Genomic DNA, 57,671 nt, shown 5'->3' with positions numbered 1-57,671 from the left:
AACCTGTATAATTCTTTTTCTGAAAGTTTAAAAAAAATCACATTATTTGTTTCAAAGATTGATGCAAATAATTTGACGAGAGAGATGTCAAAAAAGTTTTTTAAAAAAAGTAGCTTGGAAACAAACAAAAACTTTATTAAATATGTTTCTAAGATATTATCCATTGATTATGCTGAACCATCAAAAGAGCAAAAAGATAACCGCATAAATGGAGAAAATATCAAGATATCTCATTTCGTCGTTTATAGTTCATTATTGTTAATGCTATTTGTAACTATATATACTTTGATTTTTTTGTTTTTTAAAGTTAAATATATGATCGAAGGGCACTACGGAACAGAAGACATTGTTCATTTTGTAGAATCCTTTTTCTTAGTGGCACTACCAATATTTATGTCTTATGCAATATTTATTTTTTCTAAAAAAATTGTTGGAGCTTTAGCTGACGGAAAAGTACCTGAAAAAGGTACAATTAATGATAGCGTAAAAATAATAGGAATGGTTAAAAACTTATTTATTGGTTCAATAATCTCTTATATAAGTTTATTTCTTATTTCAAATTTATTTGAACCAAATATAGAAATCAATATTTCTCGTTACCTTGTTGGATTAGGTGTAATAATAGTGTTAGTTATTTATTGGAAAATTTTGGCGAAACACTAAATATATTAAGAGAATTTAGCACATACTGGGATATTTTACATAATATTGAATTATAGCTATCCAATGCTATGAAATACATTTGTACTATAATGTTCTGCGTTATGTAACTTTGCTTCGGTAAAAGCGAAGTAATTACTTCAAATTTTCTTTGTTTTTTTCTTCCCAAAATGCTTCTCTACAATGTTAATGGAACACTCTTTTTACGAAACGACGTAGGAGAGAAGTGGAATGTGTGTGAAATGGGTTACATTAAAATATTTTTATTATATTTACGTAATCACTTTATTATAAGTGATTAACTTTCCCTTTTAGCAAAGATAATAGCATATTTTTTTTATTAATTACCCTCTATTGGGTATGTTTTTGTTTTTAATTAAACAATACTATTGCTTAGTGTGTAACTAAGCATAAAAACTTATTGTTAACGCATATTTCAGTTTTTACAATCTCAAAAAGGACTATTGTGCCCTTGTAATCCTGATGCACTATAAGTAAGTAGTTGTGATAAATTAGAATTAAACAGAATTGAAAAAATAACAAATGAAAAATGAGAATATGCATTTCCCAACCAGACAAAACTCGGGGATTCATGACTTAGAACCGAAAAAAGGCACTTTAAAAAGCCAAGAGAAAGAGATGACCAACTTTTCTATGGCTAATGAAAGTACAGTTCAATTGTTATCAGTTCGTGTGGGATTAGATTCCCCTCCTTTTTTAATGGAAATGCACGAGATTGAAAAACTTGGTGACATGTTTACAAAGGAAATTTTATTAAAAGACAAAAAACCTTTAACATTGGAACAACTTGTTGATGAAATTGAGAGATTAGATGGATTTTCAGCTATAAACAGAAAAATGTTTTTAGTAGCTGAAGGTGGGCAGTTCAAAATTGAGCTTCCTAGTTTTTCTTTGAATGCTCGATTGGTTTTTACTTGGCAAAAATCAAATTCTTCTCCTCCTGACTTCCTTCTTAGTACTGTGCCATCTACTAATAAAAAAGATTCATTATTACAATTAATATCATGGAGTGAGTCAGATAATTCGTTTCATTTTTTTGAAAGAAAAGCTAATATCTGGGGTTGGGCAGGTAACTCATTTACCTCGCTAAATCCACCAACAAGAGGAAAAGGACCTTTTGATAGTCATATAAATGGTGGATTAGTGATGAAAGAACTGAAATTTCCATGGGCACATTGGCATAGTCAATCAAACAGTATTCCAAGAGAGGTGTTTGAACATGATTCAGAATTTAATTCTCATGTATTATTTTCAAAAGTTGATGGAGCAGAACATTTAGAAAACATTGTTAAAACAGGGATAAGAAGATGGACAAAAAGTAGGATTAACAATGATATAAAAAACTCAAAAACCGTTAATATATTGAGTTACTTTAGACAAATTTTGACTCCTACCTCTGTAAATTTAGTTAGTACAAGTATAAATTTTGACAATGTAGAAGAAAAAGAAATTGGATTACCAAGTTCTTTCTTTTTTGATATTGATGTAATCGAATTTGCTGCATTTACAATAAATCCAACATTAGATATAGTACCCTCTGATAGAATTACCATAAGTGGTTCTCTTTACAAAAAAGTATGTGATATTTTAAATATGGAAGTGAAAAGTAATGATGGTATAACTTCTTTTGAAGGTGATACGCATTTTTGTTTCCTAGTTCCAGAAAGAGCCTTTGAAGATATTGAAGTCTGTCGACAATTAGTAGAACGAAAATTACTCAGCCCTAAAATGCTTTTAGTACTCATAATGTTGGATTTCACTAATCCAGTAGAATCGCTACATCGCAAAAAGATAATGAAATATTGTCCTGATGAAATTAATACGAATGAAGAATATGCTCTTGATAAAGTCATTATTAAAAAAATAGAATCTTCAGAATCAAATCAAGACTCACCAGAGTCTGAACTGATACGTTATTGGACTTCTCCAGATTTATTAGGTTTGGTAAAATCCGAACTTGACATTTTTATGAGAGGAATTCAAGAAAAAGTAGTTGATAAAAATTATCTTAAAAATTTGGTTATTCTTGCTGAATATAGAAAATCCTTATTCCGAAAAAGAAAACTAAATGAATTTGTTTCTACGATATCTCAGCTTGGAACATCAAATACACCACTTACCTTGACTAAGATAGGAAAAATCGTTAATCTATAAAATATATTAAAAATGAGTAATTACAAAGGACCAGGAAATATTAAAGAATTGAATGATACACTCCAAAAATTATGGCAAAGTGAATTAAGTCGCCTTTTTGAAGAAGGAATTAAAAGAGCTAAAAATGAAGTTAGCCCGCCTTCAAATGATGCTTGGATGTTTAACCCTATACTAGAAGGAGATGCAAATACTGTGAAAAAGAAAATCGATTGGAATGCTTTTCCCAAAAACCTTACTACCATGTATGCAAGTAAAATTAAGGCTTGGAGAGAGGGCGATAAATCAAGAGGAAATCAAGATGAATATTGTGAATGGGAAGTAGTACGTGACCAAGTTGACAATAAGATTATACGGGTTACGTTCACCACTGAAACACCTGATTATTTTGAGTTCTTATTTAATAATGACCCTAAGTTATTATTAGATATATATCACAAACATGTTTCTACAAAAGTTAAAATAGGAGACCTTACAAGCGGTAATGGTAAATACAAAAGGATAAACATTTGGAATACGCCAGAAATCATAAACAAACGTGGCGTCCTTTTGCATATGATTGGACCAAATTCATTTTCTGCAGCAGTTGATTTATCGGCTGAAGCTACTTGGCCAAGTGTAGACTTAAATGGTAATATAATTAGCGATGAACAGCAGCTAATTGATTGTCGGAACTACGGTGACGCAGGAAGACATAGTGATCCTCACATTGGTGCAGAAATTAATGCATTAATAAGACAAGGAAATATTATTTCCTTAGCAGCTCCATCTGGACTATATATTGATAATATTGATTTAACAGGATTTGATGTGCCTGATGGTTTAGAGGCAAGTGATCTTATGACAATTGTAAGAGGTGACCAAAATAACATGTTAAGGGTTGTTTTTCAAGTACCTAAGGATAGTGGTTTCAAATTAGGAGATGTAAAAATAGATGGAACTCATATTCAGTTCGGTGGTCAAATAGCTGAAAAAATCACAATTAGGGTAATGGGGATTGCAAAAAACACCCCAAATATTGCCCCTAGTATTGATTGTTCTGGAACAATTCAAAACCCAATCTCTCCTATTTCTTTCGTTCCTCTTGCTTTAGATAGTACTAGAAGGAAAAATGTTGAGTATCTTCTTAATTCCACAGAGATATGAAAGCAAACAACAAATATGTATAAAGGGCATTAAAGTGCCTTTTATCTCAAAAAAAATATCTGAAAGTAACTTCTACTAAAGTTAATGAGACATTTTTGGTGTTATTAATCTTTTGTTTAATGATCTTAAAAGTGGGAGTGTGTATGGAATGGGGTTATTTACCCGAAAGATTAAATTAGCTGTAAGGTTTGGAATCTTAAGTATGACTCAATAATTCTACAATCCAAATATTTAAAAAAATAAAAGTAAATAATTTTCGTAAATTTTACCACCCGCTTTTCTTTTTTTGTTGTATTAACAGTGTTAATAGAATTATTATATATACAAATATTACACTTGTATTTACTCTACTAAATCTAGTTTAGAATTTCAGTTTTATAGATACTTCCAATTTATATTTATTTCTAATATATAATCGAAACACATAATTATTAATATATAATTAATAGTTGAATTTGTCATTGTTTAATGTAATGTTCTTTTACTGAAAGTAAAAGGATGTAGTCTCATACCCAGTGAAATTCTATTTTTAGAAAAAAAATTATATAGTTACTTGTAAAAAAAATTATTATGGGCTTTTTTGATGATAAAGGAAAACAAATAGAATATCTTGAAGAGGAAAGACAAAAGCTTTGGGATCGCATAGGAGGATTGGAAAAATATACGCAAGAGCTAAAAACCGAAATTGGTAGACGTGCTTCTGACGATGAAAAAGAAGCACGCCAAAGCTCTAAGAAAGCTTCTGAATATAAAAATAAAATAGAAGCTAAACTAGTTGAAGCCAATCAACTTGTTGAACAACTTACAACAGAACTAGATTCAGCAAGAAAAACAAAAAATGAAATAAATGAGTTTAGTATTGAGGCCAGTCAACAAAAATTAGCTATTGATGATTCTAAAAGTAGGCTTGATGTTGCTGAATCTAATTTTGAAAAAAAACTGGAAACAATTACTTCTGGTATAGGTAATATAGATAGTATCCTAGAAAGATATCCAGATTTAGAATCTCAACTTGAAGAGATTGATGATTTTACAATAAAAATTGAAGAAAATTTAACAAAATCAGGTATAAGTCTTTCTGCATTAAATAAAAGTAAAAAAGATATCGACGATTTACACCTAGAGGTTTTTGGTTATACTCAAACTGATGATGAAACAGGAGATGAAACTAAAATAAGAGGATTGAAAGACGAGCTATATTCATCTTATGATGAACTTAAAGAAAAAATAGGCAAGTCATTTGAAAATGTAGATGAGATAAATACTGAATTTGAGAAAAAATATGAATCTTTTGAAGGTCTATATAAAAAGAAATACAAAAAAATCAATGATGACATAGCTAAATTACTACCAGATGCAATGACGGCTGGATTAAGTTCAGCATTTTCTAGTAAAAAAGATAAAGAAGTAGAATCTTCTGGAATTCTCCAACAACGTTTTAATCAAGGTATTAACTTAATGATTGCTGTAAGTTTAATACCAGTAGTCGTAAGTATAGTGTTTTTGATTCAAGGTGTTGATGTTCAAGAGGTTATAATGCGTGTTCCAAGATTGGTTTTGGCAATTATCCCCATGTATATTCCTGTATTATGGTTTACTTATTCTGCTAATAAAAAACTAAACCTTTCAAAAAGACTTATTGAAGAATACTCCCATAAAGAGGTGTTAAGTAAGACTTACGAAGGTCTTTCAACTCAAATTGAAAATCTGGATAATCCAGAGCAATCAGAGGAACTTAAATTTAGGTTACTTGCTAACTTTTTACAAGCTTCTTCAGAAAACCCTGGTAAACTTATTTCAAATTATGAAGCATCTGACCATCCTGTTATGGAGGCTCTCGAGCAAAGTTATAAGTTTCAAATGACAATTGACAAATTAGAAGGTATTCCAGGTATGGGCAAAGTCGCAGCTATATTAGATCGAAAAGCTAAAAAGAAAATATCTGTCAAAGATGAAGTATTAAATAAAGTTCTTTCAGGCATTACTAATAATGGTGAAAATGGTGTTAACGAAGATGAAGTTAATTCCTAGTTTTAAAAGAATAATATATTAATAATTTAAATTATACCCATAAATATGGAAGACTTAATAGAGATTGAAGATAGGTTTCAATCATATTTACAAAAAAATGATTATACATTTATTGGACCAGTAAACACAAATTTATTTCAAGGTTTTGCTAAAAATGTTAATATGCTTGCACCTGTCGTTGCAATAAGCCGTTCTATACATCATGCATTATCTCATACTGCATCAGTACGGAGAGCCTTAAATAGCTTACAGACTGGCACAGAATTAAGAATTTATGTTGTGATAAGAGAGCATGATTCTGCTTTAATTCACGCTACAATTGAAGACTATTGTGAAACATATAAAATTGAGTTTAAGCAATAATTACATTTTTATTTTGCATAATATTGAATTATAGCTATCTAAATCTAATGCTATGAAATACATTTGTACTATAATGTTATGTGTTATGTGTACCTTGCTTTGATAAAAGCGAAGTATTTACTATTACTTTCTTTGATTTTTTCTTTCTAAAACTTTCTCTAAAAATGTAATTTATATTGATTCAAAACAAATAATAATAAAAGTCATTAATATTATCTTTGATATTATATTTTATAAAAAACTTCTTTACAGGACATGACAATTTTTAAAATTTGAATAAACTGAATGAGCAAGAAATTAATTAAAATTACATTTTGTAATTAAGAAAAGGGAAATTATGAGGAAAATTATGCATGAAAAAATTTCAAGAATATTAGAAACTGAAAAAGTAAATAAAACAGGCATATTAGACCTATCTAATTGTGAAATTGTTAGTATAGCCAAAGAAGTTCCCAATTTGTTAGAGTTTAATTGGCTTTATCAACTTAACCTTTCTAATAATAAGATTATTAATATTGAATGCATACCTGAATCAGTAAAATGGTTATACATTCATAAAAATGAAATATCCGAAATAAAGAACATTCCAAATAAGACCCAAACCCTTATTATTTCTCATAATTTTATTTCTAAAATAGAAAACCTTCCAAACAATATTAAAAATCTTAGTCTATTTGATAACAACATTAGAAAAATAGAAAAGATACCTAATGGGGTGGAGCTAATAAATCTTTCAAAGAATAATATAAGAAAGATAAATAAATTACCAATTAATGCTCAATTTATTAATTTATCATATAATAAAATTGTGCAATTGGAGAATATTCCATTGGATACTCAAATAATTGATCTATCTCATAATCAAATATCCGAAATAAAGAACATTCCAAATAATATACAATCTTTTGACTTATCGAATAATCGAATATCCGAAATAAAGAACATCCCAAATAATATACAATCTTTTGATTTGTCGAATAATGAAATAAATGAGATTTATGAACTTATTCCATTTTTGCAAATAGGTTTTGAACTTGTTTATTCATTTGAAAATGTTAATGTTACTGAAAATTGTATTAAAATTAAAAACAATCCAATACATATTCCCCCAAAGGAATACTTGAACCAAGGTACTGAAGCTGTTTTAAATTATTTTTCGCAATTAGAATTACAAGGGGGTGAATACTTATATGAAGCAAAATTATTAATTGTTGGTGATGGGGCGGTTGGAAAAACAAGTCTTGCTTTAAAATTAATGGACAGGAAAAATGAGTTATCAAAAAATGATACAAAAGGTATAGATATATATAATTTAAAGTTTAAAACTATTAATAGTGGTGATTTTATTATAAATATTTGGGATTTTGGGGGGCAAGAAATATATAAGGCTACGCATCAGTTTTTTCTAACGAATAGTTCTTTATATGTTTTAGTAGATGATACAAGAAAGAATGACAAAGCATTTAATGAGATTAGTTTTAGTTATTGGCTTGAAACTGTAAAAATTTTCGGAAATGATAGCCCTTTACTAATAGTTCAAAATGAAAAATTTGACCGAAGTAAAGCTATAGATTTTAAAAGTTTTAAAAATAGATTTAGTTTTATTAAAGGAGAAGTATATAAAGTAAATTTAGAATCAAATAGAGGATTAGATAAGTTAGAATATGATTTATTTCATTATATACAAAAACTACCCCATGTCGGAAAACTTTTCCCGTCAAAATGGTTATCTATTAGAAATGAATTAGTTGAAATTTCAAAAAAGAAACCATATATAACAATAGACGAATATTATATTATATATAATAAATATTTAATTTTAAATAAAAAACTTGCTTTTGAATTAAGTAAATATTTACATGATTTAGGTACTGTATTACATTATCAGAATGATATAATATTACATAAAATTATTATTTTACAAAATGAATGGGCAACTAATGCTGTTTATAAAGTTTTAGACGACGAAAATATTAAAAATAATCATGGTCACTTTACTATCCAAAATTTAAAAAGTATATGGAAAGGTGAAAAATTCCAAGATATGGTTTGTGAACTGTTATCGCTAATGATTAAATTCGAGTTATGCTATGAAATACCAGATAAAAAAGGGAATTATCTTATTCCACAATTGTTGCCTGTAGAAGAACCTGAAAGTATTAATTGGAATAATGAAAACAATATTCAATTAATTTATAAATATGAATTTATGCCTAAAGGTATTATGAATTCGATAATTGTTAGGTTACATACAAACATAGAGAATATTGATTTTGCATGGACTAAAGGAGTCGTTCTAGAAACAAAAAATAGTAAAGCTCTAATTAAACAAATTTCAAACGACGAAATTGTCATTAGGATAAATGGTAATCAAAAAAATGATTTTAGAACTATAATCATTGATACTATAGACAAAATTAACAAAAAATTTAAAAACATTAATGTAATTAAAAAAGTGCCTTGCATATGTAATGTTTGTATTGAATTAGATACACCTCATTTTTATAAATATGAATTATTAAAGGAACTTATGGCATATTCTCAAGAAGAAATTAGATGTGATAATAAACCCTTTTATTCGGTCGATATTAATAATATATTAGAACCTACTAATTTAAACATATTGGCTACTGAGTTTACTGAACGATACAGTATAAATATTGAAACCCAATCAAATATGACAAATATTAAGGGAAAAAATAAGGTAGAAGAAACAACTAATTCAATCCCATATAGTATTTATGATGAGCAAGAAAAAATGGAAGTAGTTAATAAATTAAAGAAAATAGATAAAAGAAATAATGACTTAATTAATAAAATAGTTACATCGAAGATGAAAGTACGAAAGGTTTATGGAGTATTTTTCATTATTTTAGCAATATTATTGATGTCTCCGATTATTTTAATATTTTTTTATAAAGGAAATAATTGGAATTTCATGACAAACTTGGTTAATGAAATTAATCTATTAGACGATTTTAGAAAAAACACTTCTTATATTTTGCTAACAATATTTATCGGATTTATTGAATTTGTAATTGTGAAGAAAATTTTGAAAATTTTCAATAAAGATAATGAAAATGAATATGTCCAAAAATTAAAAAACAATTTGATAACATCTAAAAGCTAGCTTTTTTTTGGCACTGGCAAAGCGGTTGGTAGCAGATATTAAAATTAACTAACCTTTATTCAAATTGATTTTTCATAATGCGTATGACCTCATAAAATTTTGGTAAAACAATAGGTAAGCGGAGCGTAATATTTTAGTTCCGTTTTCTAGTCCCATAATTAACCCGTTTCTTAAAATCAATCACTTCATCCCTTAATTTCTTATTTGCATTATCTATTAGCTCATTTTGAACTTTCATTATCCGTAACAGATCGTGAATAGCGTTTAAATTCTCCAATTGTGCATAAACAATCTGTTCTAGTTGCGCTTTTGTATATCTTGTTCTTGGCATTATTCTTGTTTTAGGATTAAATATTCCGATTATCAGAACAAATATACTTAAATACGGATAAAAAACAAATTGTCAATTCATAAAATCGGAATAAGTTATCTTATTATGTAACTTTATGTTCTTAAAACCAGACAATAATGACCGAATTAGGACTATTCCTATCAAGAAAATCAGTTAATCGTTCCGATGTTTCAAGAAAAACAGGAATTAGTAAAACTAGACTAAGCGAACTAGCAAACAATGAGCGCACAAAGCTTAGAGTAGATGAGTTATATTTAATTGCTTTAGCAATAGATGTTGACCCCTGCGATATATTCAATGAGATTTGTAAAGACCTTAAATTAAAAGAAGAAAAATAATAATGCTTTCTTCTATGCTAGATTTCCTAAAATCGGAACTCAAAAACTTAGGTTTAGAATTTACTACAAAAATCGATGGGAGGGAAGGAGTTGATTTTTTAATTGGAAATAACCAATTATATCTACAATCCATAGATATAGATACAACTCAACGCAGTATTAAAATATCCAAGCAAGAATTAGGAGGATTAAAAGATAACTTATTTATCGTTTTAGTTTCGATAATTGAGAAACAACCAAGGGTTGTTTACTTAATTCCATCAAAACAATTACCACAGCCTGATAGTAATATCTTTATAGAGAATGAAGTAAGTCTAATGCCTAATCTATCCAATTGGGAGATTAAAGTATCTAGTAATACGATCCCAGAATTAGCAGAGTATTCGTTAGAAAATATGATTGATAAACTAAAGGCTTAATAGAAGTTAAAAAAGAAAAAGGGTCAAATAGACCCTTTTTTAAGAATTAGAATTTTGTTCAAGTCAAAACCTTATTTTTTATTTTTATTTTTTTTTGATAATATAGATTTTAACTCATTGTTATTCTTTATTTTTCCCATTAAATACTTTTCGTAAGCATTTACAACTTCAAGCAGAAGAGAATAAAACTCCACACCTATAGCACTTGCATATTCTTCAAGCATTTCTATGTCTGGTTCTGCTTTACCATTTTCTACATTACTTACATGAGATTGTTTATATTTACCAGATTGATATAAGCTCCTCTGAGGAACCGATTTTTTTTCTCTCATTTCTTTTAAAAATTTGCCTAGAGCATAACCCTCTAGAGGTAGATTGTCTAGTGCAAGAGCTTTGTTTCCTGTGGTATCCATAGTTTCCATATTTGATATATTAAAATTTGTACATATTATAATTCTTGAAATATCTCCTTCAAAATCTTTTCAATTTGATCACATATAATTTTAAACCCTACATATTTAATTATTTGAGAAGTTATTGTTTTTCTTTTTGAAAAACTTTGTGGTTTCTCATTTCTATTTTTTGCAATCGATATTTCTGATCTAACTTGGTCAAACCAAGAATGAAGTTCTATTTCTTCTTGGGGGGTAATTGATTCACCATTTTCTATTCTTTGTATTAATTCATTGATGTCCTTTCCTGTTTCTTTTTGGTTGTTACTTATTTTCATAATTATCTTTTATAATTTTTGAATTTTTAAAAAGTACTACAATATACAAAAAATATCATAATATCATAATATTATGATATTATGATATTTCAGTATTATAAAAGTGTTGGTTAAATAATTTAACTTGTGTGCGCAGGATGTTAAAAACGACCTCATACTAATTTTGGCTAAAACAATAGGTGAGTGAAGCGTCCATATTTTAGGGGTCTAGTAATACACAATCTTAGGAGTTCTAATTTTAAATGTTCCTAAAAACAGTCTTAAAAAGTTAGCCCGTTTCCTAAAATATAGCGTAACGAGCCGTAATTGTTTCCAAAATTATATGCAGTCTTGATTTTTTTGTTTCTTTTTTATCAAGAAAAAAAGATATAATGAAACCTTTAATAAACATCTAGTATTCGATGCCAGCGCACCAACTCGCACAAAATTTCAGAGATACTTAATCTCTAAAATTTCTGTCGTATTTGACATAATGTTAGAAGTACCAAACAAAAGAAGCTTAATCGGAGCTATACATAAAACAAGTGTATAGAAATTTTAAAGTATGGATTTTTTGAGCAAGGGAAAATTTTATACTCTTGTGGCAACATAACGAAAAGCTCGTGAAAAAAATATAACGAGAATATTCTCGTTAACGAAAAGTTAAAAACGGATCTAAAAGCTAGCTTTTTTTGGCCCTTCGGCTACGCTCAGGACAAGCTTAGGCAAGCGATGGATAATTGTGTTTAAAAATAAATGCCATAAAGCATTTTAATTTTTAAAAAACAATCGAGCGCTTGGCAGCGGCAATTTTACATAGCGACTAATTATAGTACACTTATTTAGTTTTAATGTTTCTTGAGAATCGCGTATTTAAAAAATGTTGAAGGATTGTACAGAATATTAAAATTATACGAGAAACAAAAACGATGAAGTTTAATGACCCAAGTACTAAATATTATAATGCACAATAAACACTCTGGGATATTTTACATAATATAACATTATAGCTACACATCTAAATTATTATAACGAAGACACAATTAGCTTGACATAATTACTATCGATATAAGTCTAAGACGTTATATCTGCAATTATGTCAAATATCGCCCAAAAGCGCTATTTCGCTAATTGTTATAAAATGTACTATAATTAACATTATGTAAAATAGAATATTTTGACCAGCATCAACCCTACTTAATTACAACTAGTTTCAATATAGAATGGCATTGAGTTAAACTAAATCAAATTTTATAATTAAACCACTGCAGAAAATCTTTTTTTTGGTTTGACTCGTAGATAAACTAAACAATTAATTATTATCTATTTTACCTAATTATTTATCATGAAAAAAATTTATCTAGTATGTTTAAGTGTGTTTGTTTTGGCTTCCTGTGTTTCTAAAAAGAAATATATAGCTTTGGAAACAGAAAACGGTCAGATTAGAAATGAACTATATAAAACCCGAGTTGCCAAGGAAGATCTTGAAACTAAGTTTGATATCATCCAAAAACGTGTTGACTCTTACAATAAAAAAATAACTTCTTTAAGTGATTTGAATACAGAACTTAATAAAGAAAATGATTCTAAGATGGAGACTGTAGCCAATGTAGCTGTGATTTCCAACGATACTAAGAAAAGTATGCGTAATACTCTTGAAAAAGTTGATCCTACTCTGGTAGCAGAAGCAAAAACCTTAAAGGATTCTATGGATCTTGCAGTATCTTATAACCTTACAAAATCTATTGGCACTTCCAGTTTAAATGAAGACGAGGATATCGCTATTAGTATTGATGAAGCCGTTGTAATGATTTCTATTTCTGATAAATTATTATTTAATACAGCAAGTTACCGTGTGAGTAATAAAGCTAATGGTATTTTACAAAAATTAGCAGATGTAATCAACTCTGAACCTAGTATTGATGTGATGGTTGAAGGTCATACCGACTCAAGAAGTATTAACAATGCTATGGTACAAGATAACTGGGACCTTAGTGTATTACGTGCTACTTCAGTAGTTCGTAAACTACAAAGCGAATTTAATGTGTCTCCTGAAAAGCTTATTGCTTCAGGAAGAAGTAGCTATGCTCCTTTGGCTAGTAATGATTCTCGCGATGATAGAGCCAAAAACAGAAGAACACGTATAGTCATCTTACCAAATATTAATAAATTCTTTGCACTGATGGATAGCAACACAGTTGTTGCTAATTAAGAAGATCTTTATATAATAAAAACGTGCAATACTACCTTGTGAAGTATTGCACGTTTTTTATTGTCATCTTTTTCATAAAAAAAATATAAAAGCTATGTGTTTTGGAAGAAAGCTAGTATTTTTGTGTTTCGTTAAAAAAAGTCCCCTTTTAGCATGAAAAGCAAACCAAAATCAAAACCAGATAAATCGCGACTACGTTTACTGCACCAATATTACCAGTTTACAGGCTTTTATAGTTTTGTATGGCGTGCTGTAAAACGCTCATTACCTACTATTATAGTTATTGTAATTGCAATTTATGCCATTAATCATTTTTTTGATATTAATGCTTTTTTGGTTAGACTTACAGAAAGCTTACCTGTATATGGGGTGCTGAGCTTCTTTTTTGCTTCTGAAACGCTACTCGGATTAATACCACCGGAAATGTTTATTGCCTGGGCAGGAAAACTGTCAGACCCGTGGCTTTATCTTGGTATACTTGCTCTTTTATCCTATTTTGGTGGTTTACTATCATACTGGATTGGTTATATTATAACAAAAATTCCATCAGTACATAGTTATTTAGAAACTAAAATGGAAAAGCAATTGAAGAACTCCAAAAAATGGGGCGGTTTCCTAATAATTGTTGGGGCTCTACTTCCACTCCCATTCTCAATATCCTGTATAGCTGCTGGTATTATTGAATTTCCATTTAAGAATGTTGTATTATACGGCTCACTGCGATTAGTACGTTTTGTTATCTATGGACTCATTATTTTTAATGTACTTTAAATAAGCTATATATCTTAAGGTTATTTTCTTATTCTGCCTTATTTTTGTACGAAAATTTTATATATGTTTTCATTTATCAATATATTTCGATTGGTTGCCTTTTTAGAAGGTGTATCTTATATTTTGTTGTTATTTATAGCAACACCTATTAAATACTTTTTGGGTGATCCACAATATGTTAAATTATTGGGAATGCCCCATGGTTTACTATTTGTAGCTTATGTTGCTTTTGCTTTTATGTTGAAAAAGGATTTTAATTGGAATTCCAAACAATTTGCTACAGTTCTTTTAGCATCTATTATTCCATTTGGTACCTTTTATATTGATAGAAAATATTTAAAACTCGTGAAGTGATGCAAGACATAGAAAATACTGAAGTCGTTTCAGAATCTTTCGGTTTTAAACATGTGATATATGACCGTTTAATAGCGTTACATGTATCTGAATCTACTGCCGAATATTTGAATATGCTCGGACTTCTTTTGGTATTATTACTGGTTGTTTTTATTATAGATTTTATTACAAGGAAATTATTAGTAAAAGCCTTTAATAGGTTTGCTTCGGTATCAAAAACTAATTTTGACGATTTACTGGTTGCTAATAAAGTACCTAGGAATATAGCTCATATTGTTCCACTATTGATAGCCATGGAATTTACACCTACTGTTTTTGGGGATTTCCCAAATTTTGATGGTGTTATTGAAAAAGGATTGCAAGTCTTTGCTATCGTTTTAATACTTTGGATTGTACGAAGCGTATTAAATACGCTAAAAGATTATTTAAAAACGCTTCCCCGGTTAAAGGATAAACCCGTTGACAGTTATATTCAAGTATTCATGATTTTTGCCTGGGTTGCCGGTTTTATGTCAGCCATAGCGATTATAACTGGAACTTCCCTCCTGTCGTTTTTAACAGCTTTAGGGGCAGCTTCTGCTATCATTATTCTGGTTTTTAAAGATACCATTCTTGGTTTTGTAGCCAGTATTCAAGTATCAATTAATGATATGGTACGCATTGGCGATTGGATCACGTTTGAAAAATATGGAGCCGATGGTGATGTCATTGAAATTAATCTAGCAACAGTTAAAGTTCAAAATTTCGATAAAACAATTACTACCATACCTACCTATGCTCTTATATCAGATTCTTTTAAGAATTGGAGAGGAATGACTAATTCAGACGGAAGACGCATTAAGAGAGCTTTATTCATTAAACAAGAAAGTATTAAATATTTGAGTGGACATGAAGTAAATAAACTTCAAGGCATTCAACTCATCACATCTTATTTAGAAACTCGAAAAGAAGATATCAATTCATATAATACCTCTAATAATATTGATAAATCCCTTTCAATAAACGGTAGAAACCTTACAAACATTGGTGTCTTTAGAAAATATATTGATGCATACCTAAATCAGCATTCAGGAGTCAATAAAGATATGATGATCATGGCACGTCAATTGGCGCCAACAACGCAAGGTATTCCGATGGAAATTTATGCTTTTAGTAGTGACAAGCGCTGGGAAAATTACGAGTATATTATGTCTGATATATTCGATCATTTAATAGCAGCTCTTCCCTACTTCGATTTGGAAATATTTGAACTGCCAAGTGGTTCCAGCTTTAAAGGAAATATTTGAGTTATTAAACAGATAAAATAAAAACGCGAACTCAATAATAGAGCTCACGTTTAAATATAAATTAGAGTAGTATTTTAAATATTTGCAGCTAACCAGTCCCCTACTTCTTGGGTTCCGTATGCTTTTTCACCATTAGCTAAATCCTCAGTAACAACACCTTCAGATAACGATTTATTTACAACGTCTCTTATAGCAGCACCTTCTTCGGGTAAATTAAATGCTGTTTCAAACATCATAGCGGCAGATAAAACAGTTGCTAAAGGGTTGGCGATGTTTAACCCTGTTGCTTGCGGATACGATCCATGAATGGGCTCGAACAAAGCAATATCGCTTCCCATAGATGCCGATGGCATAAGTCCCATAGAACCAGAAATAACAGATGCTTCGTCTGTTAAGATATCTCCAAATAAGTTTTCAGTAATTAATACGTCGTAGCTATTTGGCCATTGGACTAATCGCATAGCAACAGCATCAACAAACTCATAACTCACTTCTACTTCTGGATAATCTTTTTCCATAGCTTGAACCGTTTCTCTCCATAATCGTGAGGTCTCTAAAACATTCGCTTTATCAACACAACACAGTTTTTTAGAACGAGCCATAGCTAATTCGAAACCTTTTTTAGCCAATCTCTGTACTTCAGCTCTTGTATAAACACAATTATCATAAGCGGTTTCGCCTTCATCCCTTCTACCCTTTTCTCCAAAATAGATACCACCAGTCAATTCACGTAAAAACACCAAATCTGTACCTTCAATACGTTCTCTCTTTAAAGGTGATTTATCTATTAATGACGGAAATGTAAAAGTTGGTCTTACATTGGCAAATAGGCCTAATTTTTTACGCATTTTCAGTAACCCTTGCTCAGGACGAACCTTGGCAGACGGATCATTATCGAAACGCGGGTGGCCAATAGCACCGAATAAAACTGCATCAGAAGCAACACAAACATCATGAGTTTCATCTGGGTAAGGCTCTCCAACAGCATCAATGGCTGCTGCACCAGTTAATGCTGGTTTCCATGTTATTTCATGTCCAAATTTTTTAGCAACAGCATCACTTACCTTTACGGCTTGATCTATTACTTCTGGTCCTATACCGTCTCCGGCTAAAAGCGCAATATTAAATTTCATTTATTTTATTGTAATCTTAGTTAATAATAATGTTTAGCATTTTTTCGGTCGCTTTAATAGCAGACACTGTTTGATCCGAGTTAAGACCACGTGTTTTAAACTCTTTCTCAGGATTCTTCCAAGTAATAATGGTTTCACATAAAGCGTCAGAATGACTCCCTGGAGGGATTCTTACAGCATAATCTATTAAATCAGGCAATACCATTTTTTTCTTTATGAAGATATTTCTAATGGCATTCATAAAAGCATCAAACTGCCCATCACCTTGAGCATTTTCTTCAAAAGTTTCATTATTTATTGTAACAGAAACCGTTGTAGATGGTCTTAAGCCTTTTGAATGTGTTAGTACATAAGAATTAACCTTTACCTTTTCTTCATAAGTATAATCTAAAACATCAGATATGATATATGGCAAGTCTTCTTTAGTAACCACTTGTTTTTTATCACCCAATTTAATGATGCGTTGGGTGACTTTCCTTAAATCATCATCATTAAGCTGAAGCCCTAATTCTTGTAAATTTTTTTGAATATTTGCCTTTCCAGATGATTTTCCTAATGCGTACTTACGGGTTCTTCCAAAGCGCTCTGGTAATAAATCACTGAAATACAAATTCTTTTTATTGTCTCCATCGGCATGTATGCCCGCGGTTTGTGTAAATACATTGGCACCAATCACAGGTTTGTTAGCAGGAATCATAACGCCAGAAAATGTTTCAACCAGTTTACTAACCGTGTATAATACTTTTTCATTGACACCAACTTCTATGTCGGGCATAAAATCATTAATGACGGCAATAGTACTCGCCATAGGTGCATTACCAGCTCGTTCACCCATACCATTAATGGTTAAGTGAAGTCCATCTGCACCAGCTTTGAGTGCCTCCATAACATTGGCGACTCCCAAATCGTAATCATTATGTGCATGAAAATCGAAATGTAAATTCGGATACCTATCCTTGATTTCTTTTACAAAATCATAAGATTCTTTAGGGGTAATAACTCCTAATGTATCAGGAAGCATAATACGCTTCACAGGTTGTGTTGAAAGAAATTCTAAAAACTCAAATACATAGGCTTTAGAATTGCGCATCCCATTGCTCCAATCTTCTAAATAGATATTGGTTTCAATTCCCTTTTCTTTAGCCAGTAAAGTAACTTCTGATATTTCTTTAAAATGCTGATTAGAAGTCTTTTTAAGTTGGTGAGTTAAATGGTTTAATGAACCTTTTGTTAATAAATTTTGAACCTTTGCTCCCGCTTCAATCATCCAATCTATTGAAACTCCTTGATCAACAAAAGTAAGAACTTCAACAGCATCCAAATAATTATTTTCTTTTGCCCAATTAGTGACATCTTTTACCGCTTGAAGTTCGCCTTCAGAGACTCTAGCCGAAGCTATTTCTATACGGTCAACTTTTAACTCTTCTAATAAAAGCTTTGCAATAGTTAGTTTCTCTGAAGCAGAAAACGACACACTCGAGGTTTGTTCACCATCGCGCAATGTCGTGTCCATTATTTCTATCTTCTTCATTGCCATTTATAGCATCAAACCATTAGCAAATGTTTCTATATCACTTTTTATGTTTTGTAAATAATCAATATCATCAAAACCATTAAGCATATTGTCTTTTTTGTAACTATTAATATCGAAAGACTCTTGAGCTCCCGTAGACTTAATAGTAATTGTTTGCTCTGGTAAGTTTACTTCGATTTCTACATTAGCGTCTTCATATATGGCATTGAAGATCTGCTCTGAAAACTCAGGGCTCACCTGTACAGGCAAAACACCAATATTTAAACAGTTGTTTTTAAAGATATCAGCAAAAAAGCTAGATACCACACAACGAAATCCATAATCATAAACAGCCCATGCTGCATGTTCTCTAGAAGAACCAGAACCAAAATTCTTACCTCCTACTAAAATCTTACCACTATAAATAGGATTGTTTAATACAAAGTCCTTTTTTGGTGTGTTATCACCATTATATCTCCAATCTCTAAATAAATTATCTCCAAATCCTTTACGCTCTGTAGCTTTTAAGAATCTTGCAGGTATAATTTGATCGGTATCCACATTTTCTAATGGTAAAGGAACCGCTGTGCTTGTTAGTATATTAAATTTATCGTAAGCCATATTTTTTTGTTGTCAGTTTTTAGTTGACAGTTGTTTGTTATTTGTATTATTTAAAAGTTGATTTTGCCATTGTTAGAAACTAACAACCACAAATCAACTAAATTAATTCTCTTGGATCTGTTACTACACCTTTAATTGCCGCTGCTGCTGCAACTAACGGACTAGCAAGTAAAGTTCTGGAACCTGGACCTTGACGTCCTTCAAAGTTTCTATTAGAGGTGCTTACTGCATATTTTCCAGCAGGCACTTTATCATCATTCATCGCTAAACATGCAGAACAACCAGGTTGTCTTAATACAAATCCAGCTTCAGTAATGATATCTAAAATACCTTCTTCCTTAATTTTATCTTCTACTTCGTGAGAACCAGGAACTAACCAAGCAGTAACATGATCTGCCTTTTGTTTTCCCTTAACTATAGAGGCAAATGCTCTAAAATCTTCAATTCTGCCATTTGTACAGCTTCCTAAGAAAACATAATCAATCTTTTTACCAAGCATAGAATCATTTTCTTCATAGCCCATGTAATCTAAAGACTTTTTGTACGTAGCAACACCACCTTCAACAGCATCTGCATTAGGTATGTTGCTCGAAATACCTATTCCCATACCAGGATTTGTACCATAAGTAATCATGGGTTCTATATCACTAGCTAAGAAAGTTAATTCTTTATCAAAGGTTGCACCGTCTTCTGTTTTTAAGGTTTTCCAATGGACTACAGCTGCATCCCAAGCGTCACCTTTTGGAGATAGCGGCTTGTCTTTTAAATATTCGAAAGTAGTTTCATCTGGAGCAATCATACCACCACGAGCACCCATCTCAATAGATAAGTTACAAACCGTCATACGGCCTTCCATAGTCATATTTTCAAAAACATCACCTGCGTATTCTACAAAATACCCTGTAGCACCAGAAGTTGTTAATTTTGAAATAATATAGAGCGCTACATCTTTAGACGTCACGCCTTTTCCTAATTGCCCATTTACATTAATGCGCATTTTTTTAGGTTTTGGTTGCATGATACATTGTGTAGATAATACCATTTCAACTTCAGAGGTTCCAATACCAAAAGCAATGGCTCCAAATGCGCCGTGAGTAGATGTATGCGAGTCACCACAAACTATAGTGGCTCCAGGAAACGTAATACCGTTTTCGGGACCTACCACGTGTACAATGCCATTCTTTTTATGACCAAGCCCCCAATGGCTAATACCATATTCGTTAGAGTTATCTTCTAAAGCCTTTAATTGATTTGCAGATAACGGATCTTCAACTGGTAAATGTTGATTTATAGTTGGTGTATTATGATCGGCAGTAGCAAATGTACGCTCTGGGTACAATACGCTTAAACCTCTATTCTTTAAGCCTAAAAAAGCCACAGGACTTGTTACTTCGTGTATAAAATGACGATCAATAAAGAATACGTCTGGTCCGCCTTCAATCTTTCTTACAACATGCGAATCCCACACTTTGTCAAATAATGATTTACTCATAAAATATTTTAAATTTAATGTATTGAACTCATCTTGACTTTTACTATTTCCTAAAAAATGGCTAAAATTCGTCCATATTTTGTTACTTTTATTATCCGTAGCGATGCTATGCCTTTCAAAAAGTGCCTTATCTGGACATATTTTATCTCATTTTCGATTAAACACAAAAAGTCAAGATGAGTTCATTGTATATTTAGTAGAGCAAATTTATAAAAAACTGCTTTTTATTGCAGTCTTTTAAGTGTAGAAGATACTTTGCTATTAAATTTTTATAAAATCACTAACAAATAACTCATTCTTTGAATTAAATGCAATAAAATATTAAAATAGCTTAATAATTTTAAAAAGAGATATCAAAGCAAGGTTTGTTGTTTGTTTTCATTAGGAATTTTAAGGGTATATCCTAATTCGCTATTTAGTTTTTTTATAAAATAAGAAGACAGTAAAGGAGACTCTTTTTCTATATTTTGATGAATAAAAAAGTTAATTTCTTTAATTCCGGAATCTTTCCAAAATTTTAATCGTTTCACCCAATCATCTAAGCGAGAATAGTCCGTTTCATGATTGGCGCCTACGTATCTAACAAAAGCAGTAGCATTGGTTAAGCGCATATGCATTAAATCCCGTCTGCCCGCAGTATCTACAATAACATTAGAGATATTATTTTCTTCTAATAGTTGGTATAATTCTTTAGATACGGAAGCATCGTTATACCAGTTGGTATGTCTAAACTCCATAGCCAATGGGATTTCTTTCGGCCAATTTTCCACAAAAGTAATAACTCTATTAAAGTCTTTAGGAGCAAAATTACTATGCATTTGTAAGAAGATGGTTCCTAATTTTTCTTTTAAATTAGAAGCATTGTATAAATAATCCTGAACAATAGCTTGAGTTTCATTTAATCGTTTCCAATGACTTATTTCCTGATTTAGCTTAGGAAAGAATTTAAATCCCGAAGGTGTTTTATCATACCAAGTAGCAAATTGTTCTGCTGGGAAAATTCTATAAAATGTAGCATTTAGTTCGATGGCGTTGAATTGTCTTGAATAATATGCTAACTCATCTTTAGTGCCTCTAGGATAAAACCCTTTAAGGTCTGCCCTATTCCACTTAGCGCAACCCACATAAATTTCAGGAATGTTGTCATCTTTTATTTTACTTAATACGTTATTGGTATCTAAATGATCTTTAGGTAAAGTAAAATCAATTATTTCAGGGTTATCTACACTTCCAAATTTCATATAATTTTGATTCTTTTTATTAGCTAGAGGTCATTCATATAAAATACATTGAAGTTTTAAATTTCAGATATGAACTCATCTTGAGCTTTAATGGTATATTTATTTAATCAAAAGTAAATATTTTGAGAGTATTTTCAGTGTTTTTATCGTAAATACCAATAAACCTCAAAATGACACATGAAATTCACTTCTTTTTCACTTCTATTTCTTCAAAAAAAAGAACCATAACTTTGACTATGCTTAGATTTTTTGACTTATCTAAGCAAAAAATAATTCAAATTATTTATGAGTCATTTTGAAATTTAATTGGTATAATAACAAAAATTTAACAACAGTGTCTAGAATATTTTATATATTTGGAACGTTCATTTCAAATAGATATGCCAAAAGTAGAAACATTCGATAAAGAGTTGGTCTTAAAAAAGGCCACTGATGTCTTTCATGAAAAAGGCTTTAATGCCACATCTATGCAAGACTTAGTAGAGGCTACTGCTCTTAATAGATCGAGTATTTATAACTCTTTTGGAAGTAAACTAGATTTGTTTTTAGAATGCTTAAAATCTTACCAAGATTTTTACACTATAAAAATTTCTGAGACATTACATAAGGGGCAAAACGCTTTACACGCCATAGAACTTCTTTTTGAATTTTATTTAAATGAAATTATTAGTGACAAAGAAGATAAAGGGTGCTTGATTACTAATTGTACTTCCGAAATGGCCAATCAAGAGACATCTATTATTAATTTTTTGAGTTCCAATCAGAGTTCTTTTATAGAATTATTAGAAGCATTAGTGAGTAAAGGCCAGAAGGAATCTACTATTAATCTTAATAGAACCCCTAATGAATATGCTTTGTATTTATTTTCATCCATACAAGGTTTTAGAACGACAGGTATTTTGATATCTAATAAAAAAGACTTACAAACTATTGTAAAGACTATTATACAAACATTAAATTAATTTTTTTTTAATCCTATTTGGAACGATTGTTTCAAATAAAATATGCAAATCATGAGTAAATTGAAAAACAAAGTCGCTATTATAACGGGCGCAAACAGTGGAATTGGCTTAGCTTCAGCCAAATTATTTTTAAAAGAAGGCGCAAAAGTAGTTCTTTCGGGAAGACGACAAGAAGCGTTAGATGAAGTAGCAGAAACTCTAGAGGGTGATTTTATTACTGTTCTGGCCGATGTATCAAAACCAGAAGATAATGTTAGGCTTATAAAAGAAGCAACGAATGCCTATGGAAAGATTGATATATTATTTTTAAATGCAGGAATCGCTCCTATTGCTCCTATCACAGAAGTTGATGAAAATCATTATGATGACATTTTTAATATCAATGTTAAAGGTCCCATTTTGGCTACAAAAGAAGCTTTACCACATTTAAATGATGGAGGGACCATATTGTTTACGGGCTCTATTGTAAATCAAAAAGGGTTTGATGGTTTTGGAGTATACTCTGCTAGTAAAGGCGCATTACGTGCTTTCTCAAAAGTATTGACTTCTGAAGTGAAATCTAGAGGAATACGTGTAAACACACTTGCTCCTGGACCAATAGACACTCCTATTTATGGAAAAATGGGCTTACCAGAGGACGTGTTAGAGGAAACAGGAAAAGGCTTTGCAGCTATGGTGCCTTTAGGCCGTTTTGGTACTTCTGAAGAAATAGCGAAAACAGCTTTGTTCTTGGCTTCTGAAGATGCTTCTTATATAAATGGTGTTGAATTAGAGATTGATGGTGGACTAAGTCAGATTTAATCAAAAAACTCTTCAAGGCTAAACCCTCAAGGAATTATTTTTATTTAAAAGACTGAAAATGAATGTTTTCGGTCTTTTTGTTAATAAACTCGTTAACAATTATGAGGGGTGCTATAATTTTTGAGGTTTAATAATCTATATTTTTATCAAAACCAATATCATGAACACAAGACAATTTAACCTAAAAAGTATTCGTCCAGAAGTTCTTTCTACTACTATTAATGATACTATGAGTAGTGATGAGCGTTTTCAAAATTTAGTTTTAAGACCAGTTGCAAAGTTACAAAGTGATTTGTTAGTTGCTGTTTTTAAAAATTATGTTGTGAAACATAAATCGGTTTTTTTTGATTTATCTATTGAGAAGCGCTTAATCTATATTGAAAATGCCATTCAAAGAGATATGAAATTTAGAAATTCTTTAAAAGGTATGATTATTGGACAATTTACTGTTGAAGAATACCTGTTATACATTAAAAATTCATCTGCTTTAAATAAACGGATGATGCGTATCGTTAAAGAACAATTATTAAATAACATTCAACTTTTAGAAAAACCAGAATTACTTGCGGCTGTTTAGTTGAAAACAATTAAGATAGATCTATCTAAAAAGTTGAAACGACCTGTCATTACGAGGAGAGAAGCGACGTGGTAATCTTTTAAATTAAAACTAAAAATGAACTTCCCCGAAGCTCTGCCTTTAAACCCTTCAAATTAATTTAGGTTATAGTAGCCATATTACTATATTAAAATTCGTGCAAGCGTTTTTATTACATCAAGTGAAATTTGTAGTAATTTTTTTATTGAAGTGATTTAAACTTTTTACACTAAAGTGTTGGTAATCGGTTTATTATCCATATCTATACTGGAGAGGTTCAATCTTGACTTGTACTTATCTAAAACAGGTGAGAAAATACATATCTTACCTATTATTTATATAAAAATGAATGTTTTCTATTAAATTGTTGATTTTATGCAAATTACCTTGAATATTTTTTGACTGATAAACGAATTTTTTGTTGTTAAAACGTAAAATAGATAGTGGTTTATCATACCCTTTTATTTCTCCCAAATCGGAAGGATTAATGCTTGTCATAAGCTTGGTAAGGGTATCTATTTTACTTTCGGAAATGGTTATTTCTTGGATGCCTTTTTTATTAACATTATCAATGCCATTATAGATGACGTTTCCGTTTTTAAAAATCCATAAATCGTAAACAGGGCAATTCCCTAAACAACGCCCTTTAGATAAGCTTATTAAAGAGCTTTCGGTATCTATTATTTGTGTTTTTTTACTTGTTTTACAAGAGGCTATTAAAATCATTGTTATTAATATTATATTAAGTAGGGTGTTTTTCATGTTTAGGGCTTTTAATTATTATTATGAAAATGTAAGAAAGACTTACAGCTTTAAAACCCGCTTTGTTACAACGATCAACCAAACTTATAACTAATTAAATTTTAATGAGAACTAGCACAGTGTAATTTGCCAGGTTTTCCTATAGTATTAGCTTGTTTCCAACTGCCAGCTTCTGGTAAAAAGTTATGACTAGATTTAGCTTTTATACTGTTTTTGGATGTGTTACTAATATTGCCTCTTATATAGTTTCTTAATTCTACAAAATTTGAGTAAGTATACATAAGCTTCAACTTTTGTTCTGCTATAGTATTTCCATTAGCACCTCCATTTCTGGTTACAAAAACGGCAAATACTTCAGCACTATCTTCTCCTGGGTTTGTAGAGGCATATTGGGTTAAAAATCTATTTTTATGTTTTGTATAGAAAGCGTCTCTTTTGGTTTCGTCTTCTCCTGCACTATTAAACTCTCCCCAAATATCTTTCCAAAATTTGTTGTAGGATTGGTTTATAAATGATGCTTCTTTAGCACAACCTTCACCTGTATAAAAGTTAGAACAATCACTTTCATTTATGCTAGAATTTACTTGGTTTTTATCTAAAGTTAAAATATGTCCAAATTCATGTATTATTGTATAAGCTAATTCACCGTTTTTATTAAAGCCTCCATCGTAAGCAAAATCAATAGCTATACCCATTTTCCAAGTCGATAAATCTTTAGAGCTTTCAAAAACAAACCCAGCAGAACCACTAGTTTCGCCACTATAGAGTATAAATTCACTAATTCGATTTCGATGACTTAAAGGGATAATCTTTTTTACTAAAGCCCAAATTTCTTGATGTTTTTTAGTGTCTTTTTGAAGCTCTAAATTTTTGCCAGTAACATTATAAGTTTTTAGTTTCACTAAATCTTCACCATTTATTGTAAATGAAATAATTTCACCGTCTTCTCCATTTTGATTATTATTTTCTTCAGTTTTCTCTTCGGCTTTCTTTTCAACTTTTTCATCAAAAATACTATCGTCTTTATTACAAGAAGTAAAGGCTATTAATAAAGAAAAAAGCAACGCAACTAATTTTATATTTAAATATTTCATAATTTTCTGTTTGTTATAGGTAAACAGCTAAAAAATAAAACACCCTACTTTTTCATTAATTTTTTTTTAGATTTGAGCATAAATGGTAAAACATAATAGTTGTCACAAATGAGCCCCAAAATAAAATCTGTTTGCGAACAAGAAAACTATGAGCTTCTTTTTAATAGTCACTCTGAAGCTCTAAGGAATTTCATTTATTATAAATGCGGTGATTTACAACAAGCTGAAGATTTAGTACAAGATGCTTTTATAAAACTTTGGAATAACTGTGCCAAAGTAATTTTTGAAAAAGCCAAATCGTATTTATATACGATAACAAAAAATGCTTTTTTTAATGAAGTAGCTCATAAAAAAGTGGTCTTAGAGCATCAAGTACATTTAGTGACAGATAGAACAAACGAAACCCCTGAATATATATTAGAAGAACAGGAGTTTATGCTAAAATTAAAAAGGGTAATAGCAGATTTACCTGAAAAACAACGCGAAGTTTTTTTATTAAGTAGAATAGATAAAAAGAAATATTCTGAAATTTCTGAGCTTTTAGGAATTTCTGTTAAAGCTGTAGAAAAGAGGATGAGTCAAGCTTTAGTAATATTGAGAGAAAAAATAGGAGATATTTAAGTTAAAAGTAGGGTAAGAGAAAAGATAGATGTTTTAGTAGTAGAATGAAATTTTAATACAGTGGAAAAACAATACACAGACGATACATTTTTAGCACGATGGATTTCTGGAGATCTTTCAGATAAAGAGCTTGATGCTTTTAAAAAGTCTGAAGACTATAAGAGGTTTGAAAAAATTAATGAAGGCTCTCAAAAGCTTACAGTGCCTGCATATAATAAGGAGGGCGCTTTAAACAAACTGCGAGAACAATTAAACATCCAAAAAGAAGAATCAAAAGTTATAAAACTAATACCAAGTTGGGTATATAGTGCTGCGGCTGTATTGGTGATTGCGTTTGGAATATTCTTTTTTATAAATAATTCGTCATCACACTATCAAACAGGGTTTAGTGAACAATTAGCGGTAACACTTCCTGATAATTCTAAAGTACAGCTTAATGCAAATTCTCAATTAGATTTTAATTCAAAAACTTGGAAAGAGCAAAGAGAAGTAAGATTAGTTGGAGAAGCTTTCTTTGATGTAGAAAAAGGAATGACTTTTAAAGTAATTACTAGTGTTGGAACAATTGAAGTGTTAGGAACCGAGTTTAATGTTATTGCAAGACAAGCTTATTTTGAGGTACAGTGTCATGAAGGCCGTGTACAAGTTAAAAGTAGTAGTAATGAAGTAGTAATCTTAACTCCTGGAAAAGCTTTTAGAATTGCAAATACAGAGAAAGAAGAGTGGACATTTACCGAAACAAATCCAACATGGTTACAAGGTGAAACAACTTTTAAAAATGCACCATTAAAGCAAGTTATTCAAGCATTAGAAAACCAATTTAAAGTATCTTTTGATGTTTCAAAAATTGATACTAAACAAAAATTTACAGGAGGGTTTCCTCATAAAAATTTAAAGGTAGCACTAAAGTCAGTGTTTACTTCTATGAATATTTTATATACGATTAAAGACGAAAACAAGATAATTCTCGTTAATAAAAGCAATAAAAAATAGAGAAGCTGTAAGAATTTAGTAATATTGCTTCTTCATAAATTCTTGCTAGAAGTATATGAAATTCAAATTAACCATTTTAATTTTCCTATTCTCATTAACAATGATGTCTCAAAAAAAGACATCATTGTTGTTTAATAACACACCGTTAAATGAAGTAATTATCGAACTTGAGAAGAAATTTGATATAAAGATCTCTTTCAATTCAGAATTAATCAATAATCAAGTCATTAGTTTTAGAAAAGAAGACACTTTATTAAAAGATGTTATTAATGCTATTGAAGGGCAAATAAATATTGCTTTTGAAAAGGTTACAGAGCGTTATTACATTCTTAAAAGACAAGCCGTAATAGATTTATCTCAAACACAAAATCTTGATGAAGTTGTTATTAGCGAATATCTTACATCTGGAATTAATAAAAAAAAAGATGGCTCAATATTACTATCCCCAAGTAGTTTAGGGATATTACCTGGTTTAACCGAACCTGATGTATTACAAAGTTTGCAATTATTGCCAGGAGTACAAAGTCCCTCTGAAACGGCTTCAGGGTTATATATTAGAGGTGGTACTCCAGACCAAAACTTGATACTTTGGGACGGTATTAAAATGTATCATTCAGGCCATTTTTTTGGAATGATTTCGGCATTTAACCCATACATTACTAAAGATGTAAAACTTTATACTAGTGGCACACGAGCAAAGTATGGTAATAGAATTTCTGGAGTCATAGATATCACCTCATCAAATAAAATACCTAAAAAAACAGAAGGTGGTATGGGTTTTAATATGACTCATGTCGATGCTTATTTAAAAACGCCTATTAGCGAAAAATTTGCCTTAATAGTATCTGCAAGACGTTCGTTTACAGATTTTATAAATACATTTACATTTAATAATTTAACGAAGCGTGTATTTCAAAATACAAGTATTTCAATAGTCAATAATAACATTGAAGAAGGTGTAAAAACGACGAAAAAAGATCTTTTTTATTTCTCAGATGTTACGCTAAAAGCCATTATTCAACCATCGGTTAAAGATAATATTACTTTTAGCACGCTTTTTACTAAAAATAAACTTAATTATGAGTTTCTTCTTGAAGGTTTTGGAGAAACAAATGATAAATTAGATATTGTTAACCAAGGGTTAAGTTCCACATGGAGTCATCAATATAACAGTGTTTTGTCTCATACTTTTCAAACTTATTATTCAAGATTTAATATAGATTATTTAGGAAAAGAAATTTTTTCGGAAGATGAAAGTACAGAAACCATTAAAAAAAATGAGATAAATGATTTTGGAATTTCGCTTCAAACTGATTTGAAATTGAATTCAAAAAGCACAATACTTGGAGGCTATCAATTTTCTTCAAACAAAGTTGGGTATACATTAGGCTATAAAAATAGTTTGTTTGAAGATAATGGTTATGAAGATACCAAATCAGGAAATAACATAACCAGCGCCTTTTATTTAGAATATCAATATAAAAAACAAAAAAAATGGTATTTAAATTTAGGGTTAAGGGCCAATAATATATCCGTATTAAACATGTTTTTATTAGAGCCAAGAGTCTATTTTGAAAAAAAACTGAGCCCTCATTTTAAAGTTAAATTATCTGCAGAACAAATTAATCAGGCCATAAGTCAAATAGTAGAGTTTAATACTAGTAGTTTTGGTTTAGAAAATCAAATCTGGACATTGGTAGATGGTGAATCAATCCCGTTATTAAAAAGTAATCAGGTATCTGTAGGTTTTAATTTTAATAAAAATGGTTGGAATTTAGATCTGGATTTTTACTCAAAAAATATTACTGGACTTACGTCAGATATTAGAGGATTTAACAATATTAATATAAATTTTTCTGAAGGAAAAAGTGATGTTTTAGGGGCTGATTTTTTATTAAAAAAGAAAATTGAAAATTATAGAACATGGTTAAGTTATTCTATAATGAAAAATGATTTTGTTTTTGATGATTTAAATGAAGGTAAAAAGTTCCCTGGAAATTTTCATATAGTTCATCAACTAACATGGTCACATACTTATAAATGGAATGCTTTTGATTTTTCTTTAGGATGGAATTTTAGAACAAATACACCATATACAAAAGGATTAAGTATAGATGACGATGGTTTTACAATTAATTATGGACCTATTAACGGCGTACGATTACCCAATTATCACCGTTTAGATTTTTCATCAACCTATAAGTTCAATTTTTCAGAAAACAAAAAATGGAAAGGAAAATTAGGCTTTTCATTACTCAATTTGTACAATAATAAGAGTCTTTTAAGTAGAACATATAAAATCAGACCTATTTTTACAGAAGCAGATGTTACTTATGCTTTGCAAAAAGTTGATAAGATTTCTTTAGGGATTACTCCAAACCTAGTATTTAGGGTAGAATTTTAATTTGTGTAAAATGTGAATTTCTGTGGATGCACCTTCTAATTTAGTGTCAGTTGATGCTAAATGGACTACTCAACCTATAATTCTTCATTAGGTTATTATCAAGCTGTAATTTATTTTAACGGTCACAATTATTATTTCAGTTACCAGGTAAAAGGTGGCATTATTGATTGGGCTTCTTTTTATAGAATTAAACAATAAAATTATTTTACATTATATTTTTTTAGATAAAGAACTACCCGAGGCAAGACCTCGAGGAATTCTTTGGATTAAACAGATTGCCACAACTTTTGTAAAGTCTCGCAATGACATAGACTATTACTCTCTATCTAGAAAGATCATCCCCCATAAAAATGGAAGCTTAAATTAAAGACACGCCATTTAAATCTGTAGTAAGTACATCACTCATATAATTAAAATAAGGTCTGATAGCCTTAAAAGAATCATTTACATTTTTTATAAAATCAGCGTCCAAGACTTCTTTGTCTGTATACTTTTTAGTAAAAATATATTGCTTCTTCTTTATCAAATCAATAGCTTTATGCTCTTTGCTAAAGCCTTTTGGGGCTGTTTTCACCTCGTCTCCAACAAAACGATCTCCCCAAACGCTGTTAAACTTTTTATTTGCTAAAATGTCACGAATTTCACTGTCATCCATTTCAAATTCTTTCCTAATCCGCAATAAATCTGCAGGTGCTGGTTCCCAGAAACCTGTTGCAATAAAACTTTCGTCATTAGGTTGAATATGAAGATAATACCCACCTCTTAATCTTGGTTTTGTTCTACGAAACGAACCACCAAAATGTGTTTTATAAGGGGCTTTGTTTTTTGAAAACCGAACATCTCTATAGATTCTAAACATTTTTAGCTTGTCTACTTCATCATGAGTATTAAGTGCTTCGAAAACTGTGTTATATACTTGTTTAACTTCAGCCTCCATGGTTTTAAATTCTTTTTTCCGTTCGTTAAACCAATCTCTGTTATTGTTTTTTTCTAATTTTTTAAAAAAGTCTAACGCTTCTTTTGGTACTTGTACCCCCATGTCTATTATATTTTTTGAAATTGATTAGTATTAAATTCTTTTAAATAGATTAGTAATCTAGATAGTGTGAGGTAAATTACAAAAATCACTTTACTATTCAAACTCAATATTGTTAAGAATGAGTCCTGATGCGGGAGCGATGTATTCCATTTTTATGCTGCTATTGGGTAATAAACTAGTTTTTATGTCTTCTAAGGATAGTTTGCCTTTTCCTAAATCAATTAGTGTTCCCATCATCAATCTTATTTGGTTTCGCATAAACCCTTTGCCCTTCACTCTTAATAAATAGGTGTTTTTAGGAAAGTAATTAGCCGAATAGATTGTATTTTCTACTAATTCACATAAGAGTACCTCTCGATGGTAAATGCCATTGTCTGTAGGTTTATAGCAATATGTTTTAAAATAGTGTTGGCCTTCAAAAAGCTTAGCACCTTGTTTCATAATATCAATATCTAAGTCATCAAGGATAGTCGTCATAATTGGCGCGCAAAAGGGATGGCATTTTTCTCCGCAAGTAAATAAATATAAATATTCTTTAATTTTTGAGTGATTTATGATGTTAAAATCAGCGTTGACTTCACGTATACTTGTTGCTCTAATATCTTGTGGAAGGTTATGATTAAATAGCTCTAAAAATGCTTTCTTATCCTCAATTGGTTCGAATAAAAACAATTCAAAAGCAGCATTTTCGGCAGACACCATAGCATCGGTTCTACCAGAACTTAAACTTTTAAATCGTTTGCCTTCAAGAATAAAATTTAAAGTTCTATCTACCATTAAATGAAGTGTTTTTACATTAGGTTGTTTTTGCCAACCATGAAAACGATACCCTAAATATTGAATAGTAAAAACATAAAAATATTTTTTCATTTTTTCATTTAAAAAATTCACCGACCCAAGGATCGAGGTTTCCTATCTACCCACTCCTTTGGAGAGGTCAGAATTGCTTTTTTTTGCAATTCTGGGTGAGGCAAAATACGCTCTTTATTAATTGTGACAAAAAATTTATAACTTGTATATCTAATTAATGTCAATTTGAGTGTAAATTGTTGCATGTCGACTCATTTACTCAATCCCTGTTTTCCTAGAAGTTGAGTGCATTTTAAACCTTTAATACGACATTTTACACTCAAATTGGTATAACTAACTAAATATTAATAATTATGACAGAAACATCAATGAATAAACCACCTGTTTGGTTCTGGATAGTGAGTGGCATAGCTCTTATTTGGAACGGGCTTGGGGTAGACGGTTACTTAGGACAAGCATATAATACGGAAAGATACCGAAGCGCTTTCTCAGCTGAAGAACTCGAAATGGCAGCAAATCTTCCCTCATGGATAACAGCTGCATTTGCCATTGCAGTTTTTGCAGGGGTTATTGGAGCTATTGGACTTTTGTTAAGAAAAAAATGGGCGACTATTTTTTGGATTATTTCGTTAATTGCAGTGATTATCCAAATGGGATATGGTTTTATTAATAAGCAGGTAACTCATTTGTGGATGACTATTATGATACTTGTATTTGCCTTTCTTTTTCTATGGTTTTCAAGAAAATCTCAAGCTAAAGGCTGGCTTTTATAGCATGATTATTAGGAAGTAGTGTAATAATTGAAGAAACTTCTAAAGTTTCTTTTTTGTGCTTGTTATACTCTTGGCAGGTAATAATTATGTTTTCAATAGTTTTTTTGACTCGTATTTAATCAATAATATTTCAATTCATTTGTTTTCTTTTTTTCATTTGCTTAGGTCCGTACCACAGCCAAAATCCTGTAATGGTAAATGTTAATAATGCGAGTCCCATAATACTTGTATAAACTAGTCTTATTTGTTTTCCTGAGGTATTAAAATAACGATCTAAGATTAAACCATCATGTATATTCTCAATGATGTCTGAGTTTCTACGTCTAACACTTAATACATTTCCTGTTGCTCCATCAATTTGAACACCCCAATAATGATCAGAAAAAACAAATTTAACTATACCTTTATCTTTTCGCATGTCTATTCTATCTAGCTCAAGTGATAAATTTGTTGAAATAGAATCTTGTAAAGTTTTACAAGCTATGATATGTAGACTGTCTATAGGTATCCATTCTTTAAGATCTGTTGATGTGCCATAATGCGATTTTGGTAAAATAATACCGTTACTATGCTTTTTCCAACCTAATAGCACACCTGTTATAGAAATAAAAATAAAAAACACAAATAACAAAGCTCCAGTCCATCTATGAACTTTCCTAAATACTCTTAATATTTTTGCCTGCTTTTTCCTTTTGTTATTTTTTTTCATTTAATATTATTTTGGGGCTTATTCATTTTTTAATGAAAGTTCAATATTAAAAATAAATTTTATTAATACAGCTATTATTTTAAAATGCTTGATTAGTTCTATTTATATAAGTTTAATGACACCAAAATTAAAAATAATTTTAGTGAGACAGACTAGACGCGAACTTCACACTATGCTTATATAAAAACAAATACTATACAACAAATAAGTTATATAGTATTTGCAATTTATTGAATATAGTTTGTTTACTTAAAAAGTAAATACAACAAATTCAGATAAGAAAGATAAACTTTGTAATCCTTCTGTCATAACTAACCTAATATGTCTTATTGTCTGTAATTCATCTAAAACATATTCTTGATAAGCTGTATTTCCAGGATCAAAACTTAATTCCTCAGTTATTCGAGTTCAATCATTACCATCTGTCGAGACCTATTGAAGTTTGAATTTGTTTAAGTACCTCTCGTTAAGCTTCACAAGGTCTAAGTCAATAAAAAAAGGTATTAGAAATTTTCTAATACCTTTTTTTAAATTATTGGTAAGCTAGTTACTTTGCATCATAAGCATCATAAGCGGCCAACTGTTTTGGAGTAAACAAATCTTTCTTCTCCTGCATAGTTTCCATCAGTTTAGATGTCAATGCTTTTTTATAGACTCCTTTCTTTTTCTTCGATTTAGATGTTTCATTTTTGAAAACAATAAGTGCTCTGTAAATTTCTTTAATCTTAACTTCTTGCTCTTCTGAAAGTTTTAGAGATTTATCTGTTTCTGTTAACATGATATTATCTTCCTTGATTAAGTCATTTATTTGACTATCAATATCTTTTTGAGCAAATACGGCAGATGACGTGATTATAAAAAATAATAACGACATGATAGTTTTTTGTAGGTTCATGGGGTAATAATTTAAAATTATAGAGTAAATATAATGAAATTTAATTATTTGTGTCTTCCTTTTAATTCTTCCTCAATATCTTTCAACGTGAATCCTTTTGCTTGCAATAGCATTAAATAGTGAAATAATAAGTCTGCCGACTCATATAAAAACAGCTCATCGTTATTATCCATGGCTTCAATAACAGTTTCTACAGCCTCCTCTCCTACTTTTTGAGCAATTTTATTAATGCCTTTTTCAAATAAACTAGCAACGTATGATTTGTTAGTGTCTTTATTAGAAATGCGTTCTGTAATAATAGCCTCTAAAGTTGATAAAAATCCATATGTTGGTTTATTCTCAGTTTGCCAACAGGTATCTGTTCCTCTGTGGCATGTAGGACCAATAGAGTTTACCTGAATTAAAAGTGTATCATTATCACAATCATTTTTTATGTCGACCAAATTTAAAAAGTTCCCACTTTCTTCTCCTTTTGTCCATAAGCGTTGTTTACTCCTACTAAAAAAAGTAACCTGTTTGGTTTCAATCGTTTTTTGGTAAGCGACATCATTCATATACCCCAACATTAATACATTTTTTGTTGTGGCGTCTTGAATGATTGCAGGAACAAGTCCGTTGTTATCGTATTTAATAGTCATAATTTTTTATTATTGAATATTGAAAAGACCCTTCGACTGCGCTCAGGGAGGCATTCTCAATTTAACGACTAAAGTCGTACTTCTATATTATTAGCTTTTAACTCTTTTTTTAAGTCTGGAATTGGAATTTCACCAAAGTGAAAAACACTAGCTGCCAAGGCTGCATCCGATTTCCCTTCTTTAAAGGTGTCTATAAAATGTTGTACATTTCCAGCACCACCAGAGGCAATAATTGGAATGTTCAACGCTTCAGATAATTTAGCTAAAGCTTTATTTGCAAACCCATTTTTGGTACCATCATGATTCATGGATGTAAACAGGATTTCTCCTGCACCACGCACTTCAACTTCTTTAGCCCATTCAAATAAATCAATTTCCGTTGGAATACTACCACCTGCTAAATGCACTTTCCATTGTCCATCAACTTCTTTTGCATCTATGGCCACAACAATACATTGGCTTCCAAATTTATCGGATAATTCATTAATCAGTTCTGGTCTTTTAACTGCTGATGAATTTATAGATACTTTATCAGCTCCACATTTTAACAAAGCATCAACATCTTCAATAGAAGATATCCCACCTCCGACTGTAAATGGAATATTTACTTGCTCTGCGACATGCAATACCATATCTAAAGTGGTTGCCCGTCCTTCCAGTGTTGCCGAAATGTCAAGAAAAACTAATTCGTCTGCCCCAATATCTGCATATTGTTTTGCTAATTCAACAGGATCTCCAGCATCACGTAAATCAATAAAATTAACACCTTTAACAGTTCTCCCATTTTTAATATCTAAACAGGGTATAATTCTTTTTGTTAGCATTTTTTAAAATTAAAAGTTAAATATTGAAAGTTAAAAGTCGGTACAAAAAACACTTCTAACCTCTAATATTGCACATCGTACTTTCAAATGTATTTTTCTAATTCGAACAGGCTTATTCTGTTTTCATATATGGCTTTACCAATAATAACACCTTCACAACCAATTTCTTTTAAAATCGGTAACTCTTCAATGGATGAAATACCGCCAGAAGCTATTAACTTAATTGATTGATCGCTACTACTATTTGAACATTCTGAAATGATTTGCTTATACAATTCTACGGATGGGCCTTCAAGCATACCATCTTTTGAAATATCTGTACAAATAACATACTTAATTCTTTTCTTCTGATAAGCTTTAATAAACGGAATAACATCTTCTTTGCTTTGTTCCATCCAACCACCAATAGCTACTTTTCCATGGTCACTATCTGCTCCTAAAATAATTTTTTCAGAACCATATTTATTGATCCAGCTTTCAAAAGTTTCAGGATCATTAACTGCAATACTTCCTCCTGTAATCTGTTTAGCACCAGAATTAAAAGCAATGTGTAAATCTTCATTTGTTTTTAATCCGCCGCCAAAATCTATTTTAAGGCTTGTTTTAGACGCTATTTGCTCTAGGACTTTATAATTTACAATATGTTTGGCTTTTGCACCATCTAAATCAACTAAATGTAAGTATTCAATGCCAGATCCCTCAAACATCTTAGCAATCTCTAATGGGTTTTCATTATATACTTTTTTAGTGTCATAATCTCCTTTTGTTAATCGGACACATTTTCCGTCTATTATATCTATGGCTGGTATTATTCTCATCTTAAAAGTTAAATATTAAAGGTTAAAAGTTATTTCCTATTGCGCTTTGCTGTATTAATTGACGCAACTGTAATAGCTAACAATTCTTTTCCTTCTTGTTTCAATTTTATTTTTTCTTCTGATTGACCTGAAAGTATTTCTTCAAATATTTCTAACCAATAAACACTTTCATCGGCTTCTTCCTCAACTATTTTTAATTTGTTTATAAAATCTGCTGTAGATTTAGCTCTTTGTGAAGCCCTATAATTAGCTCCAACAGAGCTCGAACTTCGTATTAGTTGATTGACAAATGCATTATATTCCCTAGATTTAGGTATTTTAAAACAAAAATGCCAGCAATCTAGTGCAAATTTTTTTGTTCTATTCAATAATTCATTTTTCATACTACAACTTTTAATATTTAATTTTCCACTTCTAACTTTAAAAAGTTCTGCAAAATTTTAGCTCCTGCTAAGCTACTCTTTTCTGGGTGAAATTGCACACCATAAAAATTATTGTGTTGTAATGCTGAAGCATAATTAATACCATAATCTGTTTTTGCTATGGTTTCATTACAGTGTTCGGCATAGTAACTGTGTACCAAATACATATATTCATTTTCTTTAATCCCAGAAAACAAATCAGACTTTAGATCTTTTATAACATTCCACCCCATTTGTGGGACCTTTACATCGTTTGTGAAACGTTTCACTTTCGTTCTGAATATACCGAGTCCCTTAGTATTTCCTTCTTCGGTTGATTCGCAGAGTAATTGCATACCAAGGCAGATACCTAAAACAGGTTGCTTTAAAGTTGGAATCAGTTTATCTAATCCGCTGTTTCGTAACATAGCCATGGCTGTACTTGCTTCACCAACACCGGGAAAAATAATTTTGTCTGCCGCTAAAATTTCTTCTGGATTATTTGATAAAACAGCATCAATTCCTAAGCGTTTAAAAGCAAATTGAATACTTTTAATGTTCCCAGCACCGTAATTTATAATTACAATAGAAGCCCCATCTAACTTCCCCAAAGGGGAAGAACTATTATTCTGATCTGTTATTTTACTCATTTTATATTTTTATCCGTTTATAACTCCTTCCTTTTGGGAAGGTTGGGATGGGCGTTTACAACATTCCTTTTGTTGATGGTAAAATCATTTTCTCAACATCTCGCTTTACTGCCATCTTTATTGCTTTTGCAAATGCTTTAAAAATAGCTTCAATTTTATGGTGTTCGTTTTGCCCTTCTGCTTTGATGTTTAAATTACATTTGGCTCCGTCTGTAAACGATTTAAAGAAATGATAAAACATTTCTGTTGGCATTTTTCCAATCATTTCCCTTTTAAAGTCAGCTTCCCAAACAAGCCAATTTCTTCCACCAAAATCAATAGCAGCCTGTGCATAACAATCGTCCATAGGTAAGCAAAACCCATAGCGTTCAATACCTAATTTATTTCCTAAAGCCGTATTAAATAATTCACCTAATGCAATAGCTGTATCTTCAATAGTATGGTGTTCATCGACTTCTAAATCACCATCTACTTTTATGTTTAAATCTAATTGTCCGTGACGAGCTATTTGGTCTAACATATGATCAAAAAAAGCAAGTCCCGTATCGATATTACTTTTTCCTGTCCCATCTAAATTCACATCTATAGCAATCTTTGTTTCATTAGTGTTTCTAAAAATTTCTCCTGTACGAGCATTTGTTTTTAAGAAGGTATAGATAGCTTCCCAATCGTTGCTCTCTAATGCGATGTAAGCGTCTAATTGTTCCCTTTTAACAGTGATTTCATCAGTCCCCAAATTGGTTTCATCGTTTATAAAAACACCTTTAGCTCCTAGGTTTTTTGCTAATTCAATATCCGTAAGTCTATCACCTATTACAAAAGAGTTTTCTAAGTCGTAATCATCAGAAAAATATTTTGTTAGTAAGCCCGTATTAGGTTTTCTTGTTGGTGCGTTATCTTTTGCAAAAGTTCTATCAATGAATTGTTCTTTGAAAACAATGCCCTGATCCTCAAAACATTTTATAATAAAATTATGAATAGGCCAAAAATCACTTTCAGGAAATGCTTCTGTTCCTAACCCATCTTGGTTTGTGATCATCACTATTTCATAATCTAATTCTTTAGCTATTTTACCTAAATATTGAAATACTTTAGGATAAAACTCTAGTTTTTCAAGCGAATCGATTTGCTCATCTGAAGGTTCCTTAATAATGGTTCCATCACGGTCTATAAACAATACTTTTTTCATCTTTTTGTCATTCCTGCCTTCACAGGAATCTATTTTTTAATTATTATTCTATATTGGATTCCGCGTCAAGTACGGAATGACAAGGTTTTATAAACCTTTTAATGTTTTTATTAATACTTTATTTTCTTTAGAAGTACCAACGGTCAATCGTAAACAATTTTCACAACCAGGTTGTGTGGTCCTATTTCTTATAACAATACCTTGCTCTATAAGTTGATCGTAACGTTTTGTAGCATTATCTACTTTTACTAAAACAAAGTTGGCATCAGAGGGATAAATTTTTGAAATAAAACTAATAGCATCCAATTCTGAAATTAAAAGAGCACGCTCTTTTAAAATATCATTGATTTGATTTGTTGTTAAATCTTCTATGCTTAATTGTTGAATAGCCTTTTGTTGTGTTAGTTCATTAACGTTATACGGTGGCTTTATTCTATTTAAAACTGAAATAATCTCTGTGGATGCATAGCAAACTCCTAATCGAATTCCTGCCATTCCATATGCTTTAGAAAGCGTTTGAGTAACTATTAAATTAGGAAATTCTTCCAAGCGATAGATCCAACTTTTCTCTCTTGAAAAATCAATATAGGCTTCATCAATAACAACAATGCCTTTAAATCTATTTAGTAATTCTTCAATTGATTGGCTTGAAAAGCTGTTACCTGTAGGGTTGTTTGGCGAACATAAGAAAAGAATTTTACTGCTATCATCTACTGCATTTAGTATAGTTTCAACTTGTGGTTGAAAACTGTTTGATAGTTGCACTTCTTTAATACCAATAGCGTTAATATTAGCCAAAACGCTATACATACCATAGGTTGGAGGTAATATGATGATGTTGTCTTTGTTTGGCTCGCAAAAGACCCTAAAAATAAGATCTAGTACTTCATCGCTTCCATTACCTAAAAGCATGTTTTTTGAACTGACATTTTTTATTTCAGAAAGTATTGCCTTTACACCACTTTGTTGAGGGTCTGGATAACGGTTCACTCCATTTTCGAATGGATTTTCATTGGCATCTAAAAACACCATAGCATCACTAGTACCCTGAAATTCATCTCTTGCCGATGAATAAGGCTTTAATGCTTTAATGGTTGGTCTTATTAAGTTGTCTATATTGAAATATGCTGCTTTCATAGTCATCTTGTGAGCTTAGTTTATGAGATTCCCGTCTTCGCAGGAATTATATCTTTTAATCTAATAGATACGGCATTTTTGTGTGCTTGTAAGCCCTCTGCTTCTGCCATTAACTCTATGGTTTCTCCTATATTTAATAAGCCGTCTTTTGATATTTTTTGAAAAGTCATACTTTTTAAAAAGCTATCTAAGTTTACTCCGGAATAGGCTTTTGAAAACCCATTGGTAGGTAAGGTGTGATTTGTTCCTGAAGCATAATCACCTGCACTTTCAGGTGTATAATCACCTATAAAAACAGAGCCTGCGTTAGCGATACCATTTATATAGAAATCTTCATTTTTAGTACAAATAATAAAATGTTCTGGTCCATATTCATTAATTAAATCGAGAGCAAATTCATTATTTTCAATATAAATTAATTTAGAGTTGGCGATGGCCTTTTTCGCAATAGCTTGTCTTGGCAATTCTTTAATTTGCCTTTCAATTTCTTCAGAAACTGAGTTGATCAAGTTTTTTGATGTAGATACTAAAATAACCTGGCTATCGGCACCGTGTTCTGCTTGACTTAATAAATCTGAGGCAATATAAGATGCGTTGGCATCATCATCAGCAACCACTAATAACTCACTTGGCCCTGCAGGCATATCAATAGCTACTCCAAATTTTGTAGCAAGTTGTTTTGCTACGGTAACAAATTGATTTCCCGGGCCAAAAATTTTATAAACTTGTGGAATGATTTCTGTTCCAAATGTTAATCCAGCTATGGCTTGTATGCCACCAACTTTAATAATCTTTGTAACGCCACAAAGTTGTGCAGCAAAAAGAATTTCTGGAGCTAATTCACCTTTTTTATTAGGTGGTGAGCATAATACGATCTCTTTACAGCCAGCAATTTGCGCTGGAACCGCTAACATTAAAACCGTTGAAAACAAAGGAGCAGTTCCTCCGGGAATATACAATCCTACTTTTTCAATAGGGCGTTTTTCTTGCCAGCAAGAGACACCGTTTATGGTTTCCACTTCTACTCTATTTGTTAGTTGCGCTTTATGAAACTTTTCAATATTTGTTTTTGCTAATTTTATGGCGTTTTGAAGATTAACGGGAATATTTTTAATAGCCGAATTGAGCTCTTCAAGACTCACAACATTATTTTCAAGGATAACCCCATCAAAACGTGTTGTGTATTCAGAAATAGCTCTGTCTCCTTGCCTGCTAACTTCATTGAATATCTCGTTAACGATGCCTTCAATATCATCTACCGTCTGCGTGGGGCGTTTTAAGACCTCAGACCAACTTTCTTTATTTGGATTATATATTTTATTCATTATTTTATAATTGTTTTTGAAAGTGATAGGCTACTAATTCATATCCTTGAGATTCCCAGAATCTTCGCCCTCTCTCATTTTTCACATAACAATTTAATTCTGATGCTTCACAACCTATAGATTTAGCATATTTAAATATCCAATCTACTAGAAGTTTACCTATTCCTTTACCTTGGTATTCTGGAGAAATAAAAACATTATCTGGTTCAATATGTTTACCAACATAGTATTTTGTTAGTACCCATAATCCAGAAATCCCAATGAGTTTTTGATCATCAAATATGCCAACACATTTATAATTATTTAATAGCATGTCTTTTAACCTTTCTTCTAAAGAGGCAACACTAACATCGGGTTTCAACTCTTTCAAAAATGGGATTATTATTCCCATTTGGGCATTATCTATTAATTTAATATCGTACATCAGAGCACCATTTTTTCAATAGGACAAACCAAAATGCCTTGTGCACCGTTAGCTTTTAATTCATCAATAACATCCCAAAATTCATTTTTGCTTATAACAGAATGTACAGAACTCCAACCTTCTTGTGCTAAAGGTAAAACCGTTGGGCTTTTCATACCTGGTAATACGTTAATAATGGCCTGAATTTTCTCGTTAGGAGCATTCAATAAAATATATTTTGATTGACGTCCTTTTAATACAGACTGAATTCTAAACTGAATTTTATCAAGAATAGCTTGTTTATCTGTACTTAGAAGCGGAGAAACGGCTAACACAGCCTCAGATTTTAGAATCATTTCGACCTCCTTTAGGTTGTTTTTAAACAAGGTACTTCCACTAGAAACAATATCGCAAATAGCATCAGCTAATCCTATGTTTGGTGCGATTTCTACAGAACCATTAATAATGTGAAGATTAGCAGAAATATTATTCTTTTCTAAATAACTCTTAACGGTATTTGGGTAGGATGTAGCAATACGTTTTCCTTCCAGGTCTTGGATGCCTTTGTAATCAACCGATTTTGGTACAGCGATACAGACTCTACAGGTAGAAAAGCCTAATTTTTCGGCAACTCTAATATCATTCCCTTTTTCTATTAGAACATTTTCGCCAATAATTGCTGCGTCTACTACGCCATCTTTAAGGTATTGAGGGATGTCTCCATTTCTTAAGTAAAAAACTTCTACCGGGAAATTTCTGGCTGCAGCTTTTAATTGATCTTTTCCATTATCGATAGAAATACCGATGTCTTTTAAAATTTTCATCGAGTCTTCGTTTAAACGCCCCGACTTTTGCACTGCAATTCTTAGTTTACTCATTTTGTTGTTTTTATGAGTTTGAAACAATCAATTTGGAATTAAAATTAAAAAACCCGCTTGATTGTCTCAAACGGGTTTAAAAATATGCTGATTTTATTCAATACATTTTCAGTTCGCTTGAGAGCAAATATGAAAATGATGATGGAATTGAATAAAGTTCATGTTTTGTTTTGTTTATGCAAATATCTGTAATTTATATTTATAATTCCAAATTATAGTTAAAGATTTAATAAAATTAAATAAAACCTATTTATTGCTTTCAAAATTTATTTATTTTTAAAGAATAAGCTTAAACATTAATAAATTATGAAATATCTAGTATGTTGTTTTATTATTCTCTTTTCATTTCAAAACGCCATTTTTGCCCAGGAAAGTGCTGAAGTGATTATGGAAAACGCTAAAGTAAAAGCTAAAAAGGAAAACAAAAACGTGCTTATTATTTTTCATGCATCTTGGTGTGGTTGGTGTAAAAAAATGGATGATAACATGAATGATCCTGTTTGTAAAGATTTATTCGATAAGAGTTTCGTTACCGAACATTTAGTGGTTATGGAACCAGATAAAAAAAGTCATTTAGAAAACCCTGGTGCTGAAGACATGTTCAAACAATATACAGGTGGTAAACAAACTGGGATTCCATTTTTTTTAATTTTTAATAGTGATGGTAAACTTATTGAAGACTCTTTTGATTCGAATAAGCAAAATCTGGGTTGCCCAGCTAGTAAAAAAGAGGTTGCTGAATTTATTAAGATATTAAAAAATACGACAAGCTTAAACGATGAAGAGCTAGCTGTAATTTCCAAAAAATTTACGCTTAAATAAAAGTGTGTTAAGTAATAAAAAGGCAGTACATAAATAAGCATATACTACCTCCTTTTAGGTAATTAGTCACTATAATACAATTAATGATACTTTTATTAATATAAATATTACAAAAGTATCATTTAAGAGATCTTTTCTATTTTTTCTTTTTGTTTGCTATCAATCCTAGCTTAGGATTATCGGGTATAGTTACTTCACCTTTTAAAGTGCCTTTAGTATTTTTTAGCGAGATATTTATTATAGCGCCTTCAATGTACAAATCGAAATGCAAAATGCCTTTCTTAAGCTTGGTAGTGTCTGCTACTAATTTTCTGCCATCAGTAAATATAACTGTAGTTGTTATATTATTTTCTTTTTTTTCTATTTTAAGTTCTCCATTAGTATATCCATATTCAGCACCATCACATACATACTCCCAAGTCCCCAAAAAATCGTTTACAGTATTTTGTGATTTTGCTACAAAAATCACAAATAATACTAAAATTGTTGTTGCTACAAATTGTTTTTTCATAATAAATTTAAGTTATAATTTTAATGTTGTAAGGTTGTTTTATTTCAACAAAATTAACTGATACTTCAATTCGTTAAAAAAAAATGTGGCGAATAATACTATTTAGGGACAGATGGAATAATTGATTCGAATGCTGTGGTGTAATTACGCGATACGGGGATAACAGTTGTTGTGTTTTTTATATGTAAGTACAGCTTACTTGATTTTTTTTGAACCATTTTAATCATATTTATATTAACTATATATGATCGATGGCATCGTTTAAGACTACTGTTTGTGAAAATGTTCTCTATATTTTTTAGAGTATTTCTAATTAAAATACTCTTTATTTGGTCAACATCAAGATAATATACAGCAATATAATTATCTGCAGATTCTATATATAATATATTGGAAAGAAGTAAAGACAACTTTACAACACCATTTTCATCTGGAATACCTATTAAACCTGTTCCTTTACTAGAAACAACTGAAGCATTTAATTCTTTTTGCTGTAACATATATATAATTAGTATACTTGAAAAATACGGAATTAATGTGCCAAAAAAAGTATAACGAAATGATTGTAAATACTCTGGCCAAAAAGGAAAGGTTAAGTTACCGTATATTAGATGTAATATGAGTGAAATAATAATAACTTCTCCAAAAAACCAAAGGAGAAAACCTCCCAAAAGAAATGAATTTATTTTTAAAAGTTTCCTAACTAAAAATTGGGAGCAAGCTATTACAATGGCGGCAATAAAACTAAAGCTAGATAGCCTGAAAAACTGTTGAATTCCTGAATCTTTTTCCCATAGATTAATATTGAAAGGAAGAAATATATTAATAAATATAATACCAAATACTAAGCAAAAGCCAATTAATATTAACTTTTGCTTAGTATTGTCTATGAGTGTAAATGGCTGCGACAAAAAGTGTTTCATACACTTTTTTTAGAAACTTATTACTATTGGTTTCCTAAAATAATTGGCATTCCACTGTCTCCAGAACCTATAACAATAACTTTACTATTAGGTGACTCTGACAATTTAATAGTAGCTTCAATACCTTTGTCTTGAAGAATTTTATCTGTTAAAGAAGCACTTAAAATACGGTTAGCATCTGCCTTACCCTGTGCTTCAATAATTACTTTTTCCGCTTCTTTTGCAGCAGTAACCAGTCTAAATTCGTATTCTAAAGACTCTTGTTCTTGTTTTAATTTGCGTTCAATGGCATCTTTAATTGTTGCAGGTAAAGTGACATCTCTAACTAAGACATCATTTAATACAATGTATTGATTGTCAAGGATTTTCTTAGTTTCATCAAAAATTTCACTTTGAATGATATCTCTCTTACTAGAATAAAGTTGCTCGGGTGTATAACGACCGACCACACTTCTAGCTGCCGATCTTAACGCTGGCTTGATAATTCTATCAAGATAATTTTCGCCTTTTTCTTGATGCAATCTTCCTAAATCTACTGATTTTGGCATGTACCAAGCTGTGGTTTCTAATATAATATCCAATCCATTTGAAGAAAGTACTTTCATTTTCTCAAAAAGTTCTTGTTGACGCACTTCATAAATAATAACCTTATTCCAAGGTGCTACAATATGAAATCCTTCCCCTAAAGGTGGTGCGTCTGTAACAACACCATTGTCAAATGTTTTATAAAGAACTCCTGCTTCACCAGAACCAATGGTTACGGCTGATTTTGCTAATACTATAACAAGTATAATTGCAACAACAATTACTGGCAATGCCACTTTAGGTAATTTTTCCATTATTATTTTAATTTAAATTAATCCGTTATATTTTCTAATAAACCACTCTAAACCTAAGCTTAAAGCAATTATGATGAGTAGATATTTCCAATCTATCAAAGGTATGATATTTTTATTGCTTTTTTGAATAGATACGTAACGATTATCGTTTAATAAATCGTTCACTAAACCCTTTGTATTATCAATAAAATAACTCTTACCTTCACTGTTAGTAGCTAACTGTTGCAACTTTGTTACATTGGCATTTAAAAATTGTTGTTCAACATGATATTCTAAAACCTGAAAGCTTCCGGATTTGGCTATATTAGCATTAATTGCTCTTACGGTAAAACTATATTCTGAAGGCGGTAAACTACTTAAATCAACTTGAAAATTATTATTTTTAAGAATAAGCGGGAATGTTTTATTCTCTTTTGTAATATTATCTGTTACGGAAATATTAAGTGTTTCTCGTGTATCAAAAACATAATTTTTGTCGAAAAACTCCGCCTTAATTATAATGCTACTACTACCATTATAGAAAGACTCATAATCGACATTCAATCGATCTTTTCTTTTGCTTGAAGCTAAATACTGAACAAGCTTTCCTATAAAATCATCAAATTGATTAAATGATTTGTTATTAATATAACTTTGTGCTCTCCATTGCCAAATATTTTCTCCGAACAACACCCCTTCTCTCCTACCATTAGTTTCATAAGTTACTAATAAGGGCTCGTTTGTTGAAATGCCATTAATGCTTTTATTTAAAATGGGTTCGTACGGTATAGTGAAAGATACCAATCCGTAATTTGAGTTTAAAGGTGGGAATGATTCAAAGTCGATATCATCAACTATAAACGGTGTATAATTGGTGTTTAATTCGGCTTGATAAGTTTCGGTTTGATTTGTTATTTCGCTTAAAAAATTAGGCTTGATGCTATTTAAGAAATTTAAATCAGTTTTAATCCCAACAACGGTAAAATGATTCTTGTTTTCTTTTTCTAAGACCTCAAACAACTGTTTAAACTTGTAGTTTGGTTGATTGATTATAATTAGCTGGAAATCATTTATTTGGTTTAGTATATTTTTTGGATTTAAAAATTCAACCGAGCGCTGTTCATTACTTTCAATACTCTTTTTTAAAGCACCTAAATCCGGGTGCAAAAAATCGCTAACAATAGCAATTTTTGTTTTTTGGTCAATGACTTCTACCGCAAAGTTTTTAGAATTGTTAATCTTATTTTTTTCATTATCAATAGGAACAATGGTCGCTTTATAGCTACTTACACCTACACCATTTGCTGGTAATGTAAAGTTAATAACTTTTGAGTTGTTCTCTTTTGAAAAGCGAATCGATTCAGAATAAACAGTTGTATGGCCTCTTGTTACTAGAAAGCGAGAGTTTATCGTGTTATTTCCATTATAAACTAGAATGGTTTCAACAGGAAATCTGTTTTTTAAATAGGCATACTTGTTTACATTTAATTGTTGAATTTTTAAATCGGTATATGTTACTGTATCTCCTAATATTACAGGATAAATGTTTTGTTTGTATGTCGATGTGGTAAACTGATAATCATTACCGTAGGTTTGATTACCGTCTGAAATTATCAAGGTAGGTGCTGTGGTTTGTCTATATATTTGAGATAATTGCTTAAAAGCATTGTTGATATTCGTCTGATTCTCTGAAAAATCAGTAGAATCTGAAGCTTTAAACGATTCACCAAATGTATATAGGTCTATATTGAATTTATCATTTAAATTGTCATCATTAGATAATCTTTCAACTAAATTAATGACTTGAGTATCTTGATTGAGGTGTTTTATAGAACTTGAGTTATCTACAGCAACAACCAAATTTGGTTTTTCAATAGAAAAACTAAGCTGTTCAAATTTCGGATTTATAAGCAATAAAAAAATAGAAAAAATGCTCAGGAATCTTAAAAAAGAAAAAAGCATGTTCAATTTAGACATGCCTTTCTTTTTATGCATATACTGAAAAAGCGCTAATAGTAGTGCAACAATTCCAGAAAGGATTATATATAAGAGTGTTTGGGTGTCCAATTACTGCTTGACATTTATTAACTCAAAAGATTCAAAAAAGTGCTTGGCTTCTTCATGACCTTTGTTCATTTTCTCGTAAATAATTTGAGTTAAATACAAATTATACCCAGCCAAAACCGTTCTCATTTCAATCATGTAAGTTAGATCTAAACTTTTTACTTCTATTTTAACATCCCTACCATGATACCCATTAAAAGTAATTTTTTTATCACTTACCAAACGTCCCTTTGTATTGGTAACAGCACCTTCAATACTACCATTTAAAACTCTATTTTGTGATTCAAAAGTATTTAATCCGTTTTCAAAAAAAGATTTCGGATACTTTGTAAACGATGTCATGTAAATCTTATTTTTATCATTTTCTGTTTGCGAAGTATATGTGTGCATTTTTACAGTTCCTTTTGCTGTAGGAACATCTTGAGATCCTTTTTGAGGTTTTGTTGGAAACTCAATAATATACGCATTAACTGTATCCTTAACTTTTACCCATTCTTTATTTTGAGCAATTAAAGCCGATACATTACAAATAAAAAAAAATAGTAATAAGATGCTCTTTTTCATAGTATTATGTTAGCATACCTCCATCAACATTAAGCGTTTGCCCAGTTATATAGGCACTCATGTCACTAGCTAAAAACACACAAACATTTGCGATGTCTTCTGGTGTACCACCTCTTTTTAAAGGGATTCCAGCACGCCACCCTTTCACAATCTCTTCATCAAGTTTTGCGGTCATTTCTGTTTCTATAAAGCCGGGAGCAACAACATTACTCCTTATGTTTCTGGAGCCTAATTCTAAAGCTACCGATTTAGAAAACCCAATAATTCCGGCTTTAGAGGCTGCGTAATTGGTTTGTCCGGCATTTCCTTTAACACCAACTACCGAACTCATATTTATAATGGAACCTTTACGCTGTTTTAGCATAGTACGTTGTACTGCTTTTGTCATATTGAAAACTGACTTTAAGTTTACTTCTATAACAGAATCAAAGTCTTCTTCACTAATACGCATTAACAAATTATCTTTTGTTATACCGGCATTATTCACCAAAATATCAATACTTCCAAATTCAGAAACAACTTCATCAGCTAATTTTTGAGCATCATCAAAACTGGCAGCATTACTTTGATATCCTTTAGCTTTTATACCCAACACATTCAATTCTGCTTCTAATGCGTTTGCAGCTTCTACAGAAGAACTGTATGTAAATGCTACATTCGCACCTTGTTCTGCAAAAACTTTTGCAATTCCTTTACCAATTCCACGACTAGCACCTGTAACTATGGCTGTTTTTCCTTGTAATAATTTCATTTAGATATTTTTAATTTGACATAAAAAACACAATAATATATATTGTGTATTTCATTCTTGAAGTTCATTAATAAATTAGATATTCAAATATAGGAAATACAATGTTGTATCATATAAAAAATGCTATAAAATCACATTATATGTAATAAATAAAAGATTACTTTTTACGCAACCTTTATTTATTGAAAGCATCTAATAATTGAATTTAACAGCGAATATTAAACTCAAGCATTATGAAATATACGTTTCTTTTTTTACTATTAATTTCATTTTTAGGATGTAATGAAACTGATGATGGTAATCCTTCTAAAATATGCTCAGTAGATCCGCTTGAAAATATAGAATGGCTAAAAGAATTAGTAAATCATCCTAATACTAATGGTTTAGAAATTATACAATATGATTATAATCAGCAAACAGTTTTTTCAATAAATAACTGCTTAAACTGTGCAGATAGCTTTACAACTGTTTATGATTGTGAAAAGCATAAAGTTTGTGAATTTGGAGGTATAGCAGGAATAAATACTTGTCCTGATTTTGATACTGAAGCGATCAATGAAAAGATATTATTCACTGACAGAAATTGCGAAAAAGGTACTATAATCAGCCCTAAACTCTATAAAGAACTTAAACCCTCACCAATTACATCTGCAAAAACTAATGGCAATTGTTTGGAGATAACGTTTAGTATACTTTCTACTCAAGATAGAATTGAAGATGTAAAATTGGTAGATTCTGGTGAGGTTCTAGAAAGCAGTCCTGCACAAAGACGTATAAAATTCAATCTTAAAGAAAGCCTAACTAAACCAACTTCTATATCTGTTACAACTTCTTTTGATGTTTCGAATCTTGCAGAGCAAGGAGAAACTATCATATTGAATATTGATGGGTTTGGTACTTCTATTGAATATACTAGAGCTCCTTAAGCAAATATAAAATATGATTTTTTGACATAAATTAAAAGAGAGTGTCTAAAAGTAAGTTCGATGTCATATTGAGCCTGTCGAAATATATTTAACTTACAGATAATCAATATCGGTTTCGACAGGCTCAACCTGACAAATCAAATTATAAAGACCTTTTAGACACCCTCTTTTTCAGTATACTTCTTTTATTATGCAAGCGTTAATTATTGGGCACAAATTTAATATCTACCATTCCTAGATAAGATGTTTCCGAGAACGTATCTGGCAATGTTTGGCTGGTGCCATAGTTCGACCCATAACCAGAAATTAATATGTCTCCCATTTCTACAGGAAATAAATCATTTCCAGCATTAGTAAACTGGTAATAATCATTAGTATTAACTGAAACAAAGTAAGCTGTTCCAGAACTTATAGTTATAGGTTCTATAGCTTCGAAAGAGAGAAGCCCTGAACTTGAAGTAACCATTGTAGTTGCTAAAATGGTTTCTGTTTCTACATTCCATAGGGTTACTCGATATATATCATTGTTTGGTACTCTAATACCTAGTGCCGTGATCTTTCCATCTTTAAATGATTTAAATTTATAGCCAATTTCAAAGATACTAGGACCATCTACTTTTTGATAGTTTACCTGCATGTGTCCACTTTCTATCAACGATTTCATTGGATATTGTGGTATTGCTTCTACTTCTACAATTTCTATTTCATCATCATTTTTAGAGCAATTAAAAAGAGATAATGCTATGATTGTTAGTCCTAATATTATTTTTTGTGCTTTCATAATTCCTGTTTTTTAGTTTTATACTAGTATATAAAAGCAGTGCTATTTTTGTTACCCTATATTTTAAATTTATTGCATAAAAAAATCCGTTAACTTTTTAGTTAACGGATTACTTATTTTAATGAGCTATTAAGTTTACCCTAATACTTCAGCTATTTTCTTTCCTATTTCGGCAGGAGAATCAACCACATGAATACCACAAGCTCTCATTATTTTCTTCTTAGCTTGAGCTGTATCATCACTTCCTCCTACAATAGCACCAGCATGCCCCATAGTACGTCCAGCAGGAGCCGTCTCTCCAGCTATAAAACCAACAACCGGTTTTTTGCTTCCACTAGCTTTATACCAATTAGCAGCATCTGCTTCTAATTGCCCTCCTATTTCTCCAATCATGACAACTGCTTCAGTCTCCGGATCGTTAATTAATAATTCAACAGCTTCTTTTGTCGTCGTTCCAATAATTGGGTCTCCACCAATACCAATGGCTGTAGTAATTCCCAATCCTTGTTTCACTACTTGATCAGCAGCTTCATATGTAAGTGTTCCTGATTTAGAAACAATACCTACTTTACCTTTTTTGAAAACAAAACCTGGCATAATACCAACTTTGGCTTCTTCCGGAGTAATAACTCCTGGACAGTTGGGGCCAATTAAGCGACACTCCTTATTTTTAATGTAGTTGGATGCCGTAATCATATCTGCAACCGGAATACCTTCTGTTATTGTAATAATAACTTTTATACCAGCATCTGCGGCCTCCATAATAGCGTCGGCAGCAAAAGCAGGCGGCACAAAAATAATAGTGGTATCTGCCCCTACTTCGTTAACTGCATCTAAAACGGTATTAAAAACCGGCTTATCTAAATGTGTTTGCCCACCTTTTCCTGGTGTAACACCGCCAACGACATTCGTTCCGTATTCAATCATTTGACTAGCGTGAAATGTACCTTCACTACCTGTAAATCCTTGAACTATAATTTTTGAATTTTTATTTACTAAAACACTCATAGGTGGTTATTTGTCTTTTAATTAATTTAATTGAGCAAATGTAATTTTTTGTATTAAAATTTTAAAGTAAAAACGTACTTTTTATTTTAAGAACTTGCTTAAGGCTTTTTCAAATGAGTTCTAATAAAAACCAAGCTCTATTTTATATTCTGTTCCTTTAATTTTTCAAGTATTTCAGGAATCTTTCTTATGGCTGCTATTTCTTTATATTTTGAGCGAAAATCATCAGCTGGAATTCCGAAATAACTTTTACCGCCTTCTAATGATTTGCTAACTCCTGCTTTTGCCGATATTACAGCTTTTTTTCCAATGGTAATAGCGCTAGTAATCCCTACCTGTCCCCAAATAGTAACTTCATCTTCAATGATAACACAACCTGCAATCCCTACTTGGGAGGCAATTAGACATTTTTTTCCTATGACGGTATCATGCCCTACCTGCACTTGATTATCAATTTTAGTACCTGCTTTAATCGTTGTATCTCCTGTTACCCCCTTGTCAATAGTACAGGCCGCTCCAAGATCTACATCATCTTCAATTACCACGCGCCCTCCAGACTTTAGTTGATCGAATCCTTCAGGTCTGTTTTTATAATAAAAGGCGCTTGATCCTAAAATAGTTCCAGAATGTATTATAACATTGTTCCCTATTATAGTATCATCATAAATACTTACGTTACCGTGTATTATGCAATGGTCACCTATAACAACATTATTACCGATAAAACAATTTGGTTGGATTACTGTATTTTTTCCAATTGTTGCAGAATTTGATATAGCAGTGTTAGATGCTTTAAAAGGCTTGAAATGATTTGTAAGCCTATTAAAGTCTCTAAAAGGATCATCACTAATTAATAATGCTTTTCCAGAAGGGCAAGCTACTTCTTTATTAATAAGTATAATGGTCGCTGCAGAATCAAGTGCTTTGTCATAATATTTAGGATGATCGACAAAAACGATATCTCCAGGTTCCACGACATGAATTTCATTCATTCCGAGAACAGGGAAATTAGCATCACCAACAAAAGTGCAATCAATTAATTCTGCAATGTCTTTTAAGGTATGTGGTTGCCAAAATTTCATAATTCAGTATTCAGTATTCAGTATTCAGTATTCAGTATACAGTATATACAGTCTTCAGTATATGAGTAAGTACTGCTTACTGGATACTGGTAACTGTGGACTGATTTATTATTCCTTAACACGTTCTTTATAAGTCCCTTTTTCAGTTTCAACTTTTATCTTGTCCCCTTCATTAATAAATAAAGGTACATTTACGGTTGCTCCTGTTTCAACAGTTGCAGGCTTTGTTGCATTGGTAGCAGTATTTCCTTTTACTCCTGGTTCGGTTGCAGTGACTTCTAATATAACACTTGCCGGCATTTCAACAGAAAGTGGCATATTATCTTCAGAATTAATAATAACTGTTACAACTTCACCTTCTTTCATTAAACTTGGATTATCTAGAGCAGATTCCACTAATTGAATTTGCGCGTAATCTTCTGTGTTCATAAAATGGTAAAATTCACCATCATTATATAAAAACTGGAATTTATGGGTTTCTACACGTACATCTTCTAATTTGTGCCCGGCAGAAAAGGTATTATCCAAAACTTTACCACTAGTAACACTTTTCATTTTTGTCCTAACAAATGCGGGGCCTTTACCAGGTTTTACATGTAAAAATTCTATTATTTTATAAATATCATTATTATATTTTATACATAATCCATTTCTAATATCACTTGTAGTTGCCATAAATTCTCTTTTGTATAATCGTTAGTTTAATTAATTTGATTTGAAATACCCTTTCATGATACCTCGATGCGAATTTTTTATAAATTGAAGAATTTCATCACGCTCTGTTGTCGCCTCCATTTCTGCCTCAATAATTTCTGAGGCTTGAGTATTATTATAATTCTTTTGATAGAGTATTCTGAAAATATTTTGAATCTCTCGTATTTTCTCTGTTGTAAATCCACGTCTTCTTAGTCCGACAGAATTTATTCCAACATATGACAAAGGTTCACGTGCTGCTTTTACATAAGGAGGCACATCTTTTCTAACCAAAGATCCACCGGTAACAAAAGCATGGTTACCTACAGATACAAATTGATGCACTGCCGTCATTCCTGCTAAAACAACATAGTCACCTATTGTTATATGTCCTGCCAGTGTACTATTATTAGAGAAAATACAATTATTCCCAACAATACAGTCGTGAGCAATATGACAGTAAGCCATTATTAAGCAATTATCACCGATAACGGTTTTCATTCTATCTGCTGTACCTCTGTTAATAGTGACACATTCCCTTATGGTAACATTATCTCCTATTTCTACAATGGTATCTTCGTCATTATATTTTAAGTCCTGAGGAACAGCTGAAATAACTGAACCTGGAAAAATATTGCAATTTTTACCAATTCGGGCACCTTCCATAATGGTTACGTTACTACCTATCCAAGTCCCCTCTCCTATTTTTACATTATTATTAATAGTTGTGAAAGGTTCTATTACGACATTTTTAGCAATCTTGGCACCTGGGTGAACGTATGCTAGTGGTTGGTTCATATTTATTTTACTTTAGAGATTTGAGCCATTAGTTCTGCTTCTGCACAAAGTTTACCATTGGCATATGCATAGCCTTGCATGTGGCAAATGCCACGGCGAATAGGAGTTATTAACGAACATTTAAATATTAACGTATCTCCGGGCATTACTTTTTGTTTAAACTTAACTTTATCCATTTTCATAAAGAAGGTCAAATAATTTTCTGGATCCGGAACGGTATTAAGCACTAAAATACCTCCCGTTTGTGCCATGGCTTCTACAATTAAAACGCCTGGCATTACAGGTGCTCCAGGAAAATGACCAGCAAAAAATGGTTCGTTCATTGTTACATTTTTTATAGCTGTAACATGATTATCTGTAAGCTCAAAAACTTTATCTATTAATAGAAATGGTTGCCTGTGAGGAAGCATGCTCATAATTTGATTAACATCCATTAGAGGCGGTTGATTCAAATCTATATTAGGTACATTATTGCGACGTTCGTTTTTTATTATTTTAGCTAATTTTTTAGCAAACTGTGTGTTTACAAAGTGTCCAGGTTTATTTGCTATGACTTTACCACGAATTCTTGTTCCTATAAGTGCCAAATCTCCTAAAACATCCAGCAACTTATGTCTTGCTGCTTCATTTGGATGGTGTAGCGTCAAATTATCTAAAATACCATTTGGTTTTACAGCTATGGAATCTTTTTTAAAGGCTACTCTAAGCTTTTCCATAGTTTCTGGAGATAATGCTTTGTCTACATAAACAATGGCATTATTTAAATCCCCTCCTTTAATTAACCCATGCTCCAACAACATTTCAATTTCATGTAAAAAACTAAATGTACGTGAGTTTGAAATATCCTTTTTGAAATCTGAAATTTTATTTAAAGTAGCGTTTTGAGTACCCAAAACTTTAGTACCAAAATCTACCATGGCGGTTATTTGGTATTCTTTAGAAGGCATTACTAAAATTTCGCTACCAGATTCTTCGTCTGTATAAGAAACAATATCTGTAATGACAAACTCTTCTCTAAAAGCATCAAGTTCTACAATACCAGCTTTTTCAATAGCATCTACAAAAAATTTGGAAGAACCATCCATAATAGGCGGTTCCGAGGCATTCAATTCGATGATAGCATTATCAACATCTAACCCAACCAATGCAGCAAGCACATGCTCTGAAGTTTGAATTGCTACACCATTTTTCTCTAAACAGGTACCTCGCTGTGTATTGGTGACATAATTTGCATCAGCTTCAATTACAGGTGTGCCTTCTAAATCAACACGTTTAAATGCTAATCCAGAATTGGCAATAGCTGGTTTGAAAGTTAAAGTAACATCTTTTCCTGTATGCAAACCGACACCAGTTAAAGAAATTTCATCTTTAATAGTTTTTTGCTTTATTTCAGTATTAACTATTCCCATTTATTTTTTTCTAATTCATTAATATTTTTTACAATCTTAGGTAAGTTTTTAAAATGCACATAGGATTTGTTATAATCACTCAATGCTAGTGCAGGTGAACCCTGAAGGATTTCATTATCTTTAACATTTCTAGCTATACCCGATTGTGCTTGGATTTTCACGTTGTTACCAATAGTAATATGACCAGCAATACCTACTTGCCCTCCAATTTGGCAGTACTCACCAATTTTAGTCGAACCGGCAACACCAGATTGTGCTGCTATTACAGTATGCTTGCCTATTTCTACGTTATGAGCAATTTGAATTTGATTATCCAATTTAACCCCATTCCTTATTATGGTAGAACCCATAGTCGCTCTATCTATAGTAGTTCCAGCTCCCACATCAACATGATTTTCTAAAATAACATTTCCTATTTGAGGTATTTTCTTGTAACTACCATCTGAATTTGGTGCAAAACCAAAGCCATCAGCTCCAATGATTGCTCCAGAATTTATAACACAAGAGGTCCCTATAATAGTATCTGAATAAATTTTGGCTCCAGAAAAAACAATGGAGTTTTCGCCAATAGTAACATTATCACCTATATAAACATTTGGAAATATTTTAACATTATCCCCTATTTTAACATTATCCCCTAAATATGAAAACGCTCCTAAATAAATATTATCGCCAAATTTTGCAGATTCTGATATAGACGAAGGTTGTTCAATGCCTACTTTGTTAAGTTTTGCAATATTATAATACTCAAGTAATTTAGTAAAGGCGGCATACGCATCTTCAACTTTGATTAATGTCGTGTCTATTTCGGTTTCAGGGACAAAGCTTTTATTAACTATGGCCACTGACGCTTTTGTAGAATATATATATTGGGTGTATTTTGGATTGGATAGAAACGTTAAGGAACCCTGGGTTCCTTCTTCAATTTTAGATAATTTTGAAACTTCTACATTTGGATCACCAACAATATCACCTTCTAATATTCCTGCTATTTGTTGTGCTGTAAATTTCACACTGAAAAGTTTGTAGTTTTTTGTTTGATTGACGCAAAAATAGGAAAAATGTACTAAAGTTTTTCATGTGCCGATGCTTATTGTTTTCTAAAGACACATGTCACATTTTATATAGTTATATTTTTTTTAATTTGTAAAAATTAACTATAGTACTTCTTTAGGGTAGCAGATATAATATTTAGTTACGGGTTTTGATAAGGCCTTTAGATTAAGTTGATCTGAAGCTTTAACGATGTCCTCAATTTTCCCCGATTTATGTAAAATATTTATACCTTGGTGTTTCAGTTGGTAGGCCTGATTTGAGATTTCTCCAGTAAACACAAAATATGTTGCTTCTTTTTCACTTATTCTATATGTAGTAATTAAATCTTGAATATGTTTTTCTAGATTTTGCTTTTTAATGACTTTACTTTTCAATTTAATTTTTAATAAGTCTCTGTTTATTATCATTTTACTCAACTTACTAAGTACAAAGTCATCATGATGTTGCCAGTGTTTCATAGCCGAAATAATGTCATAATCATCTAACTGGGAAAATATATCTAGCGTATCGTTGTCGAAATTATCAATTGCTATTTTATTCTCTAAAAAGAATAATAAAGCTTTGCTGGCTTCTAATTGAACCCCAATATGATGTAGCTCCTTAGCGCGCTTTAAAACTCGAATCAATAATTGTTCTGCAACCAATCCCGTTTTATGCAAGTAAACTTGCCAGTACATGAGACGTCTAGCCACCAAAAATTTCTCAACACTATAAATTCCCTTTTCTTCAATTACTAATTCATCATTAACAACATGAAGCATCGTGATTAATCGTTCACTATTTATATTGCCTTCTGCAACT

At 31.1% G+C, this 57,671-nt stretch carries 59 protein-coding genes (2 of these 59 only partly in view); 21 read left to right on the top strand and 38 right to left on the bottom strand.

Annotation, left to right across the window (positions count from 1 at the left end):
* The 6 genes from Q4Q47_RS16820 to Q4Q47_RS16795 all read left to right on the top strand — a co-directional run.
* On the top strand, positions 1–663 hold the 3' portion of the coding sequence (locus Q4Q47_RS16820; RefSeq protein ID WP_303307801.1) for a response regulator transcription factor. Its footprint begins 234 nt before the window's first position; 663 of the gene's 897 nt are visible here — the last part of the coding sequence; its start codon lies beyond the left edge, outside the window; the stop codon is at positions 661–663.
* Positions 664–1,203: 540 nt separating this feature from the next.
* Positions 1,204–2,835 (top strand): hypothetical protein, encoded by a 1,632-nt coding sequence (locus Q4Q47_RS16815; protein WP_303307800.1) that lies wholly within the window; start codon positions 1,204–1,206, stop codon positions 2,833–2,835.
* 12 nt (positions 2,836–2,847) lie between these two features.
* Entirely contained in the window at positions 2,848–3,978 is a 1,131-nt protein-coding gene (locus Q4Q47_RS16810; protein ID WP_303307799.1) for a hypothetical protein, read from the top strand.
* Between the two features lie 570 nt (positions 3,979–4,548).
* Positions 4,549–6,009 (top strand): hypothetical protein, encoded by a 1,461-nt coding sequence (locus Q4Q47_RS16805; protein ID WP_303307798.1) that lies wholly within the window; start codon positions 4,549–4,551, stop codon positions 6,007–6,009.
* A gap of 45 nt (positions 6,010–6,054) precedes the next feature.
* Entirely contained in the window at positions 6,055–6,372 is a 318-nt protein-coding gene (locus Q4Q47_RS16800) for a hypothetical protein (RefSeq protein ID WP_303307797.1), read from the top strand.
* Positions 6,373–6,709: 337 nt separating this feature from the next.
* On the top strand, positions 6,710–9,502 hold the full coding sequence (locus Q4Q47_RS16795) for a COR domain-containing protein (protein ID WP_303307796.1): 2,793 nt from the start codon (positions 6,710–6,712) through the stop codon (positions 9,500–9,502).
* Between the two features lie 133 nt (positions 9,503–9,635).
* On the opposite strand, the gene Q4Q47_RS16790 is transcribed toward Q4Q47_RS16795, so the two are convergent.
* Positions 9,636–9,833, bottom strand: coding sequence for a hypothetical protein (locus Q4Q47_RS16790; RefSeq protein ID WP_303307795.1), 198 nt, complete (start codon positions 9,831–9,833; stop codon positions 9,636–9,638).
* 137 nt (positions 9,834–9,970) lie between these two features.
* Between Q4Q47_RS16790 and Q4Q47_RS16785 the strand changes: the two genes are divergently transcribed.
* Positions 9,971–10,192 (top strand): helix-turn-helix domain-containing protein, encoded by a 222-nt coding sequence (locus Q4Q47_RS16785; RefSeq protein WP_303307794.1) that lies wholly within the window; start codon positions 9,971–9,973, stop codon positions 10,190–10,192.
* A gap of 14 nt (positions 10,193–10,206) precedes the next feature.
* A complete protein-coding gene (locus tag Q4Q47_RS16780; protein WP_303307793.1) occupies positions 10,207–10,611 on the top strand; it encodes a hypothetical protein in 405 nt (134 codons plus the stop codon).
* Between the two features lie 71 nt (positions 10,612–10,682).
* Here the strand turns inward: Q4Q47_RS16780 and Q4Q47_RS16775 are convergent, their stop codons facing one another.
* Both Q4Q47_RS16775 and Q4Q47_RS16770 read right to left on the bottom strand, forming a co-directional pair.
* A complete protein-coding gene (locus Q4Q47_RS16775; RefSeq protein WP_303307792.1) occupies positions 10,683–11,024 on the bottom strand; it encodes a helix-turn-helix domain-containing protein in 342 nt (113 codons plus the stop codon).
* A gap of 35 nt (positions 11,025–11,059) precedes the next feature.
* Positions 11,060–11,341: a hypothetical protein gene (locus Q4Q47_RS16770; protein ID WP_303307791.1), complete on the bottom strand. Its 282-nt coding sequence runs from the start codon at positions 11,339–11,341 to the stop codon at positions 11,060–11,062.
* Positions 11,342–12,665: 1,324 nt separating this feature from the next.
* On the opposite strand from Q4Q47_RS16770, the gene Q4Q47_RS16765 reads away from it, so the two are divergent.
* From Q4Q47_RS16765 to Q4Q47_RS16750, 4 genes are all read left to right on the top strand, one after another.
* Positions 12,666–13,532, top strand: a complete 867-nt coding sequence (locus tag Q4Q47_RS16765) for an OmpA/MotB family protein (protein ID WP_303307790.1) — start codon at positions 12,666–12,668, stop codon at positions 13,530–13,532.
* Between the two features lie 153 nt (positions 13,533–13,685).
* Positions 13,686–14,303: a YqaA family protein gene (locus Q4Q47_RS16760; protein WP_303307789.1), complete on the top strand. Its 618-nt coding sequence runs from the start codon at positions 13,686–13,688 to the stop codon at positions 14,301–14,303.
* 63 nt (positions 14,304–14,366) lie between these two features.
* Positions 14,367–14,657 carry a DUF3817 domain-containing protein gene (locus Q4Q47_RS16755; RefSeq protein ID WP_303307788.1) on the top strand — a complete coding sequence of 97 codons (291 nt, stop codon included), beginning with the start codon at positions 14,367–14,369 and terminating at the stop codon, positions 14,655–14,657.
* Positions 14,657–15,943 carry a mechanosensitive ion channel family protein gene (locus Q4Q47_RS16750; RefSeq protein ID WP_303307787.1) on the top strand — a complete coding sequence of 429 codons (1,287 nt, stop codon included), beginning with the start codon at positions 14,657–14,659 and terminating at the stop codon, positions 15,941–15,943. Before Q4Q47_RS16755 ends, Q4Q47_RS16750 begins: the two co-directional genes overlap by 1 nt.
* A 74-nt stretch (positions 15,944–16,017) precedes the next feature.
* On the opposite strand, the gene leuB is transcribed toward Q4Q47_RS16750, so the two are convergent.
* From leuB to Q4Q47_RS16725, 5 genes are all read right to left on the bottom strand, one after another.
* Complete coding sequence (gene leuB / locus Q4Q47_RS16745) at positions 16,018–17,076, bottom strand: 3-isopropylmalate dehydrogenase (protein WP_303307786.1); 1,059 nt, start codon at positions 17,074–17,076, stop codon at positions 16,018–16,020.
* A gap of 16 nt (positions 17,077–17,092) precedes the next feature.
* Positions 17,093–18,613 carry an alpha-isopropylmalate synthase regulatory domain-containing protein gene (locus Q4Q47_RS16740; protein WP_303307785.1) on the bottom strand — a complete coding sequence of 507 codons (1,521 nt, stop codon included), beginning with the start codon at positions 18,611–18,613 and terminating at the stop codon, positions 17,093–17,095.
* The gene (gene leuD / locus Q4Q47_RS16735) at positions 18,614–19,210 is read right to left on the bottom strand and encodes a 3-isopropylmalate dehydratase small subunit (RefSeq protein WP_303307784.1); all 597 of its coding nucleotides are present in this window, start codon (positions 19,208–19,210) and stop codon (positions 18,614–18,616) included.
* Positions 19,211–19,307: 97 nt separating this feature from the next.
* Positions 19,308–20,702 (bottom strand): 3-isopropylmalate dehydratase large subunit, encoded by a 1,395-nt coding sequence (gene leuC / locus Q4Q47_RS16730; protein WP_303307783.1) that lies wholly within the window; start codon positions 20,700–20,702, stop codon positions 19,308–19,310.
* 353 nt (positions 20,703–21,055) lie between these two features.
* Positions 21,056–21,943: a DUF72 domain-containing protein gene (locus tag Q4Q47_RS16725; RefSeq protein ID WP_303307782.1), complete on the bottom strand. Its 888-nt coding sequence runs from the start codon at positions 21,941–21,943 to the stop codon at positions 21,056–21,058.
* 380 nt (positions 21,944–22,323) lie between these two features.
* Between Q4Q47_RS16725 and Q4Q47_RS16720 the strand changes: the two genes are divergently transcribed.
* The 3 genes from Q4Q47_RS16720 to Q4Q47_RS16710 all read left to right on the top strand — a co-directional run bounded on the left by Q4Q47_RS16720 (position 22,324) and on the right by Q4Q47_RS16710 (position 24,283).
* On the top strand, positions 22,324–22,905 hold the full coding sequence (locus Q4Q47_RS16720; protein ID WP_303307781.1) for a TetR/AcrR family transcriptional regulator: 582 nt from the start codon (positions 22,324–22,326) through the stop codon (positions 22,903–22,905).
* 51 nt (positions 22,906–22,956) lie between these two features.
* On the top strand, positions 22,957–23,706 hold the full coding sequence (locus Q4Q47_RS16715; protein WP_303307780.1) for an SDR family NAD(P)-dependent oxidoreductase: 750 nt from the start codon (positions 22,957–22,959) through the stop codon (positions 23,704–23,706).
* A gap of 160 nt (positions 23,707–23,866) precedes the next feature.
* Entirely contained in the window at positions 23,867–24,283 is a 417-nt protein-coding gene (locus Q4Q47_RS16710; RefSeq protein WP_303307779.1) for a glyoxalase, read from the top strand.
* A 342-nt stretch (positions 24,284–24,625) separates the two neighbouring features.
* Here the strand turns inward: Q4Q47_RS16710 and Q4Q47_RS16705 are convergent, their stop codons facing one another.
* Positions 24,626–25,063 (bottom strand): DUF6438 domain-containing protein, encoded by a 438-nt coding sequence (locus tag Q4Q47_RS16705; protein WP_303307778.1) that lies wholly within the window; start codon positions 25,061–25,063, stop codon positions 24,626–24,628.
* Positions 25,064–25,164: 101 nt separating this feature from the next.
* Positions 25,165–26,157 (bottom strand): zinc-binding metallopeptidase, encoded by a 993-nt coding sequence (locus Q4Q47_RS16700; RefSeq protein WP_303307777.1) that lies wholly within the window; start codon positions 26,155–26,157, stop codon positions 25,165–25,167.
* Between the two features lie 108 nt (positions 26,158–26,265).
* Here Q4Q47_RS16700 and Q4Q47_RS16695 point away from each other — a divergent pair, with 108 nt between their 5' ends.
* The 3 genes from Q4Q47_RS16695 to Q4Q47_RS16685 are packed head-to-tail and all read left to right on the top strand — an operon-like array spanning position 26,266 to position 30,175.
* The gene (locus tag Q4Q47_RS16695) at positions 26,266–26,778 is read left to right on the top strand and encodes an RNA polymerase sigma factor (RefSeq protein WP_303307776.1); all 513 of its coding nucleotides are present in this window, start codon (positions 26,266–26,268) and stop codon (positions 26,776–26,778) included.
* Between the two features lie 60 nt (positions 26,779–26,838).
* Positions 26,839–27,771, top strand: coding sequence for a FecR family protein (locus Q4Q47_RS16690; RefSeq protein WP_303307775.1), 933 nt, complete (start codon positions 26,839–26,841; stop codon positions 27,769–27,771).
* 55 nt (positions 27,772–27,826) lie between these two features.
* Positions 27,827–30,175 carry a TonB-dependent receptor plug domain-containing protein gene (locus Q4Q47_RS16685; protein WP_303307774.1) on the top strand — a complete coding sequence of 783 codons (2,349 nt, stop codon included), beginning with the start codon at positions 27,827–27,829 and terminating at the stop codon, positions 30,173–30,175.
* A 358-nt stretch (positions 30,176–30,533) separates the two neighbouring features.
* On the opposite strand, the gene Q4Q47_RS16680 is transcribed toward Q4Q47_RS16685, so the two are convergent.
* Positions 30,534–31,214 (bottom strand): DUF2461 domain-containing protein, encoded by a 681-nt coding sequence (locus tag Q4Q47_RS16680; protein WP_303307773.1) that lies wholly within the window; start codon positions 31,212–31,214, stop codon positions 30,534–30,536.
* A gap of 93 nt (positions 31,215–31,307) precedes the next feature.
* Positions 31,308–32,084, bottom strand: coding sequence for a tRNA pseudouridine synthase A (locus Q4Q47_RS16675; protein WP_303307772.1), 777 nt, complete (start codon positions 32,082–32,084; stop codon positions 31,308–31,310).
* A gap of 293 nt (positions 32,085–32,377) precedes the next feature.
* On the opposite strand from Q4Q47_RS16675, the gene Q4Q47_RS16670 reads away from it, so the two are divergent.
* Positions 32,378–32,797 carry a hypothetical protein gene (locus Q4Q47_RS16670; protein WP_303307771.1) on the top strand — a complete coding sequence of 140 codons (420 nt, stop codon included), beginning with the start codon at positions 32,378–32,380 and terminating at the stop codon, positions 32,795–32,797.
* A gap of 130 nt (positions 32,798–32,927) precedes the next feature.
* Here the strand turns inward: Q4Q47_RS16670 and Q4Q47_RS16665 are convergent, their stop codons facing one another.
* From Q4Q47_RS16665 to hisG, 12 genes are all read right to left on the bottom strand, one after another.
* Complete coding sequence (locus tag Q4Q47_RS16665) at positions 32,928–33,506, bottom strand: PepSY-associated TM helix domain-containing protein (RefSeq protein ID WP_303307770.1); 579 nt, start codon at positions 33,504–33,506, stop codon at positions 32,928–32,930.
* A 547-nt stretch (positions 33,507–34,053) separates the two neighbouring features.
* Entirely contained in the window at positions 34,054–34,401 is a 348-nt protein-coding gene (locus Q4Q47_RS16660) for a hypothetical protein (RefSeq protein ID WP_303307769.1), read from the bottom strand.
* A gap of 44 nt (positions 34,402–34,445) precedes the next feature.
* Positions 34,446–35,039: a bifunctional phosphoribosyl-AMP cyclohydrolase/phosphoribosyl-ATP diphosphatase HisIE gene (hisIE, locus tag Q4Q47_RS16655; RefSeq protein ID WP_303307768.1), complete on the bottom strand. Its 594-nt coding sequence runs from the start codon at positions 35,037–35,039 to the stop codon at positions 34,446–34,448.
* 68 nt (positions 35,040–35,107) lie between these two features.
* Complete coding sequence (gene hisF / locus Q4Q47_RS16650) at positions 35,108–35,863, bottom strand: imidazole glycerol phosphate synthase subunit HisF (protein WP_303307767.1); 756 nt, start codon at positions 35,861–35,863, stop codon at positions 35,108–35,110.
* Positions 35,864–35,946: 83 nt separating this feature from the next.
* Complete coding sequence (gene hisA, locus Q4Q47_RS16645) at positions 35,947–36,681, bottom strand: 1-(5-phosphoribosyl)-5-[(5-phosphoribosylamino)methylideneamino]imidazole-4-carboxamide isomerase (protein WP_303307766.1); 735 nt, start codon at positions 36,679–36,681, stop codon at positions 35,947–35,949.
* A gap of 29 nt (positions 36,682–36,710) precedes the next feature.
* The gene (locus Q4Q47_RS16640) at positions 36,711–37,064 is read right to left on the bottom strand and encodes a four helix bundle protein (protein WP_303307765.1); all 354 of its coding nucleotides are present in this window, start codon (positions 37,062–37,064) and stop codon (positions 36,711–36,713) included.
* Positions 37,065–37,081: 17 nt separating this feature from the next.
* A complete protein-coding gene (gene hisH / locus Q4Q47_RS16635; protein WP_303307764.1) occupies positions 37,082–37,732 on the bottom strand; it encodes an imidazole glycerol phosphate synthase subunit HisH in 651 nt (216 codons plus the stop codon).
* 55 nt (positions 37,733–37,787) lie between these two features.
* Positions 37,788–38,921 carry a bifunctional histidinol-phosphatase/imidazoleglycerol-phosphate dehydratase HisB gene (gene hisB, locus Q4Q47_RS16630; RefSeq protein ID WP_303307763.1) on the bottom strand — a complete coding sequence of 378 codons (1,134 nt, stop codon included), beginning with the start codon at positions 38,919–38,921 and terminating at the stop codon, positions 37,788–37,790.
* Between the two features lie 87 nt (positions 38,922–39,008).
* Positions 39,009–40,058, bottom strand: coding sequence for a histidinol-phosphate transaminase (gene hisC / locus Q4Q47_RS16625; protein WP_303307762.1), 1,050 nt, complete (start codon positions 40,056–40,058; stop codon positions 39,009–39,011).
* A gap of 20 nt (positions 40,059–40,078) precedes the next feature.
* Positions 40,079–41,383, bottom strand: coding sequence for a histidinol dehydrogenase (gene hisD / locus Q4Q47_RS16620; protein WP_303307761.1), 1,305 nt, complete (start codon positions 41,381–41,383; stop codon positions 40,079–40,081).
* Positions 41,384–41,387: 4 nt separating this feature from the next.
* On the bottom strand, positions 41,388–41,807 hold the full coding sequence (locus Q4Q47_RS16615; RefSeq protein ID WP_303307760.1) for a GNAT family N-acetyltransferase: 420 nt from the start codon (positions 41,805–41,807) through the stop codon (positions 41,388–41,390).
* Entirely contained in the window at positions 41,807–42,664 is an 858-nt protein-coding gene (gene hisG / locus Q4Q47_RS16610; RefSeq protein WP_303307759.1) for an ATP phosphoribosyltransferase, read from the bottom strand. Before hisG ends, Q4Q47_RS16615 begins: the two co-directional genes overlap by 1 nt.
* Before the next feature lie 306 nt (positions 42,665–42,970).
* On the opposite strand from hisG, the gene Q4Q47_RS16605 reads away from it, so the two are divergent.
* A complete protein-coding gene (locus Q4Q47_RS16605; protein WP_303307758.1) occupies positions 42,971–43,486 on the top strand; it encodes a thioredoxin family protein in 516 nt (171 codons plus the stop codon).
* Positions 43,487–43,622: 136 nt separating this feature from the next.
* On the opposite strand, the gene Q4Q47_RS16600 is transcribed toward Q4Q47_RS16605, so the two are convergent.
* From Q4Q47_RS16600 to fabG, 6 genes are all read right to left on the bottom strand, one after another.
* Positions 43,623–43,997: a hypothetical protein gene (locus tag Q4Q47_RS16600; RefSeq protein ID WP_303307757.1), complete on the bottom strand. Its 375-nt coding sequence runs from the start codon at positions 43,995–43,997 to the stop codon at positions 43,623–43,625.
* A gap of 98 nt (positions 43,998–44,095) precedes the next feature.
* Positions 44,096–44,920 (bottom strand): LytR/AlgR family response regulator transcription factor, encoded by an 825-nt coding sequence (locus tag Q4Q47_RS16595; protein ID WP_303307756.1) that lies wholly within the window; start codon positions 44,918–44,920, stop codon positions 44,096–44,098.
* Positions 44,921–44,943: 23 nt separating this feature from the next.
* Positions 44,944–45,759: a prohibitin family protein gene (locus Q4Q47_RS16590; RefSeq protein ID WP_303307755.1), complete on the bottom strand. Its 816-nt coding sequence runs from the start codon at positions 45,757–45,759 to the stop codon at positions 44,944–44,946.
* 12 nt (positions 45,760–45,771) lie between these two features.
* Positions 45,772–47,715 (bottom strand): VWA domain-containing protein, encoded by a 1,944-nt coding sequence (locus tag Q4Q47_RS16585; protein ID WP_303307754.1) that lies wholly within the window; start codon positions 47,713–47,715, stop codon positions 45,772–45,774.
* A 90-nt stretch (positions 47,716–47,805) separates the two neighbouring features.
* Positions 47,806–48,366 (bottom strand): hypothetical protein, encoded by a 561-nt coding sequence (locus Q4Q47_RS16580; RefSeq protein ID WP_303307753.1) that lies wholly within the window; start codon positions 48,364–48,366, stop codon positions 47,806–47,808.
* 4 nt (positions 48,367–48,370) lie between these two features.
* Complete coding sequence (fabG, locus tag Q4Q47_RS16575; protein ID WP_303307752.1) at positions 48,371–49,117, bottom strand: 3-oxoacyl-[acyl-carrier-protein] reductase; 747 nt, start codon at positions 49,115–49,117, stop codon at positions 48,371–48,373.
* Between the two features lie 233 nt (positions 49,118–49,350).
* On the opposite strand from fabG, the gene Q4Q47_RS16570 reads away from it, so the two are divergent.
* The gene (locus Q4Q47_RS16570; protein ID WP_303307751.1) at positions 49,351–50,043 is read left to right on the top strand and encodes a DUF6970 domain-containing protein; all 693 of its coding nucleotides are present in this window, start codon (positions 49,351–49,353) and stop codon (positions 50,041–50,043) included.
* Between the two features lie 199 nt (positions 50,044–50,242).
* Here the strand turns inward: Q4Q47_RS16570 and Q4Q47_RS16565 are convergent, their stop codons facing one another.
* The 8 genes from Q4Q47_RS16565 to Q4Q47_RS16530 form a co-directional block, all read right to left on the bottom strand.
* Entirely contained in the window at positions 50,243–50,824 is a 582-nt protein-coding gene (locus Q4Q47_RS16565; RefSeq protein ID WP_303307750.1) for a DUF4082 domain-containing protein, read from the bottom strand.
* Positions 50,825–50,959: 135 nt separating this feature from the next.
* Positions 50,960–51,832, bottom strand: a complete 873-nt coding sequence (sucD, locus tag Q4Q47_RS16560) for a succinate--CoA ligase subunit alpha (RefSeq protein WP_303307749.1) — start codon at positions 51,830–51,832, stop codon at positions 50,960–50,962.
* 137 nt (positions 51,833–51,969) lie between these two features.
* On the bottom strand, positions 51,970–52,914 hold the full coding sequence (locus Q4Q47_RS16555; RefSeq protein WP_303307748.1) for a UDP-3-O-(3-hydroxymyristoyl)glucosamine N-acyltransferase: 945 nt from the start codon (positions 52,912–52,914) through the stop codon (positions 51,970–51,972).
* 108 nt (positions 52,915–53,022) lie between these two features.
* Positions 53,023–53,589 carry an elongation factor P gene (gene efp / locus Q4Q47_RS16550; protein ID WP_303307747.1) on the bottom strand — a complete coding sequence of 189 codons (567 nt, stop codon included), beginning with the start codon at positions 53,587–53,589 and terminating at the stop codon, positions 53,023–53,025.
* A 30-nt stretch (positions 53,590–53,619) separates the two neighbouring features.
* On the bottom strand, positions 53,620–54,405 hold the full coding sequence (lpxA, locus tag Q4Q47_RS16545; RefSeq protein ID WP_303307746.1) for an acyl-ACP--UDP-N-acetylglucosamine O-acyltransferase: 786 nt from the start codon (positions 54,403–54,405) through the stop codon (positions 53,620–53,622).
* A 2-nt stretch (positions 54,406–54,407) separates the two neighbouring features.
* The gene (locus Q4Q47_RS16540) at positions 54,408–55,814 is read right to left on the bottom strand and encodes a bifunctional UDP-3-O-[3-hydroxymyristoyl] N-acetylglucosamine deacetylase/3-hydroxyacyl-ACP dehydratase (RefSeq protein ID WP_303307745.1); all 1,407 of its coding nucleotides are present in this window, start codon (positions 55,812–55,814) and stop codon (positions 54,408–54,410) included.
* Positions 55,805–56,827 (bottom strand): UDP-3-O-(3-hydroxymyristoyl)glucosamine N-acyltransferase, encoded by a 1,023-nt coding sequence (lpxD, locus tag Q4Q47_RS16535; RefSeq protein WP_303307744.1) that lies wholly within the window; start codon positions 56,825–56,827, stop codon positions 55,805–55,807. Before lpxD ends, Q4Q47_RS16540 begins: the two co-directional genes overlap by 10 nt.
* Positions 56,828–56,971: 144 nt before the next feature.
* Positions 56,972–57,671: the 3' portion of an HD domain-containing protein gene (locus Q4Q47_RS16530; RefSeq protein WP_303307743.1), read on the bottom strand. Its footprint extends 521 nt past the window's final position; 700 of the gene's 1,221 nt are visible here — the last part of the coding sequence; the start codon falls outside the window, past its right edge; it ends in the stop codon at positions 56,972–56,974.

The organism is Flavivirga spongiicola (assembly GCF_030540825.1).
Lineage (GTDB): Bacteria > Bacteroidota > Bacteroidia > Flavobacteriales > Flavobacteriaceae > Flavivirga > Flavivirga spongiicola.
The sequence above is the reverse complement of the archived record's forward strand: the minus strand, read 5'-3'. Positions and strand labels throughout refer to the sequence as shown.

Coding starts and splice junctions, on each gene's coding strand:
- Q4Q47_RS16565 (WP_303307750.1), bottom strand. CDS start 50,824: ATGAAAGCACAAAAAATAATATTAGGACTAACAATCATAGCATTATCT.
- Q4Q47_RS16715 (WP_303307780.1), top strand. CDS start 22,957: ATGAGTAAATTGAAAAACAAAGTCGCTATTATAACGGGCGCAAACAGT.
- Q4Q47_RS16540 (WP_303307745.1), bottom strand. CDS start 55,814: ATGGGAATAGTTAATACTGAAATAAAGCAAAAAACTATTAAAGATGAA.
- Q4Q47_RS16585 (WP_303307754.1), bottom strand. CDS start 47,715: ATGTCTAAATTGAACATGCTTTTTTCTTTTTTAAGATTCCTGAGCATT.
- Q4Q47_RS16670 (WP_303307771.1), top strand. CDS start 32,378: ATGACAGAAACATCAATGAATAAACCACCTGTTTGGTTCTGGATAGTG.
- Q4Q47_RS16765 (WP_303307790.1), top strand. CDS start 12,666: ATGAAAAAAATTTATCTAGTATGTTTAAGTGTGTTTGTTTTGGCTTCC.
- Q4Q47_RS16740 (WP_303307785.1), bottom strand. CDS start 18,613: ATGGCAATGAAGAAGATAGAAATAATGGACACGACATTGCGCGATGGT.
- leuB (WP_303307786.1), bottom strand. CDS start 17,076: ATGAAATTTAATATTGCGCTTTTAGCCGGAGACGGTATAGGACCAGAA.
- Q4Q47_RS16700 (WP_303307777.1), bottom strand. CDS start 26,157: ATGAAATATTTAAATATAAAATTAGTTGCGTTGCTTTTTTCTTTATTA.
- Q4Q47_RS16580 (WP_303307753.1), bottom strand. CDS start 48,366: ATGAAAAAGAGCATCTTATTACTATTTTTTTTTATTTGTAATGTATCG.
- Q4Q47_RS16785 (WP_303307794.1), top strand. CDS start 9,971: ATGACCGAATTAGGACTATTCCTATCAAGAAAATCAGTTAATCGTTCC.
- fabG (WP_303307752.1), bottom strand. CDS start 49,117: ATGAAATTATTACAAGGAAAAACAGCCATAGTTACAGGTGCTAGTCGT.
- Q4Q47_RS16795 (WP_303307796.1), top strand. CDS start 6,710: ATGAGGAAAATTATGCATGAAAAAATTTCAAGAATATTAGAAACTGAA.
- Q4Q47_RS16640 (WP_303307765.1), bottom strand. CDS start 37,064: ATGAAAAATGAATTATTGAATAGAACAAAAAAATTTGCACTAGATTGC.
- Q4Q47_RS16775 (WP_303307792.1), bottom strand. CDS start 11,024: ATGGATACCACAGGAAACAAAGCTCTTGCACTAGACAATCTACCTCTA.
- Q4Q47_RS16760 (WP_303307789.1), top strand. CDS start 13,686: ATGAAAAGCAAACCAAAATCAAAACCAGATAAATCGCGACTACGTTTA.
- Q4Q47_RS16600 (WP_303307757.1), bottom strand. CDS start 43,997: ATGAAAAAACAATTTGTAGCAACAACAATTTTAGTATTATTTGTGATT.
- Q4Q47_RS16805 (WP_303307798.1), top strand. CDS start 4,549: ATGGGCTTTTTTGATGATAAAGGAAAACAAATAGAATATCTTGAAGAG.
- Q4Q47_RS16595 (WP_303307756.1), bottom strand. CDS start 44,920: ATGAAACACTTTTTGTCGCAGCCATTTACACTCATAGACAATACTAAG.
- hisG (WP_303307759.1), bottom strand. CDS start 42,664: ATGAGTAAACTAAGAATTGCAGTGCAAAAGTCGGGGCGTTTAAACGAA.
- Q4Q47_RS16675 (WP_303307772.1), bottom strand. CDS start 32,084: ATGAAAAAATATTTTTATGTTTTTACTATTCAATATTTAGGGTATCGT.
- hisH (WP_303307764.1), bottom strand. CDS start 37,732: ATGAGTAAAATAACAGATCAGAATAATAGTTCTTCCCCTTTGGGGAAG.
- hisA (WP_303307766.1), bottom strand. CDS start 36,681: ATGAGAATAATACCAGCCATAGATATAATAGACGGAAAATGTGTCCGA.
- leuC (WP_303307783.1), bottom strand. CDS start 20,702: ATGAGTAAATCATTATTTGACAAAGTGTGGGATTCGCATGTTGTAAGA.
- sucD (WP_303307749.1), bottom strand. CDS start 51,832: ATGAGTGTTTTAGTAAATAAAAATTCAAAAATTATAGTTCAAGGATTT.
- Q4Q47_RS16720 (WP_303307781.1), top strand. CDS start 22,324: ATGCCAAAAGTAGAAACATTCGATAAAGAGTTGGTCTTAAAAAAGGCC.
- Q4Q47_RS16710 (WP_303307779.1), top strand. CDS start 23,867: ATGAACACAAGACAATTTAACCTAAAAAGTATTCGTCCAGAAGTTCTT.
- Q4Q47_RS16665 (WP_303307770.1), bottom strand. CDS start 33,506: ATGAAAAAAAATAACAAAAGGAAAAAGCAGGCAAAAATATTAAGAGTA.
- Q4Q47_RS16555 (WP_303307748.1), bottom strand. CDS start 52,914: ATGAAATTTTGGCAACCACATACCTTAAAAGACATTGCAGAATTAATT.
- lpxA (WP_303307746.1), bottom strand. CDS start 54,405: ATGAACCAACCACTAGCATACGTTCACCCAGGTGCCAAGATTGCTAAA.
- Q4Q47_RS16810 (WP_303307799.1), top strand. CDS start 2,848: ATGAGTAATTACAAAGGACCAGGAAATATTAAAGAATTGAATGATACA.
- Q4Q47_RS16750 (WP_303307787.1), top strand. CDS start 14,657: ATGCAAGACATAGAAAATACTGAAGTCGTTTCAGAATCTTTCGGTTTT.
- Q4Q47_RS16755 (WP_303307788.1), top strand. CDS start 14,367: ATGTTTTCATTTATCAATATATTTCGATTGGTTGCCTTTTTAGAAGGT.
- hisC (WP_303307762.1), bottom strand. CDS start 40,058: ATGAAAGCAGCATATTTCAATATAGACAACTTAATAAGACCAACCATT.
- Q4Q47_RS16615 (WP_303307760.1), bottom strand. CDS start 41,807: ATGTACGATATTAAATTAATAGATAATGCCCAAATGGGAATAATAATC.
- Q4Q47_RS16790 (WP_303307795.1), bottom strand. CDS start 9,833: ATGCCAAGAACAAGATATACAAAAGCGCAACTAGAACAGATTGTTTAT.
- Q4Q47_RS16685 (WP_303307774.1), top strand. CDS start 27,827: ATGAAATTCAAATTAACCATTTTAATTTTCCTATTCTCATTAACAATG.
- Q4Q47_RS16605 (WP_303307758.1), top strand. CDS start 42,971: ATGAAATATCTAGTATGTTGTTTTATTATTCTCTTTTCATTTCAAAAC.
- Q4Q47_RS16800 (WP_303307797.1), top strand. CDS start 6,055: ATGGAAGACTTAATAGAGATTGAAGATAGGTTTCAATCATATTTACAA.
- Q4Q47_RS16770 (WP_303307791.1), bottom strand. CDS start 11,341: ATGAAAATAAGTAACAACCAAAAAGAAACAGGAAAGGACATCAATGAA.
- Q4Q47_RS16725 (WP_303307782.1), bottom strand. CDS start 21,943: ATGAAATTTGGAAGTGTAGATAACCCTGAAATAATTGATTTTACTTTA.
- Q4Q47_RS16570 (WP_303307751.1), top strand. CDS start 49,351: ATGAAATATACGTTTCTTTTTTTACTATTAATTTCATTTTTAGGATGT.
- Q4Q47_RS16780 (WP_303307793.1), top strand. CDS start 10,207: ATGCTAGATTTCCTAAAATCGGAACTCAAAAACTTAGGTTTAGAATTT.
- leuD (WP_303307784.1), bottom strand. CDS start 19,210: ATGGCTTACGATAAATTTAATATACTAACAAGCACAGCGGTTCCTTTA.
- Q4Q47_RS16815 (WP_303307800.1), top strand. CDS start 1,204: ATGAAAAATGAGAATATGCATTTCCCAACCAGACAAAACTCGGGGATT.
- hisIE (WP_303307768.1), bottom strand. CDS start 35,039: ATGACTATTAAATACGATAACAACGGACTTGTTCCTGCAATCATTCAA.
- Q4Q47_RS16705 (WP_303307778.1), bottom strand. CDS start 25,063: ATGAAAAACACCCTACTTAATATAATATTAATAACAATGATTTTAATA.
- Q4Q47_RS16660 (WP_303307769.1), bottom strand. CDS start 34,401: ATGAACCTACAAAAAACTATCATGTCGTTATTATTTTTTATAATCACG.
- hisB (WP_303307763.1), bottom strand. CDS start 38,921: ATGAAAAAAGTATTGTTTATAGACCGTGATGGAACCATTATTAAGGAA.
- Q4Q47_RS16680 (WP_303307773.1), bottom strand. CDS start 31,214: ATGGGGGTACAAGTACCAAAAGAAGCGTTAGACTTTTTTAAAAAATTA.
- efp (WP_303307747.1), bottom strand. CDS start 53,589: ATGGCAACTACAAGTGATATTAGAAATGGATTATGTATAAAATATAAT.
- hisF (WP_303307767.1), bottom strand. CDS start 35,863: ATGCTAACAAAAAGAATTATACCCTGTTTAGATATTAAAAATGGGAGA.
- Q4Q47_RS16590 (WP_303307755.1), bottom strand. CDS start 45,759: ATGGAAAAATTACCTAAAGTGGCATTGCCAGTAATTGTTGTTGCAATT.
- hisD (WP_303307761.1), bottom strand. CDS start 41,383: ATGAATAAAATATATAATCCAAATAAAGAAAGTTGGTCTGAGGTCTTA.
- Q4Q47_RS16695 (WP_303307776.1), top strand. CDS start 26,266: ATGAGCCCCAAAATAAAATCTGTTTGCGAACAAGAAAACTATGAGCTT.